The sequence below is a fragment of the Methylobacterium sp. JK268 genome, from assembly GCF_054052225.1.
In genome coordinates, this window is record NZ_JBSVZN010000004.1 from 225,646 (window position 1) to 281,666 (window position 56,021).

51 protein-coding genes (2 of these 51 only partly in view) are annotated in these 56,021 nt (G+C 72.5%); 28 read left to right on the forward strand and 23 right to left on the reverse strand.

What is annotated here, in order from left to right; translation table 11 throughout:
• A protein-coding gene (gene bchF / locus ACW9J6_RS06580) for a 2-vinyl bacteriochlorophyllide hydratase (protein WP_457115644.1) crosses the window boundary here: on the reverse strand, window positions 1–367 show its 5' portion. The gene continues 140 nt to the left of window position 1, outside the view; 367 of the gene's 507 nt are visible here — the first part of the coding sequence; the start codon lies at window positions 365–367; its stop codon lies off the left edge, out of view.
• A 283-nt stretch (window positions 368–650) separates the two neighbouring features.
• On the opposite strand from bchF, the gene ACW9J6_RS06585 reads away from it, so the two are divergent.
• The 8 genes from ACW9J6_RS06585 to ACW9J6_RS06620 all read left to right on the forward strand — a co-directional run bounded on the left by ACW9J6_RS06585 (window position 651) and on the right by ACW9J6_RS06620 (window position 9,195).
• On the forward strand, window positions 651–1,517 hold the full coding sequence (locus ACW9J6_RS06585; protein ID WP_457115645.1) for a cobalamin B12-binding domain-containing protein: 867 nt from the start codon (window positions 651–653) through the stop codon (window positions 1,515–1,517).
• Window positions 1,518–1,633: 116 nt separating this feature from the next.
• A complete protein-coding gene (gene ppsR / locus ACW9J6_RS06590; RefSeq protein WP_457115646.1) occupies window positions 1,634–3,010 on the forward strand; it encodes a transcriptional regulator PpsR in 1,377 nt (458 codons plus the stop codon).
• A gap of 99 nt (window positions 3,011–3,109) precedes the next feature.
• A complete protein-coding gene (chlG, locus tag ACW9J6_RS06595; protein WP_457115647.1) occupies window positions 3,110–4,000 on the forward strand; it encodes a chlorophyll synthase ChlG in 891 nt (296 codons plus the stop codon).
• Window positions 3,997–5,325: a BCD family MFS transporter gene (locus tag ACW9J6_RS06600; protein WP_457115648.1), complete on the forward strand. Its 1,329-nt coding sequence runs from the start codon at window positions 3,997–3,999 to the stop codon at window positions 5,323–5,325. The genes chlG and ACW9J6_RS06600 overlap by 4 nt, the downstream gene beginning before the upstream one ends.
• A 223-nt stretch (window positions 5,326–5,548) precedes the next feature.
• Window positions 5,549–6,727 (forward strand): geranylgeranyl diphosphate reductase, encoded by a 1,179-nt coding sequence (locus tag ACW9J6_RS06605; protein ID WP_457115649.1) that lies wholly within the window; start codon window positions 5,549–5,551, stop codon window positions 6,725–6,727.
• Entirely contained in the window at window positions 6,724–7,212 is a 489-nt protein-coding gene (locus ACW9J6_RS06610) for a TspO/MBR family protein (protein WP_457115650.1), read from the forward strand. Before ACW9J6_RS06605 ends, ACW9J6_RS06610 begins: the two co-directional genes overlap by 4 nt.
• 147 nt (window positions 7,213–7,359) lie before the next feature.
• Entirely contained in the window at window positions 7,360–7,632 is a 273-nt protein-coding gene (locus tag ACW9J6_RS06615) for a hypothetical protein (RefSeq protein WP_457115651.1), read from the forward strand.
• 21 nt (window positions 7,633–7,653) lie between these two features.
• Window positions 7,654–9,195 carry a c-type cytochrome gene (locus ACW9J6_RS06620; protein ID WP_457115652.1) on the forward strand — a complete coding sequence of 514 codons (1,542 nt, stop codon included), beginning with the start codon at window positions 7,654–7,656 and terminating at the stop codon, window positions 9,193–9,195.
• Window positions 9,196–9,559: 364 nt separating this feature from the next.
• Here ACW9J6_RS06620 and ACW9J6_RS06625 read toward each other — a convergent pair whose 3' ends face one another.
• From ACW9J6_RS06625 to ACW9J6_RS06685, 13 genes are all read right to left on the reverse strand, one after another.
• Window positions 9,560–9,736, reverse strand: a complete 177-nt coding sequence (locus ACW9J6_RS06625; RefSeq protein WP_457115653.1) for a hypothetical protein — start codon at window positions 9,734–9,736, stop codon at window positions 9,560–9,562.
• Between the two features lie 240 nt (window positions 9,737–9,976).
• Window positions 9,977–11,020 carry a photosynthetic reaction center cytochrome PufC gene (gene pufC, locus ACW9J6_RS06630; RefSeq protein WP_457115654.1) on the reverse strand — a complete coding sequence of 348 codons (1,044 nt, stop codon included), beginning with the start codon at window positions 11,018–11,020 and terminating at the stop codon, window positions 9,977–9,979.
• A complete protein-coding gene (pufM, locus tag ACW9J6_RS06635) occupies window positions 11,017–11,997 on the reverse strand; it encodes a photosynthetic reaction center subunit M (RefSeq protein WP_457115655.1) in 981 nt (326 codons plus the stop codon). The genes pufC and pufM overlap by 4 nt, the downstream gene beginning before the upstream one ends.
• Before the next feature lie 54 nt (window positions 11,998–12,051).
• On the reverse strand, window positions 12,052–12,876 hold the full coding sequence (gene pufL / locus ACW9J6_RS06640; protein WP_457115656.1) for a photosynthetic reaction center subunit L: 825 nt from the start codon (window positions 12,874–12,876) through the stop codon (window positions 12,052–12,054).
• A 109-nt stretch (window positions 12,877–12,985) separates the two neighbouring features.
• Window positions 12,986–13,165, reverse strand: coding sequence for a light-harvesting antenna LH1, alpha subunit (gene pufA / locus ACW9J6_RS06645; protein WP_457115657.1), 180 nt, complete (start codon window positions 13,163–13,165; stop codon window positions 12,986–12,988).
• A 16-nt stretch (window positions 13,166–13,181) separates the two neighbouring features.
• Window positions 13,182–13,412, reverse strand: coding sequence for a light-harvesting antenna LH1, beta subunit (gene pufB / locus ACW9J6_RS06650; RefSeq protein ID WP_457115658.1), 231 nt, complete (start codon window positions 13,410–13,412; stop codon window positions 13,182–13,184).
• Window positions 13,413–13,523: 111 nt separating this feature from the next.
• Window positions 13,524–13,739 (reverse strand): hypothetical protein, encoded by a 216-nt coding sequence (locus tag ACW9J6_RS06655; protein ID WP_457115659.1) that lies wholly within the window; start codon window positions 13,737–13,739, stop codon window positions 13,524–13,526.
• Window positions 13,740–13,864: 125 nt separating this feature from the next.
• Window positions 13,865–15,334, reverse strand: coding sequence for a chlorophyllide a reductase subunit Z (gene bchZ, locus ACW9J6_RS06660; RefSeq protein WP_457115660.1), 1,470 nt, complete (start codon window positions 15,332–15,334; stop codon window positions 13,865–13,867).
• Entirely contained in the window at window positions 15,334–16,857 is a 1,524-nt protein-coding gene (gene bchY, locus ACW9J6_RS06665) for a chlorophyllide a reductase subunit Y (RefSeq protein WP_457115661.1), read from the reverse strand. The genes bchZ and bchY overlap by 1 nt, the downstream gene beginning before the upstream one ends.
• A 2-nt stretch (window positions 16,858–16,859) precedes the next feature.
• Window positions 16,860–17,855, reverse strand: a complete 996-nt coding sequence (locus ACW9J6_RS06670) for a chlorophyllide a reductase iron protein subunit X (protein WP_457115662.1) — start codon at window positions 17,853–17,855, stop codon at window positions 16,860–16,862.
• A complete protein-coding gene (gene bchC, locus ACW9J6_RS06675) occupies window positions 17,852–18,784 on the reverse strand; it encodes a chlorophyll synthesis pathway protein BchC (RefSeq protein WP_457115663.1) in 933 nt (310 codons plus the stop codon). Before bchC ends, ACW9J6_RS06670 begins: the two co-directional genes overlap by 4 nt.
• Window positions 18,785–18,875: 91 nt before the next feature.
• Entirely contained in the window at window positions 18,876–20,054 is a 1,179-nt protein-coding gene (locus tag ACW9J6_RS06680) for a methyltransferase (protein WP_457115664.1), read from the reverse strand.
• Between the two features lie 329 nt (window positions 20,055–20,383).
• Window positions 20,384–21,253: a polyprenyl synthetase family protein gene (locus ACW9J6_RS06685; protein WP_457115665.1), complete on the reverse strand. Its 870-nt coding sequence runs from the start codon at window positions 21,251–21,253 to the stop codon at window positions 20,384–20,386.
• Window positions 21,254–21,338: 85 nt separating this feature from the next.
• Here ACW9J6_RS06685 and crtD point away from each other — a divergent pair, with 85 nt between their 5' ends.
• The 9 genes from crtD (at window position 21,339) to metB (ending at window position 30,900) form a co-directional block, all read left to right on the forward strand.
• Entirely contained in the window at window positions 21,339–22,820 is a 1,482-nt protein-coding gene (gene crtD / locus ACW9J6_RS06690) for a 1-hydroxycarotenoid 3,4-desaturase CrtD (RefSeq protein WP_457115768.1), read from the forward strand.
• Complete coding sequence (locus ACW9J6_RS06695; protein WP_457115666.1) at window positions 22,790–23,716, forward strand: carotenoid 1,2-hydratase; 927 nt, start codon at window positions 22,790–22,792, stop codon at window positions 23,714–23,716. The genes crtD and ACW9J6_RS06695 overlap by 31 nt, the downstream gene beginning before the upstream one ends.
• A gap of 28 nt (window positions 23,717–23,744) precedes the next feature.
• Complete coding sequence (locus ACW9J6_RS06700) at window positions 23,745–24,257, forward strand: phosphate-starvation-inducible PsiE family protein (protein WP_457115667.1); 513 nt, start codon at window positions 23,745–23,747, stop codon at window positions 24,255–24,257.
• 326 nt (window positions 24,258–24,583) lie between these two features.
• The gene (locus ACW9J6_RS06705; protein ID WP_457115668.1) at window positions 24,584–24,943 is read left to right on the forward strand and encodes a hypothetical protein; all 360 of its coding nucleotides are present in this window, start codon (window positions 24,584–24,586) and stop codon (window positions 24,941–24,943) included.
• 511 nt (window positions 24,944–25,454) lie between these two features.
• Window positions 25,455–26,486 (forward strand): ABC transporter substrate-binding protein, encoded by a 1,032-nt coding sequence (locus ACW9J6_RS06710; RefSeq protein WP_457115669.1) that lies wholly within the window; start codon window positions 25,455–25,457, stop codon window positions 26,484–26,486.
• A gap of 11 nt (window positions 26,487–26,497) precedes the next feature.
• On the forward strand, window positions 26,498–27,349 hold the full coding sequence (locus tag ACW9J6_RS06715) for an ABC transporter ATP-binding protein (RefSeq protein WP_457115670.1): 852 nt from the start codon (window positions 26,498–26,500) through the stop codon (window positions 27,347–27,349).
• Window positions 27,346–28,218, forward strand: a complete 873-nt coding sequence (locus ACW9J6_RS06720; RefSeq protein ID WP_457115671.1) for an ABC transporter permease — start codon at window positions 27,346–27,348, stop codon at window positions 28,216–28,218. The genes ACW9J6_RS06715 and ACW9J6_RS06720 overlap by 4 nt, the downstream gene beginning before the upstream one ends.
• A gap of 33 nt (window positions 28,219–28,251) precedes the next feature.
• A complete protein-coding gene (locus ACW9J6_RS06725; RefSeq protein WP_457115672.1) occupies window positions 28,252–29,580 on the forward strand; it encodes an LLM class flavin-dependent oxidoreductase in 1,329 nt (442 codons plus the stop codon).
• 162 nt (window positions 29,581–29,742) lie between these two features.
• Window positions 29,743–30,900, forward strand: a complete 1,158-nt coding sequence (gene metB, locus ACW9J6_RS06730) for a cystathionine gamma-synthase (protein ID WP_457115673.1) — start codon at window positions 29,743–29,745, stop codon at window positions 30,898–30,900.
• A 159-nt stretch (window positions 30,901–31,059) separates the two neighbouring features.
• On the opposite strand, the gene ACW9J6_RS06735 is transcribed toward metB, so the two are convergent.
• Genes ACW9J6_RS06735 through ACW9J6_RS06755 form a run of 5 tightly spaced genes read right to left on the reverse strand, consistent with a single transcriptional unit; the run spans window position 31,060 to window position 36,503 of the window.
• Entirely contained in the window at window positions 31,060–32,652 is a 1,593-nt protein-coding gene (locus ACW9J6_RS06735) for an ABC transporter substrate-binding protein (protein ID WP_457115674.1), read from the reverse strand.
• A gap of 8 nt (window positions 32,653–32,660) precedes the next feature.
• Window positions 32,661–33,593 carry an ABC transporter ATP-binding protein gene (locus tag ACW9J6_RS06740; protein WP_457115675.1) on the reverse strand — a complete coding sequence of 311 codons (933 nt, stop codon included), beginning with the start codon at window positions 33,591–33,593 and terminating at the stop codon, window positions 32,661–32,663.
• Window positions 33,590–34,585: an ABC transporter ATP-binding protein gene (locus tag ACW9J6_RS06745; protein ID WP_457115769.1), complete on the reverse strand. Its 996-nt coding sequence runs from the start codon at window positions 34,583–34,585 to the stop codon at window positions 33,590–33,592. Before ACW9J6_RS06745 ends, ACW9J6_RS06740 begins: the two co-directional genes overlap by 4 nt.
• Window positions 34,582–35,517 carry an ABC transporter permease gene (locus ACW9J6_RS06750; protein ID WP_457115676.1) on the reverse strand — a complete coding sequence of 312 codons (936 nt, stop codon included), beginning with the start codon at window positions 35,515–35,517 and terminating at the stop codon, window positions 34,582–34,584. The genes ACW9J6_RS06745 and ACW9J6_RS06750 overlap by 4 nt, the downstream gene beginning before the upstream one ends.
• Window positions 35,514–36,503 carry an ABC transporter permease gene (locus ACW9J6_RS06755; RefSeq protein ID WP_457115677.1) on the reverse strand — a complete coding sequence of 330 codons (990 nt, stop codon included), beginning with the start codon at window positions 36,501–36,503 and terminating at the stop codon, window positions 35,514–35,516. The genes ACW9J6_RS06750 and ACW9J6_RS06755 overlap by 4 nt, the downstream gene beginning before the upstream one ends.
• Window positions 36,504–36,645: 142 nt before the next feature.
• Here ACW9J6_RS06755 and ACW9J6_RS06760 point away from each other — a divergent pair, with 142 nt between their 5' ends.
• From ACW9J6_RS06760 to ACW9J6_RS06785, 6 genes are all read left to right on the forward strand, one after another.
• A complete protein-coding gene (locus ACW9J6_RS06760; RefSeq protein ID WP_457115678.1) occupies window positions 36,646–37,848 on the forward strand; it encodes an LLM class flavin-dependent oxidoreductase in 1,203 nt (400 codons plus the stop codon).
• A gap of 10 nt (window positions 37,849–37,858) precedes the next feature.
• On the forward strand, window positions 37,859–39,445 hold the full coding sequence (locus ACW9J6_RS06765) for an ABC transporter substrate-binding protein (RefSeq protein WP_457115679.1): 1,587 nt from the start codon (window positions 37,859–37,861) through the stop codon (window positions 39,443–39,445).
• Between the two features lie 50 nt (window positions 39,446–39,495).
• The gene (locus ACW9J6_RS06770) at window positions 39,496–40,677 is read left to right on the forward strand and encodes an acyl-CoA dehydrogenase family protein (protein ID WP_457115680.1); all 1,182 of its coding nucleotides are present in this window, start codon (window positions 39,496–39,498) and stop codon (window positions 40,675–40,677) included.
• A gap of 313 nt (window positions 40,678–40,990) precedes the next feature.
• Complete coding sequence (groES, locus tag ACW9J6_RS06775; protein WP_457115681.1) at window positions 40,991–41,281, forward strand: co-chaperone GroES; 291 nt, start codon at window positions 40,991–40,993, stop codon at window positions 41,279–41,281.
• Between the two features lie 29 nt (window positions 41,282–41,310).
• The gene (groL, locus tag ACW9J6_RS06780) at window positions 41,311–42,933 is read left to right on the forward strand and encodes a chaperonin GroEL (RefSeq protein ID WP_457115682.1); all 1,623 of its coding nucleotides are present in this window, start codon (window positions 41,311–41,313) and stop codon (window positions 42,931–42,933) included.
• Between the two features lie 188 nt (window positions 42,934–43,121).
• Entirely contained in the window at window positions 43,122–44,522 is a 1,401-nt protein-coding gene (locus tag ACW9J6_RS06785) for an FAD/NAD(P)-binding protein (RefSeq protein WP_457115683.1), read from the forward strand.
• Between the two features lie 617 nt (window positions 44,523–45,139).
• Here the strand turns inward: ACW9J6_RS06785 and ACW9J6_RS06790 are convergent.
• Both ACW9J6_RS06790 and soxC read right to left on the reverse strand, forming a co-directional pair.
• Window positions 45,140–45,700: a c-type cytochrome gene (locus ACW9J6_RS06790; protein ID WP_457115684.1), complete on the reverse strand. Its 561-nt coding sequence runs from the start codon at window positions 45,698–45,700 to the stop codon at window positions 45,140–45,142.
• Complete coding sequence (gene soxC, locus ACW9J6_RS06795; protein ID WP_457115685.1) at window positions 45,690–46,916, reverse strand: sulfite dehydrogenase; 1,227 nt, start codon at window positions 46,914–46,916, stop codon at window positions 45,690–45,692. The genes ACW9J6_RS06790 and soxC overlap by 11 nt, the downstream gene beginning before the upstream one ends.
• A gap of 387 nt (window positions 46,917–47,303) precedes the next feature.
• Here soxC and ACW9J6_RS06800 point away from each other — a divergent pair, with 387 nt between their 5' ends.
• The 3 genes from ACW9J6_RS06800 to ACW9J6_RS06810 are packed head-to-tail and all read left to right on the forward strand — an operon-like array spanning window position 47,304 to window position 50,332.
• Window positions 47,304–48,314, forward strand: a complete 1,011-nt coding sequence (locus tag ACW9J6_RS06800) for a sulfonate ABC transporter substrate-binding protein (RefSeq protein WP_457115686.1) — start codon at window positions 47,304–47,306, stop codon at window positions 48,312–48,314.
• Between the two features lie 10 nt (window positions 48,315–48,324).
• Window positions 48,325–49,275: an aliphatic sulfonate ABC transporter substrate-binding protein gene (locus ACW9J6_RS06805; protein WP_457115687.1), complete on the forward strand. Its 951-nt coding sequence runs from the start codon at window positions 48,325–48,327 to the stop codon at window positions 49,273–49,275.
• 22 nt (window positions 49,276–49,297) lie between these two features.
• Window positions 49,298–50,332 carry an LLM class flavin-dependent oxidoreductase gene (locus ACW9J6_RS06810; RefSeq protein WP_457115688.1) on the forward strand — a complete coding sequence of 345 codons (1,035 nt, stop codon included), beginning with the start codon at window positions 49,298–49,300 and terminating at the stop codon, window positions 50,330–50,332.
• Window positions 50,333–50,936: 604 nt separating this feature from the next.
• Here the strand turns inward: ACW9J6_RS06810 and ACW9J6_RS06815 are convergent.
• On the reverse strand, window positions 50,937–51,887 hold the full coding sequence (locus ACW9J6_RS06815; RefSeq protein ID WP_457115689.1) for an aliphatic sulfonate ABC transporter substrate-binding protein: 951 nt from the start codon (window positions 51,885–51,887) through the stop codon (window positions 50,937–50,939).
• Window positions 51,888–52,400: 513 nt separating this feature from the next.
• Here ACW9J6_RS06815 and ACW9J6_RS06820 point away from each other — a divergent pair.
• Entirely contained in the window at window positions 52,401–53,183 is a 783-nt protein-coding gene (locus tag ACW9J6_RS06820) for a MetQ/NlpA family ABC transporter substrate-binding protein (RefSeq protein ID WP_457115690.1), read from the forward strand.
• 19 nt (window positions 53,184–53,202) lie between these two features.
• Here ACW9J6_RS06820 and ACW9J6_RS06825 read toward each other — a convergent pair whose 3' ends face one another.
• Complete coding sequence (locus ACW9J6_RS06825) at window positions 53,203–54,426, reverse strand: acyl-CoA dehydrogenase family protein (RefSeq protein WP_457115691.1); 1,224 nt, start codon at window positions 54,424–54,426, stop codon at window positions 53,203–53,205.
• A gap of 323 nt (window positions 54,427–54,749) precedes the next feature.
• Here ACW9J6_RS06825 and ACW9J6_RS06830 point away from each other — a divergent pair, with 323 nt between their 5' ends.
• On the forward strand, window positions 54,750–56,021 hold the 5' portion of the coding sequence (locus tag ACW9J6_RS06830; RefSeq protein WP_457115692.1) for an O-acetylhomoserine aminocarboxypropyltransferase/cysteine synthase family protein. It continues 57 nt past the right edge of the window; the window shows 1,272 of its 1,329 coding nt (coding positions 1–1,272); the start codon lies at window positions 54,750–54,752; its stop codon lies off the right edge, out of view.

Genomic DNA, 56,021 nt, shown 5'->3' on the forward strand with positions numbered 1-56,021 from the left:
CGACCGTCAGCGCGCCCGTCGCCAGGGCGGCGAGGTAGGCCGTGTGCAGGGCCAGCACCAGCATGCTGACCGCGTCCTCCCAGTAGAAGGCCGGCGCGAACAGGTAGCGCCCGAACACGTCCTTCTCCCAGAGGGAGCCGGTGATCATGATCGCGTAGAGGGCGAGCGTCTTCGCCACCACCGAGGCGTTGGCGAGCCCCGCCCCCTCCCCGGTGGCGAGCGTGCGCAGCACCAGCGCGAGGCTCACCAGGAACACCGCGAACTGGATCGGCGCGAGCACCCCCTGGACCAGGGTCCAGGGCGAGGCGTCGCGGCGCCGCCGCTCGGCCTCGCTGTACAGAACCGGCCGGTCCGTGGACGTCGCCATCGCGCCTGCCCCGCTGTCGATTCCGCCCCACCGGCCTGGTCGGGCCGGGGTGCCGTCGTGAGGGAAGCCTAGGGCCGGGGGCGCGCGAGTGTCAACACAAGTTGACAGTCGGATCGGGTGACAATTCCGGGGACCTCCCGCGATTGTCACTTGCCGCAGCGCTGGAGACGGGTATCTTGGCCAGAATTCGCGCTCCTCGCCGTGTCGACGGCGAGGGCACAAGTAGAAAAAAAATCCACAACAACAAGCACATCCGAGTTTCCGGCACATCGGGGAGGGACCGATGGGAGATCATGCGCAAGCCGGCGTCTTGCCCGCCGGCGCCTTCGCGCCCCGGGACGGCTCCCGAGACGGATTCCACGGGATCCGCAAGCGGCCGCGGTGGCGCGACGACCTCGCGCAGGTGGTCGAGGCGGAGATCATCCCGCGGCTGATGCTGGCCCATCGCGGCCGGCAGCCGGTGGCCCGCGTCGCGGCGCGCCTCCCCGACGCCGACAACATCGCCCACCTCACCGCCCTGCTGCTCGCGCCGCAGGACCGGGACGCCATGGCGGCGATGCTCGCGCTGCTGGAGGACGGCCTGACCCTGGAGGGGCTGCTGGTCGGCCTGCTCGCCCCCACCGCCCGCCACATCGGCCGGTTGTGGGAGGAGGATGCCTGCGATTTCGTGCAGGTGACGGTGGCGATGGCGCGCCTGCGCCGGATCGTCCACGACCTGGAGACACTCTACCGCGACCCGCAGCCGGTCGATCCGGCCTCGCCGCGCATCCTGCTCCTGCCCGCCCCGGGCGAGACGCATACCTTCGGGCTGACCTTCGCGGCCCACTTCTTCGCCGAGGCCGGCTGGGAGGTGGTGACCAGCGTCGATGCCTGCCACGCCGCCGCCCTGGCGCGCCTGCGCACCGAGTGGTTCGACGTCGTCGGCCTGTCGCTCTCCTGCGACGTCCATTTCGAGCGGCTGGTCGAGGCCGTTCCGGCGATGCGGCGGATCTCGCGCAACCGCGATCTCGGGGTGCTGGTGGGCGGCCCCGCCTTTCTCGATCGGCCCGACCGAGTCCTGTGCGTCGGGGCCGACGCGTCGGCGGCGGATGTCCGGGATGCCCCGGGAATCGCACGACGCTTGCTTGATCTGCGGGTTAGAGCCTGCTGATAGTCCTGTTCGGTGCGGTCCGCGTGCAGTGGTGACCCTTGAACAGACCCGTGAGCCCTGCTGCGAAGGAAGCTTTCGCGGTGCTTCGAGACGCCGTCTCACGCCTCGATTCCCGGATGACGGGAACGCTCGTCGCCACGGCGAGCGACGTCTCGCTGGTGGTCGACGGCGGCGGCGTGATTCGCGACGCGACCTTCGGGGCCGAGGGGCTCTCGGAGGAGGCCGGTGAGGATTGGCTGGGCCGGCGCTGGATCGACACGGTGACGGTGGAGAGCCGTCCCAAGATCGCCAGCATCCTGAAGGACGCCGAGCCCGGCGCGGTCACGCGCTGGCGGCAGGTCAACCACCCCTCCGCCAGTGGCGGCGCCGACGTGCCGATCCGCTACTCCGCCCTGCGGGTTCCGGATGGCGGCGAGATCATCGTGGTCGGCCGCGACCTGCGCGCCCTCTCGGCCCTGCAGCAGCGGCTCGCCGAATCGCAGCAGGCGCTGGAGCGCGACTACGCCCGCCTGCGCAGCGCCGAGACCCGCTACCGGGTGCTGTTCCAGCTCGCGGGCGAGCCGGTCCTGATCGTCGACGCGGCCACCCGGCGCATCACCGAGATCAACCCGGCCGCCGCGCGGCTCCTCGGCCGCGCCGCCAAGCGCATCGTCGGGCGCGACCTCGTCGACCTGTTCGAGCCCGAGGGCGCGCGCGCCGTGCAGCCGCTGCTGGTGGGGCTGCGACTCACCGGCCACGCGGAGGACCTCGTGCTGCGACTCGCCCATCGGCGGGGCGAGGCGCGGCTCTCCGCGGCGCTCTTCCGCGAGGAGGCGGGCACCAACATCCTGGTGCGGCTCGCGCCGCTCGCGCCCCCGGCCGGACCGGCGGAGACGCGCTCCGGGGCGCTGGAGGTGATCGAGGCGATGCCCGAGGGCTTCGTCGTCACCGACCGCGACCGGCGCATCATCGGGGCCAACGCCGCCTTCCTCGATCTCGCGCAGCTCGCCACCCAGCACCAGGCCAAGGGCGAGCCCCTGGAGCGCTGGCTCGGCCGCGAGGGCGCCGAACTCTCCGCGCTGTTCGGCACGCTCGCCGAACACGGCTCGGTCCGGCACTTCGCCACGGTGGTGCGCGGCGAGTTCGGCAGCGTCGAGGAGGTCGAGGTCGCGGCGGTGTCGGTGCCGGGGGGCGACAAGCCCTGCTTCGGCTTCACCCTGCGCGGCCTGCCCCGCCGCGTCGCCGCCCCGCCCTCCGGCGGCCGGGAGCTGCCGCGCTCGGTCGAGCACATGACGGAACTCGTCGGCCGCGTCTCCATGAAGGCGCTGGTGCGCGAGACCACCGACCTGATCGAGCGCCTGTGCATCGAGGCGGCTCTGCGCATCACCAACGACAACCGCGCCTCGGCGGCCGAGATGCTCGGCCTCAGCCGGCAGGGCTTCTACGCCAAGTTGCGCCGCTACGGCCTCGGCGACCTCGACGGCCCGGAGGAGGCGGAGGACGGCGAGGGCTGACGGCCGGGCCGCGATCCTACGCATCGCCGCGATCCTACAGATCGCCACGAGTGTAAAGTTTACTTGACACTCGCGCGGGGTTCATCCCACCCTGGCGGCATGACGACCAAGCCCCTGGCGGTTCCCGCGCCGCGCGCGCTGGTGGAACTCCTCAAGCCGATCACCTGGTTCGCACCGATGTGGGCCTTCGCCTGCGGGGTGGTCTCCTCGGGCGGCGGCCTGGGAGAGCGCTGGCCGGTGGCGCTGGCCGGCATCCTGCTCGCCGGACCCCTCGTCTGCGCCACGAGCCAGGCGGTGAACGACTGGTTCGACCGGCACGTCGACGCGATCAACGAGCCGCAGCGGCCGATTCCCTCCGGGCGCATCCCGGGGCGATGGGGGCTGTACGTCGCGTCGGCCTGGACCCTGCTGTCCCTGGCGGTCGCCGCCCTGCTCGGGCCGCTGGTGCTCGGGGCCGCCCTGTTCGGGCTCACGCTCGCCTGGATCTACAGCGCCCCGCCCCTGCGCCTGAAGCGCAACGGCTGGTGGGGCAACACCGCCTGCGGCCTCTGCTACGAGGGATTGCCGTGGTTCACGGGCGCCGCCGTGATGGCGACCGCGCTGCCGGACCGGCGCGTGATCCTGCTCGCCGCCCTCTACAGCCTGGGCGCCCACGGCATCATGACCCTCAACGACTTCAAGTCGGTGGAGGGCGACCGGCGCACCGGCATCCGCTCGCTGCCGGTACAGCTCGGCTCCGACCGCGCCGCCCGCCTCGCCTGCCTCGTCATGGCGGCCCCTCAGGCCGTGGTCGTCGCCGCGCTCCTCGCCTGGGACCGCCCCTGGCACGCGGGCCTCGTGGCGGCGCTCCTTGCCGGCCAGGGCCTGCTGATGCGCCGCTTCCTCGCCGACCCGCGCGGGCGGGCGGCGTGGTACAACGGCACCGGCACGCTCCTCTACGTGCTCGGGATGCTGGCCGCGGCGATGGCCCTGCGCGGGGGCGCCGCGTGAGCCCGGCCGCCGCCTTCGGCTGGGGCACCATCCTGCGCCTCGGCCTCGTCCAGACCGCACTCGGCGCCGTCGTGGTGCTGATGACCTCGACCCTCAACCGCGTGATGGTGGTGGAGCTGGCGCTGCCCGCCGCGGTGCCCGGCGCGCTGGTGGCGCTGCACTATGCCGTGCAGGTGCTGCGCCCGCGCTGGGGCTACGGCTCGGACGTCGGCGGTCGGCGCACGCCCTGGATCATCGGCGGCATGGCGCTGTTGTCGCTGGGCGGCGTCGGGGCGGCCGCCGGCACGGCGCTCACCGCCTCCCATCCGGCCGCGGGCCTCGCGCTCTCGGTCCTCGCCTTCCTGGGCGTCGGCATCGGCGTCGGGGCGGCCGGCACCTCGCTCCTGGTGCTGCTCTCGACCGGCGTCGCGCCGCACCGGCGGGGCGCCGCCGCGACGATCGTCTGGATCATGATGATCGCGGGCTTCGTCGTCACCGCCCCGACCGCCGGGCACCTGCTCGACCCGTTCTCGCAGGAGCGCCTCGTTGCGGTGGCGGCAGGCGTGTCGGTGATCGCCTTCCTGGTCGCGCTGGCGGCGGTGTGGGGCGTCGAGCCCGTCCGCGCCGCCTCGTCCCCGGGCGCGGAGCCGCGGCGGCCCTTCCGGGCGGTCCTGGCCGAGGTCTGGGCGGAGCCGGAGGCGCGGCGCTTCACGGTCTTCATCTTCCTGGCGATGCTCGCCTACAGCGCGCAGGAACTCATCCTCGAACCCTTCGCGGGCCTCGTCTTCGCGATGACGCCCGGCGCCACCACGAAACTCGCGGGCCTGCAGAACGGCGGGGTGCTGGCCGGGATGGTGCTCGTCGCGCTCGTCACGGCTTCCGCCCGGGGGCGGCTCGCCTCGCTGCGGTTGTGGACCGTCGCGGGCTGCCTCGGCTCGGCGCTCGCGCTCCTGGCGATCGCCGCCTGCGGCTTCGGCGGCCCCGATGGGCCGCTGCGCGCCTGTGTGGCGGCGCTCGGCCTGGGCAACGGCGTCTTCGCGGTGGCGGCGATCGGCTCGATGATGGGGCTCGCCGGCAGCGGCGGGTCGGCGGGCGGCGAGCGCCGCCACGGCACCCGCATGGGCGTCTGGGGCGCCGCGCAGGGCGTGGCCTTCGGGCTCGGCGGTTTCCTCGGCGCGGTGGGCGTCGACGTCGCCCGGCTCGTGCTCGGCGCCGTGGTGCCGGCCTACGCGACGGTGTTCGCGGCCGAGGCGGTGCTCTTCTTGGCCGCCGCCGGGCTGGCGACGCGGATCGGCGGCGCGGAGCCGGCGCGGCGCGCGGAGCCGGGCCGGCTCGCCGTGGCGTAGGGTTGACCCGGTTCGAAGCATGGCGCGATTCCCCTCTCTCGAGTGGGAGAGGGGTCAGGGGTGAGGGTGGCTCGGGTCCAGCAAGAAGACTGAACCGTCCAGCTGATAGCGGTACGGCTCACTCTACTTGCTGAAGCGTCCGTCCCTCACCCCTGACCCCTCTCCCACTCGGGAGAGGGGATCCCGCGCCTGACCCAGTGCCGACGGTTGGGGAGGAACGGCCATGGACCATGAGATCGTCGACGTGGTGGTGGTGGGCGGCGGGCCGGCCGGGGCGACGGCGGCGACCGACCTCGCGCGGCTCGGCCGCCGGGTCGCGCTCCTCGACAAGGCCGGGCGCATCAAGCCCTGCGGCGGCGCCATCCCGCCGCGGCTGATCCGCGACTTCGCGATTCCCGACGACCTGCTCGTCGCGAAGGTCCGCTCCGCCCGCATGGTCTCGCCGAAGGACCGGGCGGTCGACATGCCGGTCGGCGACGGCTTCGTCGGCATGGTCGACCGCGGCCCCTTCGACGAGTGGCTGCGCAACCGCGCCGCTTTGGCCGGCGCCGAGCGGCGCACCGGCACCTACCTGCGCCTAAGCCGCGACGGCGACGGCCTCGCCACGGTCCATTACCGCCGCCGCACCGGCGAGGAGGCGCGCCTGAGAGCGCGGCTCGTCATCGGGGCGGACGGCGCCAACTCGGCGGTCGGCCGCCAGGAGATCCCCTGCCACGCCAAGATGCGTCAGGTCTTCGCCTATCACGAGATCGTCCGCACCCCGGCGGCGAGCGCCGTCGAGGGCACGCGCTGCGACGTCTACTACCAGGGCGTCCTCTCGCCCGACTTCTACGCCTGGATCTTCCCGCACGGCGACACGCTGAGCGTCGGCACCGGCAGCGCCCGCAAGGGCTTCGCCCTGCGCGAGGCGGTGGGGCGCCTGCGCGCGGCGACCGGGCTCGACCACGGCGAGACGGTCCGGCGCGAAGGCGCGCCCCTGCCGCTCAAGCCGCTGCGCCGCTTCGACAACGGCCGCGACGTGCTCCTAACCGGCGACGCCGCCGGCCTCGTGGCCCCGGCCTCGGGCGAGGGCATCTACTACGCGATGCTGGGCGGGCGCCTCGCCGCGGAGGCCGCGGAGGAGTTCCTGGAGACGGGCGATGCCCGCGCGCTGGCCCAGGCGCGCCGCCGCTTCCTGAAGGCGCACGGCCGGGTGTTCTGGATCCTGCGGATGATGCAGGCGGTCTGGTACCGCAACGACGCCCTGCGCGAGCGCTTCGTGAGCATCTGCCGCGACCCGGACGTCCAGTCGCTGACCTGGGATTCCTACATGAACAAGGAGCTGGTGCGCGCCAAGCCGGCCGCCCACGCGCGGATCTTCTTCAAGGACCTCGCGCACCTGTTCGGCTGGGTCTCGCCGTGACCGCGGCGCTCGACGCGGGAGTCGCGCCGGTCGTCGTGGCGGCGGTCGCGGCCATCCTGGTCGCCGCGGCGGGGGCGCGGCTCACCACGCTCGGCCCCTGGTACGCGCGCCTGCGCGTGCCCGCCTGGAAGCCGCCCGACTGGGCCTTCGGCCCGGTCTGGACCGTGATCCTGTCGCTCGCGGCGACTGCCGGGGTACTGGCATGGACCGCCGCACCCGCGGGCGCCGAGCGCGCGTGGCTCATCGCGGCCTTCGCGGCGAACGGCGCCCTCAACATCGCCTGGAGCGGGGTGTTCTTCCGCCTGCGCCGGCCGGACTGGGCGCTCGTCGAGGTGGCGGCCCTCTGGCTCTCGGTGGCCGTGCTGCTCCTCGCGGCCGGGCGCCACTCGGGCGTCGCGGCCCTGCTCCTCCTGCCCTACCTCGTCTGGGTCGGGATCGCCGCCCTCCTCAACTGGTCGATCGTGCGCCTGAACCGGCCGTTCTGACGGATTGTCGCGGATGCGACAAAACCGACCGCCGCGCGTTCCACGCGAACTCGCGGCGGTTCTTCTTCGTTGCAGGGAGGTTGCGTTGTCTCCCCTGCGTCAGGGCCGTCCAGCACCCGCCCACCGAGGTGGGGGAGGAGCGCGCGCGTGTCGGATTTCTTCGCGAGCGGTCGCTTCGTCGACCTCGCCCTCGTGCTCGTGGCCGCGGAGGCCGTCATCCTCGTCCTGTGGCGCCGCCGCGGGCGGGGGCCGGCGCCCGCGGGCCTGTTCGTCAACCTCGCATCGGGCGCCTGCCTGATGCTGGCGGTCCGCGCCGCCGTCGCGGGCGCATCCTGGACGTGGCTGGCGCTCGCCCTCGCGGCGGCGGGCGCCGCCCACCTCGCCGATCTCTGGCTGCGGCTCAGGCCGGACGCCCGATAGGACTCACTGCGGAGGAAGCCCATGCGTCGCATCACGGCCCTGGTTCTCGGCTCCAGCGCGCTCGCGGCCCTCGCCGCCGGCGCGGCGTCGGCGCAGGGCGCCCCGACCGACCTCGTGGAGCGGGGCAAATACCTCGCCACCGCCGGCGATTGCGTCGCCTGTCACACCGCGCCGGGCGGCAAGCCCTTCGCGGGCGGCTACTACGTCACCTTCCCGGGTGGGATCGGCAAGCTCGCGACGCCGAACATCACGCCCGACAAGGAGACCGGCATCGGCAGCTGGAGCGACGACGACTTCAGGCGCGCCATGCACGAGGGCATCACCAAGAACGGCAGCTACCTCTACCCGGCCTTCCCGTTCCCCTGGTACACGAAGGTCTCGGACGAGGACGTGCGGGCGATCAAGGCCTACCTGTTCTCGCTCGAGCCCGTGAACGCGCCCCGCAAGCCGGCCGACATCGCCTTCCCGTTCAGCATCCGCGACGGGTTGCTGGCCTGGCGCCTCGCCTTCTTCAGCGAGGGCCGCTTCGCGCCCGATCCGAAGGCGAGCGAGCCGATCAACCGCGGCGCCTACCTGGTCGAGGGCCTCGGCCATTGCGGCGCCTGCCACAACGGCAGCAAGCTCGTCGGCGCCTCGCAGTGGAGCGGCTACCTGGAAGGCGGCACGATCGACGGCTGGTACGCGCCGAACCTGTCGGGCGACGACAAGGAGGGGTTGGGCCGCTGGAGCGAGGACCAGCTCTTCACCTACCTGAAGACCGGGGCGGCGCCGGGGCGCGCGGGCGTCGTGGCCGGCCCGATGCGGCAGGTCATCGAGGAGAGCCTGAGCAAGCTGAGCGACGCGGACGTGCGCGCCATCGCGGTCTACCTCAAGTCCGTGCCGGCCAAGGCCACCTACACGCCGGACGTGAAGTCGGACTTCAAGCAGGCCGCGGCGCCGGGGGCGGACGTCTACCTGAACCGCTGCGTCGCCTGCCACCGGCCGGAGGGCCAGGGGGTGCCGGGCGCGATCCCGCCGCTCGCCGGCAACGGCGCCGTGCTGGCGAAGGGGCCCGAGACGGTGATCCGGGTGATCCTCGGCGGCCTCGACGCCAAGGGCGACTACGCGCCGATGCCGGCGGTGGGCGTCGGCATGACCGACGAGGAGGTGGCGGCGGTGACGAACTACGTCCGCCAGACCTTCGGCAACCAAGCCCCGCCGACCGCCGATTCGGGCAAGGTGGCCTCGCTGCGGGCCGAGACCCAGACCATGCTGGCCGGCAACGCGCCCTGCGAGACGGTGGCAAATCCGGACCTCGCCAAGGCGCTGGAGCAGGCGGACGCGGCGGGCCAGCTGAAGGGGCTCAAAGCCGAGCAGATGCTGCCGCGGGTCGCGACGCTGCTCCCGGCGGTGCGGCAGGCCGCGCCCCAGGCGGACCAGGCCGCGCTGGTGAACGGGCTGACGGCCACCTTCTGCCAATCGGCCGATCGCGCGACCGTGGGCCTCGACTGGCCGGTGGCGCTCGGCAACTTCGCCGGGCTGGTCTACGGGCAGATCAAGAACCCGAGCCGGGCGGAGAAGTAGGGGGGCATCAAGGGGAGTGGGAGAACTCCCCACTCCCAGGTGAGAGACGCAGCTTGCCCCGAAGAGGGTACGGCATCACACCCCGGTTCTGGCGATAATCCTATTTCCTCATGCTGAGGCGCGAAGGGAGCCTCGAAGCACCCCAGAACGTTCCATCCAAGGCGCCCGGGTCTTGGATGTGCGGTCAGGAGTGCTTCGAGGCTCCCTCCGGTCGCACCTCAACATGAGGGATGGTGCGTCTTCCATACCCGTCCGCCTGATGACTGAGCTACCGAGATGGGAGCGAACATCGTTGCGGAAGTTCGATCCTCTCCCCGAACGCGGGGAGAGGAACTCTGGCGCGCTCAGCAAAGCACCTCAACCGCTACCGCGGATCCACGCCCTGCTCCGGGCGCGGCGGGCCGCCGTGGTGGTCGGTGAAGCTCGACCGCTCGCCCGTCTCCTTGGCCCGCTGGACCCGCATCCGCTGCCAGATCAGGAACAGGATGACCAGCGCGAAGGTCGTGAAGGCGAGCATGTAGATCAGGCCGGAATCGCCCATGGGTGTTCCCTCCGGGAGCGCCCGCAGGCGCGTTGCGAGAGAGCAACGACCGGTTGATCCGGCCGCGGCCGCACTTGTGGACCCAACGTGCGGTCCCGACCCGACGGTGAATGCGGCAAATCGTCGTGAGATCAGCCGCGGATCACGCCAAATATCAAGAATGACAATCTTCCAAAAAAAGGCCCCGCTTCCGACGGGAAGCGGGGCCTTTTCACGGTGGAGCTTCAGACCCGCCGGTCCTCACGGCTTCGGCAGCGGGCCTCCGGCGAGTTCCGGGTAGTCCTTGAGCATGCTGACACCGTTGAGGGGCTTGGCGAGGCCCTGGTGGCAGGTGGTGCAGTTGACCTTGGGCGGATCGCCCTCCGGCCCGAGCCGCGCCTCCGGCAGAACCGGCGTCAGCGGGTCGATGTAGTTGCCGTTGACGTCCCGCACCATCCGGATCCCGTGCCAGGCGGTCACGCGCTTGGGCGTGCTCTGGTCCCAGGAGAAGAAGGCGCGGCTGTTGTGGCAGTAGGTGCAGTTGACCCCCAGACTCTCCGACATGTGGATCATCAGGGCGTAGGTGCGCTCGGTGGTCTGGATCGGTTTGCTCGGGCTCGTCGGCAGGGCGGTGCGGGCGGCGACCCGCACGGCGTAATTGTCGACGTCCTTGTCCCCGAGCAGGTCCCGGTAGGGATCGTAGTAGAGCGAGGTCAGGCCGGCCTGCCGGCTCGGGTGGTTCTTGCCGGCGTCGCGGGCGGCGAAACCCTGAGCGTGCGGCGGGCCCGGGTCGTTGTGCCAGACGTTGAGCGGGACCGGATTGCCGCGGTGGCAGGTGTAGCAGGTCACGCCGGTCTGGCCGACGTGGTTCTTCCAGTCCGCGTTCACGTGGCGGACCATCTTGAGCATCGAGCGCGCCACCGTCTTCGCGTAGACGCTGTCATCCGCCATGTTCTCGACGTTGTGGCAGTAGGCGCAGCCCTGCTCGGGGGCGACCCACTCGGTGATCGAGACCATCAGGCGGTTGAACTGCTCCGTCGAGAGGTCGGTGAGGACCTGCACGTTCTGGTAGGTCTTGGTGGCGGGGTCGCCGCCCGGCTCGGCGGGGTCCTGCGGCGCCGGGGCGACGTTCGCCTCGATGAGCGCCGCGGTCACCCGCGGGTTCGTCACGGCCACCATGCCGGTTCCGCGGAAGCCCACCTGCTCGGAATTGACCGGCGGGTGCGTCCAGCCCGCCGTTCCGAACATCGCCCCGGTCAGGAGGACCGCGGCCACGACGCCGAGGATCTGCAGGGCCAGTCTCATGGCGTGCCTCCCGGGGCTGCGAGGGGATCGATCACCGGCCCGTAGATCTGCGGGTAGCTCGGGGCGACGCCGTGCTTGACGGCCCAGAGGAACCAGTTGTCGACCACCGTGCCGGTGAGCAGGATGCCGATGCCGCCGGTGAGCGTGGTGAGCACCGCGAACCACCACGCCCAGCGGTGGACCGATTCCATCGTGGCGTTGAAGCCCATGGTCCAGCGCCAGAACAGGGCGGCGCGCTCGGTGGCCGTGCCGCGGTCCACGATCTGCTCGATCTCCCGCTCGCCGCCGTAGCGGCTCACCGCCAGGATGGTGCCGCCATGCATGGCGAAGAGCAGCGTCGACCCGTACAGGAAGACGATCGAGAGCATGTGGAACGGATTGTAGAACAGGTTGCCGTAGCGCAGCGAGAAGGCCGCGGTCCAGTCGAGATGCGGGAAGATGCCGAAGGGCACCGCCTCGCTCCAGCGCCCCATCAGGATCGGCCGGATGAAGCCGAGCACGAGGTAGAGCCAGATCGCCGACGCGAAGGCCCAGGGGACGTGGTAGCCGAGCCCGAGCGCCTGGGCGCGGCGGAACATCCGCACCCACCACAGCAGGATCGACGTGGTGAGGAAGAAGCCGGCGAGCAGCCACCAGCCGCCCTCCGCCAGCGGCGGCAGGATCTTCAGCCCGTATTCGGGGCGGGGCGGCTCCAGGGCCAGCCAGGGCAGTTGCCGAAGGAACTGGACCGGGTCCCAGTTCACCGAGGCCCACATGTTGAGGCCGATGATCTCGAAGGCGATCAGCCCGCTCACCAGCGACAGCGTGCCGAGCGTGCCGAGATAGATCGGCCCGACCTGCGCGTTGCCGATCAGGCCGGCGAGGAAGCTGAAGCTGCCCTTGCCGACCCGCTTCTCGATCTGCGGGATCGTGACCCCGGGCTCGGGGTGCAGGGGATGGACCTGCACCTGCGTGTAGATGTTCTGATAATACCCCATGGTGGCGTCAGCCTTCTGCGATGAGGCGCGGGGACGAAGGGTTGCGGGCCGGCCTCAGCGCCAGACCGGCAGGTTCAGCCACCAGCCCCACCACTCGGGCCAGCCGCGGGTCCAGAACGGGCCGCTGATCACGATGCAGACCGCGCTCCAGAACCCGGCCGAGAGGGCCAGGAACAGGCCGAGCCGGTGGATGCCGAGCGTGCCGATCGAGTAGCCGATCGTGTCGCGGAAGTAGGTGTCCTCGTGCTCGGGCGTCTTCACCACCTCGCCCTTGCCGGGATTGGTGGAGGACAGGATCAGGGAGCCGTGCAGCGCCAGCGCGAACGTCGTCGTGAAGAAGAACGTCACGCCGAGCATGTGCGCCGGATTGTAGTGGAAGTGCAGGTACTGGTAGCCGACGTTCGACACCCAGTCGAGATGGCTGAGGATCCCGTACGGGAAGCCGTGACCCCAGGCGCCCATCAGCAGCGGGCGGACCACCACCAGCGTCACGTAGGCGAGGATCGCCACCGAGAAGGCGAAGGGCACGTGATACCCGATGCCGAGCTTGCGGCAGATCTCGACCTCGCGCAGCGCCCAGGAGCCGAAGGCCCCGATGGCGCAGAAGGTGATGAGCTGCCACAGGCCGCCCTCCCGCAGGGGGGCGAGCGCCAGCCCGTATTTGAGGTCGGGGGGCGCGATGTTGATCTGCCAGATGTTCCAGGTCGGGCCGAGCGCGGCCCCCCAGACGATCAGGCCGGTGCCGAGCAGGCTGAAGAACAGGGTCGTAACCCCGAAGAAGCCCACGAAGAACGGTCCGACCCAGAAGTCGAACAGGTCGCCGCCGATCAGCGTGCCGCCGCGGACCCGATATTTCCGCTCGAAGTTCAGCATGGCCATGCTGCCTGCCCTCCCCTGCCGCGTGTCGATCGCCCGCGGGCGGCGCCCCGGTCGAGGCCGGTCGCCGTCCGCGGTGTGGAGCGCCCGCGGGCGCCCCGATTGTCGGCCGTCAGGTCGGCAGCACGAGGCTGTGCGCGATCTCGGCCCGCTTCGCCGCGGGTCCCTCCAGCCAGTTGAACCGGCTGGTGCTGAGCAGGATGAAGTGGATCAGCAGGGCGAGGACGAAGAGGAAGGTGAACAGCGCCACCAGCGTGCGGCGCGGATCGAAGAGAAGCCAAACCTTGTGCATGGCGTGTGTTCCTTCCTCAGGCGATGAACGGCAGGAGGCCGTGGGCGGCGTAGTGAACGCCGTCCGTCAGCGCGGAGTAGCCGTTCGGCCCCGGCAGCCAGGGCCGCCACAGCCAGACGAGGAAGTGCGCGACGACCGCGATCGCCGTGAAGATGATGAAGCTGGTGACGAAGATTCCGTGGAACTCCTTCGCCTCCGCCTCGGTGAGCCCCGAGAGCGTACTGGGTTTGTCGATGCCGTTGGCCATTGCCGAACCTCCGGATGCGGATCCGCGCGGGGGATCCCGCGCGGGGTGGTCGCCCGACCTCGCGGACGGGCTTTGGTTCCGCCGCCGTGGCGGCGGCGGATACGGCCCGCGTCAGCCCATGAAGGCGAAGGGGATGGCCGAGAGGGCCATCGCCCGCGCCTCGCCGAACACGGAGCGCCGGGGTCCGGGGGGCGGGAAGCCGCGGCCCGGAAGGATGCGTTGCAGGACGGCCGCGGCCAGGAAGACCGGGTAGGTCGCGCCGAGGATGACGCGGAACTGGACCTGCTCCGCATGGGACCGCGAGACCGTGGCGAACGGACGGGGCATGGCGTCGTCTCTCCTCCTCGCGCCGCGCGGCGCGTGTTTCCCGCGGGCCTCTCCCGGGCCCGGATCGGGGACCCGCGCGGCTGGCGCCGCGCCGGCCCTGGCGGCCCGAGAGCCGCTGGCGGCGCTCAGGCCGCCGCCGCGAGCGCGACGCGGGCGCGCTCGACGCAGAGTTCGGTGACGCGCTCGGACCCGACCCGGCGCGCCTCACGCTCGGCCGCGTCGCGCAGGCGCTTGGCGACCGAGATCCGCACCAGCACCGGGCTCGCCGCCACCGAGGCGTCGAGGCGCGCCCGCGCCTCCTCGTCCCAGGGCAGTTCCCGGTGCATCCGCGCCGGCGTCGCCTCGACGGCGTCGAGGTCGCGGGCGAGCGGCAGGATGTGGAAGAGCGCGTCGAACAGCGCGTTGCAGACCTCCTGCACGAGGTAGGTCGCGCCCGAGTAGCCCATGAAGGGCGAGCCGGTGTGCCGCCGCACCACCGCGCCGGGGAAGGAGGCCGGGATGTAGACCGCCCGCCCCCCGCACTCGGCGAGGTACATGCGCTCGTTGTAGGAGCCGAACAGGACGAGGGGCGGCGTCTCCCGGATCGCCCGCTGCACGGCGGCGTTGTCGGGCTTGCATCCCGCCGAGCGCGCGAAGCCGAACCGGCAGGGCAGGCCCATCTCCTCTTCCAGGAAGTGGCGCAGCCCGCGCGCGTAGGTCTCGGTCGCCACCACCCCGAAGCTCGCCGAGGAGAAGAAGTCCTGGGTCACCGAGCGCCACAGGTCCCAGAGGGGCTTCAACGTCGTGTGCTTCTCCCGCTCGATGAAGGGCTCAGGATCGAGGCCGAGGATCTCGCCGAGCGCGCGCAGGAACTTCGTGGTGCTGTGCACCCCGATCGGCGCCTGGAGGTAGGGCCGGTCCAGCGCCTCGCAGAGGAGCCGCCCGTATTCCCGGTAGAGGCAGATATTGGCCTGCGCCTCCCCGAGGCGCGGAATCTCGGTGAGATGGCAGCCGAGCGGGAAGACGAGATTCACCTCCGCCCCGATGCCCTCGACGAGGCGCCGGATCTCCGCGAGGTCGGAGGGCATGTTGAAGGTGCCGTAGGCCGGCCCGATGATGTTCACCCGCGGCTTGCCGGCCGGCTTGGACGCGGCGTCCGCGGCCGGCGCGGGCTTCCTCGCCTTGCCCGCCTTCTTCGCCCCGTAGGTGTTCCACAGCCAGGTCAGGGCGCGGTCGGCCGCCTGCCACTGGTCCTCGTCGATGGTGCGCGGCAGGAAGCGCTGGAGGTTGGTGCCCTCGGGCGTGACGCCGCCGCCGATCATCTCGGCGATCGAGCCGGTCACCACCACGCTCGGCTGGGCCGGGTCAAGGGTGGCGTGGGCGCGCTTCATCGCGCCCTCGGTGCCGTGGCGGCCGAGTTCCTCCTCGGCGAGGCCGGTGACGACGATCGGCAATTCGTGCGGGGGGAGCGCGTCGGTGTAGTGCAGCACCGAGGTCACCGGCAGGTTCTCGCAGCCGACGGGGCCGTCGATGACCACCTGCAGGCCCTTCACCGCGGTGAAGACGTAGACGGCGCCCCAGTAGCCGCCGGCGCGGTCGTGATCGAGGACGAGCATCACACGCCCTCCCCGATCGGGGTCTCGGCGACCGGGCGCTTGGGCGGTGCGCGGCGGCGCGGCACGTCCTCCCAGATTCCGGCCGCGTGGCCCTCGCCGACGCCCGCGAAGAAGTCCCGCATGGCGGAGAAGCGCTCCCGCTGCGCCATGGCGGCGTTGACCACCTGGGCCAGCGAGCCCGCCCCCGCCACGCCCATCAGCGGGCGGGCCGAGATCAGGTTCGTGAAGTAGAGGGCCGGGATCGCCCGCTCCTTCGCCTTCTGGACCACCGGCGTGGTGCCGATCGCCAGGTCGGGCCGCAGGTCCTCGACCGCCGCGAGGTCCTGCTCGAGCGAGGCGCGGAACTGCACGCGGCAGCCGCGCGCCTCCAGCCAGTCCCGGTCCGCGTCGGAGAAGCGGGTGCGCGGGCAGGCGGTGCCGACATAGGGCACCTCCGCGCCGCTCTCGATCAGGAGCCGGGCGACCAGGAGCTCCGAGCCCTCGTAGCCGGTGAGCGTCACCCGGCCGCGGATCGGGCTCGCGGCGAGCGCGCCGCGGATCGCCGGCAGGAAGCGGTTCTTGGCCGCGGCGACGAGGGAGCGGGCGACCCCGCAGGTCTCGCCCACGGCGTCGAGCCAGGCGGCGGTGCCGTCGTGCCCGACCGGGGCCGAGCCGAAGACCGGCCGGCCCGCCGCCTCGAATTCGCGGATCGACGCGGTGTAGAAGGGATGGATCGCCGCCACCGCCGCGCCGTCCAGGGCGGCGTAGAGCTCGCGCCACTCGCGGGTCGGCACCACGGGGCCGGCCGCGAGACCGAGCGGTTCGAGGAGCGCGCCGATCTGCACGGGGTCGGCCGGGAACATCTCGCCGAGCAGCGTCAGGGTCGGGCGCCCGTCGCGGCCCTGGCGCGGCGCCGCGACGGGTCCCCGCTCGGCCTCGCCCCGCGCGACCTTGAGCATCGCACCCGCGAGCACGTCCTTCGCCTCGGCGTGGGTCGGCACGCCGAAACCCGGCACGTCGATGCCGATGATCCGCACGCCGTCGATCTCGCGGGGCAGGAGCCGCAGCGGCACGCCCGAGGCGGTTGGCACGCAGAGGTTGATCACCACCACGGCGTCGTGGAGCGCCGGGTCGGCGGTGGCGTGCACCGCCTCGCGGATGTCCTCGAACAGCTTGCCGGTGACCAGCGTCTCGGAGTTGAACGGCACGTAGCCGACCGTGCGCCGCGCCCCATAGAAGTGCGACGTGAAGGTGAGCCCGTAGACGCAGCAGGCCGAGCCCGAGAGGATCGTCGCCGTGCGCCGCATCCGCAGGCCGACCCGGAGCGAGCCGAAAGCCGGGCACATGCTCTGGGGCTGGTCGTGGGGTCCGGCCGGGTAGTCGCGGCGCAGCTCCCGCAGCGTCTCGCCCATGCCGGCGGCCTCGGCGGCCGCGCTCATCGCCGCCTTGCCGGAATGGCAGCCATGGCCATCCTCGCGGGTGGCGGCGAGGTTCACGGCCTCGCCGCGGGCGCGCAGCGCCCCGATATCGAGGGAGACGCCCATGCTCACACCGTGTCGTAGACGACTTCGAGGGACGGCCTGACCGTGATCGGCCGGCCGCGCATGTCCTCGTCGCTCGCCGATTGCAGCACCACGCCGCGGCCGACCGCCTCGCCCTTGAACAGGCCGAGCAGCGCGTCCTGGCCGAGCGGCGTCGGGCGGTGCGGGAGCGCCCCCGCCACGTTCTCGGCGAGGCTCGCGAAGAGCGGCCCCCAGCGCCCATCCGGCCGGCCGATGATCTCGTAGCTCGCGCTCTTGCGCCGGATGTCCTCGTCGGCCGGGATCGAGGCCAGGACCGGGATGCCGGCCGCCTCCGCGAAGGCCTGCGCCTCGCCGGTGCCGTCGTCCTTGTTGATGACGAGGCCGCCGACCCCGACATTGCCGCCGAGCTTGCGGAAATACTCCACCGCCGAGCAGACGTTGTTGGCAACGTAGAGCGACTGCAGGTCGTTCGAGCCGACCACGATGACCTTCTGGCACATGTCGCGGGCGATCGGCAGGCCGAAGCCGCCGCAGACCACGTCGCCCAGGAAGTCGAGCAGGACGTAGTCGAAGCCCCATTCGTGGAAGCCGAGCTTCTCCAGAAGTTCGAAGCCGTGGATGATGCCGCGCCCGCCGCAGCCGCGGCCGACCTCCGGCCCGCCGAGTTCCATGGCGTAGACGCCGTCGCGCTTGAAGCAGACGTCGCCGATCGCCACCGCCTCGCCGGCGAGCTTCTTGCGGGTCGAGGTCTCGATGATGGTGGGGCAGGCCCGGCCGCCGAACAGCAGCGAGGTGGTGTCGCTCTTCGGGTCGCAGCCGATCAGCAACACCCGCTTGCCCTGCTGGGCCAGCATGTAGGACAGGTTGGCGAGCGTGAAGCTCTTGCCGATGCCGCCCTTGCCGTAGATCGCGATGATCTGCGTCTCGCGGGCCGGCGCCGCCTCGGGGGGCGGCTCGGACGGGCGGGGAGCGGCCGGCACGGCTGCCGACATCGTGGCGGCGGACAGGGCTGCGGTCATGAGCGGACGCTCCAGTCGAGGACCATCTTGAGGCAGTCGGGGTCGCCGAAGGCGGTGCGGTAGGCCGCCTCCGCGTCCCCGGCCGGCCGGCGGTGGGTGACGAGCCCGTCGAGGTTCAGGCGGCCCGCCTCGGCGAGGGCCGCGACCGCGTCGAGGTCGTCCGGCCGCCACTGCGCCGCGACCCGGATGCGCGCCTCGCGCAGGAAGGCGGGCGCGAAACTGAAGGAGAGCGGCGCGGCGTAGAAGCCGGCCAGCACCACCTCGCCGCCGGGGGCGAGGCGCGCGATCAGCGCGTCGAGGAGGCCCGAATCCCCGCTCACGTCGGTGATGCGGGCGTAGCGCGCCTCGTCCGCGGCGGGGTCGATCACCGCGTAGCCCCGCGCGCCGGCGCGGCGGGCCGGATCGCGCTCCCACACCACCGGTTCGCCGCCGGCGAGGAGCGCGAGGCGCGCGAGGAGCCGCCCGAGCACCCCGTGGCCGACGATGAGGTGGCGCCCGTCCGGCGCGCCCGCCAGCGCGTGGCGGGCGGTGGCGGCGAGCGCCAGGACCACGCCCCGCTCGTCGAGCCCGGCGGGGACCGGGCGCAGCCGCGCGCCCTCGACCACGAGGTGGGAGGCCGCGCCGCCGAACAACCCGCGCACCGGCCCGAAGCAGCGGGCGCCCGGCACGAAGACGCTCTCGCCGATCCGGCGGCCGGATGCGGGACCGGCCTCGACCACCCGGCCGACCGACTCGTAGCCAGGCACCAGCGGGTAGCCCATGCCGGGGAAGTCCGGCATGCGGCCGGACCAGAGCAGGCGCTCGGTGCCGGTGCTGATTCCGCTCCAGGCAACCTCGACCACCGCGTCCGCGGGCCCCGGCGCATCGAGCGTGAGGCGGCCGAGGCCGAGGCTTTCGGGTCTGTCGAGGATCACGGCCAGCGCGTGCATGGGTGAGGCCCTCCCCCGCCCGGAGCGGGCGGGTGCCGCCCGGAGCGGCACATGTCATCTTAGATGGGCACTCACCTGCGTCAAGTTTAGTTTACACTTTTGGTGCGAAGGGGCGCCGCGCGGCGAGCAGGCGGACCAGGAGCGGGCGCCGGGTCGGGCACTCGCGCACCCGCTCGAAACCGGCGGCCGCGAGCATCGCGGTGAGTTCGCCCGCCGTGCGGGGCCGCCCGCTGCCCATGGCGAGGAGGTAGAAGCCGAAATAGGCGTCCCCCACCGGCTCCGCGCCCGGCGTGCCGGCCATCGGCTCGGCGAGGAGGAGCGTGCCGCCCGGGGGCAGCGCGTCGTGGGCGGCCCTGAGCAGGGCGGCGGCGGGCGCGTCGTCGTGGTCGTGGACCACCCGCACCAGCGACACGACGTCGGCGCCGCGGGGCAGGCCGCCGTGGAAGCTGCCGCCCGCCGCCTCGACCCGCCCGGCGAGGCCCTCGGCCGCGAATCGCCGGGACGCGCGGGCCGCCACCGGCGGCAGGTCGAGGAGGGTGACGCGCAGGTCCGGGGCGCTCCGGGCCACCGCGACCGCGAACGCGCCCTCGCCGCCGCCCACATCGAGGAGGTGGGCGTGGCGGCGCAGCGGGTAGGCGTCGAGGATGTCCCGCGCGACGAGCGCCTGCGAGGCAGCCATCAGCCCGCCATAGGGCGCCACCGCCTCCTCCCCGAGACCCGACGCCTCCGGATTCGCCGCGTAGGCCCAGTAGCCGGAGAGCCGCGTCGTGCCGGCCTCGCCGCGCAGCAGGGCCACCGGATCGCGCAGGTCGTCGTACAGCATGGCGTGGTGGGCGACCATCTGGGCGACGGAGGGGTTGCCGAGGAGCGCCGCGCCGAGGTCCCCGAGGGCGAATCGCCCGTCGCGAAGCGCCGTCAGGAGCCCGAGCGAGGCGGCGGCGCGCAGGAGGCGCAGGGCGCGGTCGGGGGCGAGGTCGAGGCGCCGCGCCACCGCCTCAGGGGAGAGCGGGCCCGCGGCGAGGAGCCCGAACAGGTCGAGGCGCAGGCAGGCGGCGAGGATCTGCGCGTAGACGAAGCCCGCGCAGAGGTCGAACAGCGCCCGCGCGTTGCGCCGGGCGATCGGCCGGGTCGGCGGGAAGGCCGCGGCGAGGCGCTGGAAGCGGGGGCTCGCGATCATCCGGTGGCGCAGGCCCAGCCAGCGCTCCCGCCAGCCGGGGCGGGCCGGCGGGTCGAGGGCGGCGGCGGGAAGCGCGCGGGGGGCCGTGGTCATCGGGCGCGTTCCTCCTTCAGGCGCGCAGAACCGCGAGGGTTGCGAAGGAGGCGCGGGATCCCCTCTCCCGCGCGGGAGAGGGGTAGGGGTGAGGGTCCCGAACCGTTCAGCAAACTGGCTGAACGGTCGTGCTGGAAGCGGGACGGTTCAGATATCCTGCTGAGCCACCTGGACCCTCACCCCTGCCCCTCTCCCGCACGGGAGAGGGGTTCCCCGCGCCATACCGTTGGGCCTGGCGCCTGGATAAGTTCCGATTCTTTGGACGCTGTCCCGACGCTGCGATCAAACACCGACCCGCAAAGGGGGGAGGGTTCCGGCGGCGCGCCCCATCACCCCACCGCCGCCGCCAGCCGCGCCGGCAGGAACAGCCGCGTCTGCGCCTCGATCTCGGCGCGCAGCACCTCCACGCCGGGGCAGTCGGGAATCACCCGCACCGCCTCCTCGGCGAGGTCGGCGAGGCGGCGCAGGGCCCCGTCCATGCCGAGCAGAGCCGCGGCGTTCGGGCGGCCGAGGGTCGAGTCGCGCCCGACCGGCTTGCCCACCTCCTCCTGGCGGCAGGCCACGTCGCGCAGGTCGTCGGCCACCTGGTAGGCCTCGCCCAGATACTCGCCGAGCAGCCGCCAGGGCCGCGCCTCCGCGCCCGCCGCCGCCGCGCCCGTCACCGTCGCGGCCGCGAAGAGCGCGCCGGTCTTCGCCTGCTGGTAGGCTGAGAGCCCGACGCTCGGCTCCGATTCCCAGGCCTGCCCCGCCACGATGCCGGCGGGCGAGCCCACGGCGCGCGCCACCAGCCCGACCAGGGCCGCGAGCCGCGCCGGCACCCGCGCGGCGCCCCGCGCCAGCGTCTCGAAGGCCAGCACGATCAGGGCGTCGCCGGTGAGGAGCGCGAGCGGCTCGCCGAAGGCCACGTGCACCGAGGGCTTCTGGCGCCGCATCGGCGCGTCGTCGAAGCAGGGCAGGTCGTCGTGCACCAGCGAGGCGCAGTGCAGGAGCTCGATCGCCGCCGCCGCCGCGTCGGAGGCGGCCGGGTCGTCGTCCCCGCAGGCGCGGGCCACCGCGAGGCAGAGCCGCGGCCGGATGCGGTGCCCGCCCGGGAACACCGCGTAGCGGATCGCCTCCGCCAGCAGCGGCGGGGCGCCGGGCGCCTCCGCGTGCGACACGGCCACGTCAAGGGCCTGCTCGATGCGCCGACCGTCGTCCATGCCTTCTCTCCCTTGGATGTCATTTCGTTTGAACATCTCAGAGTGTCCAGTATGATTGACACTTCTGGATCGGGAGATCAACGGCGTGCCGGACGAGCGGGTCGTGGTGATCGGGGCGGGGATCGGCGGGCTCGTGGCCGCGCTGAGGCTCGCCGCCGCCGGGCTGCCGGTGACGCTGGTCGAGAAGGAGGCCGTTCCGGGGGGCAAGATGCGCCGGGTCGCGGCGGGTCCGCGCCGGGTCGAGGCCGGCCCCACCGTCTTCACCATGCGCTGGGTGTTCGAGGAGGTCTTCGCCGAGTGCGGCGCCGACCTCGCCGCGCGGGTGTCCCTCGCCCCCGCCGCGATCCTTGCGCGCCACGCCTGGGGGCCGGGAGAGCGCCTCGACCTCTTCGCCGACCCGGCCCGCTCCGAGGCGGCGATCGCGGAGTTCGCCGGCGCCCGCGAGGCCGAGGGCTTCCGGCGCTTCCGCGCCCGGGCCGCCGAGATCTACCGGACCCTGGAGGGCCCGTTCATCCGCGGCGAGCGGCCCTCGCCGGTCGGCCTCGCCCGGCGGGTCGGGCTGCGCGGCATGGGCGACCTCTGGCGCATCCAGCCCTTCGCGACCCTGTGGGCGGCGCTCGGCGACTACTTCCGCGATCCGCGCCTGCGCCAGCTCTTCGGGCGCTACGCCACCTATTGCGGCTCCTCGCCCTTCGCCGCGCCCGCGACGCTGATGCTCGTCGCCCACGTCGAGATGGAGGGCGTCTGGACCGTCGAGGGGGGCCTGTCGCGCCTCGCCGGGGCGGTGGCGGACCTCGCCGTCGAGAGGGGGGTGGAGCTGCGCACCGGGGCGGAGGCGGCCGGCATCGCGGTCGAGGGCGGCCGCGTCGCCGCCGTGACGCTTCGCGACGGCGAGCGCCTGCCCGCGACCCGGGTGGTGGCCAATGCCGACGCGGCGGCGCTCGCGGGCGGGCTGTTCGGCCCCGACGCCGCGGGGGCGGTCGACCCGGTGCCGACCCCGGAGCGCTCGCTCTCGGCGGTGACCTTCGCGGTGGCGGGCCGGCCCGAGGGCTTCCCGCTGGTGCGCCACAACGTGTTCTTCTCGCCCGACTACGCGGGCGAGTTCGCGGACCTGACGCGGCACGGCCGCTTGCCGCGGGACCCCACCGTCTACGTCTGCGCGCAGGACCGCGGCGACGACGGCACGCCGGGCGAGAGCCCGGAGGCCCTGCTCTGCCTCGTGAACGCGCCCGCGCGCGACGCCCCCCTGTCCTCGGAGGAGATCGCCCGATGCCACGCCACGGTGAGCCGGCGGCTGTCCGCCTGCGGCCTGACGATCACGGAGACGGCGCGCACGACCACGGCGCCGCCCGACTTCGCGACGCTCTTCCCGGCGACCGGGGGAGCACTCTACGGCCGGGCCTCGCACGGCTGGGCGGCGAGCTTCCGGCGGCCGGGGGCGCGCACGCGGCTGCCGGGCCTCTACCTGGCGGGGGGCAGCGCGCATCCGGGGCCGGGGGTGCCGATGGCGGCCCAGTCGGGGCGGCTCGCGGCGGGATGCGTGCTGCGGGACCTCGCTTCGACCTGAGCGTGCCGCCCGGCGGCTACGCGTGGTGGTACGTGGACGGCGTCAGCGACGACGGGCAGCACGGGATCACGGTCATCGCCTTCATCGGCAGCGTGTTCTCGCCCTATTACGCGTGGCGCGGCCACCGCGACCCGCTCGACCACTGCGCCGTCAACGTCGTGCTGTACGGCGCGCCCGCGCGCTGGGCGATGACCGAGCGCCGCCGCCGCAGCGTGACCCGCGACGCCACCTCCCTCGCCATCGGACCGAGTTCGCTCTCCTGGGACGGCACCGCCCTGACCATCCGGGTGGACGAGGTGACGAGCCCCCTGCCCTCGCGGCTGTCGGGCACGATCCGTGTGCGGCCGGAGGGGATCACGCCCGGTCCCTTCGGGCTCGATGCCGAGGGACGCCACCGCTGGTGGCCGCTCGCCCCCGCCTCGCGCATCGCGGTGGACCTCGACCGCCCCTCGCTCCGCTGGCAGGGCGACGCCTATTTCGACACGAATGACGGCGACTGCCCGCTGGAGGAGTCGTTCCGCAGCTGGACCTGGTCCCGCGCGACCCTGCGGCGCGGCGCGGCGATCCTCTACGACGTGCTGCGCCGCGACGGCAGCCGCCAGAACCTGTCCCTGCGCTTCGACCCCGACGGGACGCCGCGCCCGATCGCGCCGCCGGTCCCCGCTCCCCTGCCGCGCACGCTCTGGCGCCTGCCCCGCGAGACGCGCAGCGACGACGGAACGGCGTCCGTGCTGCGCCGCTTCGAGGACGCGCCCTTCTACGCGCGCTCGCTCCTCTCGGCACGGATCTGCGGCGAGGCGGTGCGGCCGGTGCACGAGGCGCTCTGCCTCGACCGCTTCAGCCACCCGCTGGTGCGGGCGATGCTGCCCTTCCGCATGCCCCGCGACCTGCGCTGACGCGCCGCCCCGGATCCAGGAGCCCGCCTTGGCCGACCACGAGCACGAGGAAGGGGGACGCCTGACGCGGCTCTCCGCCTTCGTCTTCCTGCACACGGAGCACGCGATCTACGCGGCGCTCGGCGTCCTCCTGGCGCTCACCGCCCTGATGGCGCTCGTCGATGCCGGCGGGATGACGGTGCGGGCCGTGACGGCTCTGGGCGGCGCGGCGCAGCTCCTGGACGTGGTCGACCGGCTGCTGTTCCTGCTGATGCTGGTCGAGATCCTGCACACGGTCCGGGTGTCGATGCGCTCCGGGCGGCTGACCTGCGAGCCCTTCCTGATCGTCGGGCTGATCGCCTCGATCCGGCGCGTCCTCGTCCTGACGCTCCAGACCTCGGAGGTGATGCATGCGGGCGAGTGGACCCCGCAGAAGGAGGCGCTGTTCCGCGCCTCGATGATCGAGCTCGGCGTCCTCGCCGTGCTGATCATGATCATGGTCGTGGCGATCTTCCTCCTCCACCGGGCCCGGGACGACGGCCAGCCGGCCGGGGAGGAGTAGGAGGCGGCCCGCGTGCAACCGGCGCGCGCCCGCGGCATTGGTGTCGATGGTCGTCAGGCAATGAAGGGAGGTTCGCGATGGGCTTGGTGTTCTTCCTCGTCTTCGTCTGTCCCTGGATCGCGGTGGCCGTGCTCGCCAGCCGCGGCGCGGTGAAGCCGAAGCCCTACTGAGCCGCAGGCTCTCGATCCGGCCGCGGGCGGTCGGGCCCTCCCGGGATGCGCCGACGCGCCCCCGGCGCGGCCGGACCGCCCCGGCGACCCCTCCACCGAGCACCGATCCCCGCGGCGGCGACGCGGTCGCTCCCGCACATCCGGGAGGTCCCAGCGATGGGTTTCATCCTCTTCCTCATCCTCGCCTGCGGGCTGCCGCTCGCGATGCTCTACCCCATCCGCCAGCGCGTCCCGGACGACGCCTGGGCGACGTTCGCGGGCAGTTCCCCGCACGCCGCACCCGCCGCGCGCGACGAGGCCCACCGGGTGGCGCCCGCCGCACCGGGCGCTGCTCCCGCCGCGGCGGGCGGAGGTTCGAGCGCGGCTCGGCCGCAGGAGGTGACCGCCCGCCAGGGCGCCGATCTCGAGCACGGCCTTTCCAGCAACGCCGTCCGGGTCGAGGGCACGGACCGGCGGCAGGACGGCACGATCCCGGTCACCGGCGAGACGCGGGACGGCGGCAGCCAGGCCGTGTGATCCGCCATCGCGCGCACACCGCATGACGCGGGCGGGAGTCTCGCGCCGCGTCGTGACCATCATGGCGGGTCGCCCCGGTCCCCGGGAGCGGCTCGCTGGTCTGCCCCGGCCTCGCGCGGGGGGCCAGTCCCCCGTCCTGCAGCGTCACACCAAGCTCTCCCCCTCTTTTCCGGATCTCCTTCCGCTGGCGCTGCAGTCGTCCGGAAAAGGGGAGTTGAACAGAAGCGGGCGCGTCTTGGCTGTATTCACCTCGCGCCTTCCCGCGGCCCGCCCGCGAGGAACAGGGACGCCATCGGCACCGCGCCGATTCCGAGTGCGCCTGGCAAGGCATTCCATCATTCTCGCAGTTGAAAAATTTTAATTCGGCGGAATACCCAATAAAGAGATGGCTATTTCCAGATTTAGCGCGATTCAGACAAAATTATTCTCGTTGACGACGTGGAGACGCGTCGCCACATGTCCCATCGCGGCCCCGGATCGCTGGAACCGGTCGCGACCCCGGGGATGCGCGATGACCAAGACACCCGACCGGATCAGCCGCAGGCAGGCCGCCTCCATCCTCGGCGGCCTGGGGCTGGCGGCCGCGCTGCCGTGGCCGGCCGCGGCGGCCGAGGGGCGGCTGCGCATCGCCAAGCAGTTCGGCGTCGCCTACCTGCTCCTCGACGTGGCCGTCGCCCTGAAGCTGATCGAGAAGCACGGCAGGGACGCGGGCGTCGACATCGCGGTCGAGACCGTGCAGCTCTCGGGCGGCGCAGCCGTCAACGACGCGCTCCTGTCCGGGAGCATCGACGTGGCGGGGGCAGGCGTCGGGCCGCTCTTCACCCTGTGGGACCGCACCCGCGGCCGGCAGGGTGTGAAGGGCATCGCCTCGCTCGGCAACTTCCCCTACTACCTTGTCACCAACCGGCCGGACGTGAGAACGATCGCCGATTTCACCGAGAAGGACCGGATCGCGCTGCCCGCGATCGGCGTCTCGGTGCAGTCCCGCATCCTGCAGATGGCCTCGGCGAAGCTGTGGGGCGACAAGGACTTCGCCCGGCTCGACCGGATCAGCGTCGCCCTGCCCCATCCGGAGGCGGCGGCGGCGATCATCAAGGGCGGCACCGAGATCACCGCCCATTTCGGCAACCCGCCCTTCCAGGATCAGGAACTGGCCGAGAACCCGAACGCACGCGTGGTGCTGAACTCCTACGAGGTGCAGGGCGGTCCCGCCTCCTCGACGGTGCTCTACGCCACCGAGCGTTTCGTCGCGGAGAGCCCGAAGACCAGCCGGGCCTTCGTGGACGCCCTCGCCGAGGCGGCGGCCTTCGTCACCGCCGAGCCGGAGCGGGCCGCCGACATCTACCTCCAGGCGGCCGGCAGCCGCATCGATCGCGCCCTCCTGCTCAAGGTGATCCGCAACCCCGAGGTCGCGTTCCAGGTCGCGCCGCAGAACACGCTGGGCCTCGGCCAGTTCATGCACCGGGTCGGCGCGATCCGGAACGCACCGAAGGCGCTCGACGACTACTTCTTCGCCAATGCCCGTACCGGGGCGGGCAGCTGAGCGGCCCGAGCATGACCCTGGTGGCCGACGTCCCCGCCGCGGCGCAGCCGCGCCGCCCCACCGATCCGGTGGAGGCTCCCCTCCCCGCCCCGCTCCTGCGCATCCAGGGGGTGTCGCTGGAGTACCGCACGCGCGAGCGCGTGGTGCGGGCGACGCACCGGATCGACCTCGACATCCACCGGGCCGACCGCTTCGTGCTGCTGGGCCCCTCCGGCTGCGGCAAGTCCACCCTGCTCAAGGCTGTGGCGGGCTTCATCGCGCCGGTCGAGGGCGAGATCGTCCTCGACGGCGCGCCCGTGCGCGGACCGGGGCCGGACCGGATGGTGGTGTTCCAGGAATTCGACCAGCTCCCGCCCTGGAAGACGGTGGTGCAGAACGTCGCCTTCCCGCTGCGCGCCTCCCGCACCCTGGGGCGGCGCGAGGCGGAGGCGCGGGCGCGCCACGTCATCGAGAAGGTCGGGCTGACGCGCTTCGCCGACAGCTACCCGCACCAGCTCTCCGGCGGCATGAAGCAGCGCGTCGCCATCGCCCGGGCGCTCGCCATGGAGCCGAAGGTGCTGCTGATGGACGAGCCCTTCGCGGCCCTCGACGCGCTGACGCGCCGCCGGATGCAGGAGGAGTTGCTGGCGCTCTGGGACGAGGTGCGCTTCACGCTGCTCTTCGTTACCCACTCCATCGAGGAGGCGCTGGTGGTGGGCAACCGGGTGGCCGTGCTCTCGCCCCATCCCGGCCGCGTGCGGGCCGAGGTGAACAGCCACGATTTCGACCTCGCGAGCACCGGCAGCGCCGCGTTCCAGGCCGCCGCCCAGCGCCTGCACCGGCGCCTGTTCGAGGCCGATCCCGCGAGCACCGCCCCGCAATGACCCGGCACGTCCTCCCTCCGGTCCGCCCGGAGATCGACCGGGTGCTGCCGCCCTTCGTCGAGGCGCCCGTCGCGCGTCCGCTGCCGGTCCGGACCCGCCTGTGGCAGCAGGCGTGGCTGCGCCAGGGCCTGATCCTCGCGGGTCTCGCGGCCCTCTGGGAAGCGCTCGCGCGCGTACAGGACAACGACCTCCTGCTGCCGGGCTGCCTCGCCACCCTCTCGGCCCTCGCCGAGGGGCTGGCGAGCGGCGAGATCCTGGATCGGGTGCGGATCTCGCTCGTGGTCCTGGCGCAGGGCTACGTCGCGGGCGTCGCGCTCGCCTTCGGGCTGACCACGCTCGCGGTCTCGACCCGGATCGGCCGCGACCTGCTCTCGACGCTGACCGCGATGTTCAACCCGCTGCCGGCCATCGCGCTGCTGCCGCTCGCCCTGCTGTGGTTCGGGCTGGGCAACGGCAGCCTCATCTTCGTGCTGATCCACGCGGTGCTGTGGCCGCTCGCCCTCGCGACCTTCTCGGGCTTCCAGAGCGTGCCCGAGACGCTGCGGCTGGCGGGGCGCAACTACGGGCTGACCGGACTCGCCTACGTCGCCCAGATCCTGATCCCGGCCGCGATGCCGGCGATCCTGTCGGGGCTCAAGATCGGCTGGGCCTTCGCGTGGCGCACCCTGATCGCGGCCGAACTCGTCTTCGGGGCGGCCTCGGGACGGGGCGGCCTCGGCTGGTACATCTACCAGAACCGCAACGAGCTCTACACGGACCGCGTCTTCGCCGGACTGCTCCTCGTCATCGCGATCGGCCTCGCGGTCGAGAACGGGATCTTCGCGACGATCGAGCGCTTGACGACCCGGCGCTGGGGCATGATCCGCTGAGGCGCCGGCGGCCGGCATCACACGGGAGGCCCGATGACACAGGACGGCATGCGCCTCGGCGCCTTCTTCTACGCCACCGGCCACCACGTCGCGGGCTGGCGGCACCCGTCGAGCGAGGCGGACGGCGGCCTCAATCTCGAGCGCTACGTCGGCTGGGCGAGGACCGCCGAGGCCGCCTCCTTCGACCTGATCTTCCTGGAGGACGGCACCGGCATCCGCGACGCCAGCCTGCGCTCCAGCGAGCGCACGGCCCGCTCGACGCATTTCGAGCCGGTGACGCTGCTCTCGGCGCTCGCCGCGGTGACCCGCCGGATCGGCCTCGTCGCCACCACCTCGACGAGCTTCAACGAGCCCTACAACGTCGCCCGCCGCTTCGCCTCCCTCGACCACCTCTCGGGCGGCCGGGCGGGATGGAACCTCGTCACCTCGGCCACGGACCTGGAGGCGGCGAATTTCGGCCATGACGGGATCGCGCGCCACGCCGACCGCTACGAGCGGGCCGAGGAATTCGTCGACGTGGTGCTGGGCCTCTGGAACACCTGGGACGACGACGCGGTCATCATCGACCGGGAGAGCGGCCAGTTCTCCAAGCCGGACGGGTTCCGTCCCCTCGATCACCGGGGCAAGCACTTCCAGGTGCGGGGCCCGCTCAACATCTCGCGCACGCCGCAGGGCCAGCCGGTGATCGTGCAGGCGGGCTCGTCGGGGCCGGGCAAGGACTTGGCCGCGCGGACGGCCGAGATCGTGTTCACCGCCAACCAGACGCTCGCCGAGGCGGTGGACTTCGCCGGCGACCTGAGGGAGCGCATGAGCCGGTTCGGCCGCGCCCCGGGCGACCTCAAGGTGATGCCGGGCCTCTTCCCGGTGGTCGGGCGCAGCGAGGCGGAGGCGCGGGCGAAGTTCGAGGACTTGCAGGCGCTGATCGATCCCGTCGTCGGCCTCGCGCTCCTGGAGCGCATGGTCGGCGGCTTCGACCTGTCGGGCTACGATCCGGACGGGCCCGTGCCGGAACTGCCCGCGACCGAGGGCGGCCAGTCCCGCCAGCAGCTCATGTTCGCCCTCGCCCGGCGTGAGGGGTTGACCCTGCGCCAATTGTACCTGCGCATCGCGGGGGCGCGGGGTCACGCGCAGATCGTCGGGACACCCGCCCAGATCGTCGACGAGATGGAGGCGCGGTTCCGCGCGGGCGGCGCGGATGGTTTCAACATCATGCCGCCGACCCTGCCGGGCGGGCTCGACGACTTCGTCGACCTCGTCCTGCCGGAACTGCGCCGCCGCGGCCTGTTCCGCACCGCCTACGAGGCCCGGACGCTGCGCGGCCATCTGGGCTCGCGTCCGCCGGAGGCGGTCCGGCGCCGCTGATCCGGCAGCGCTCGCTCGGGAGGACATCCATCCTTCCGTTGGGCCAGCCGCGATCGTTCTGTTGTACGCCCGCCTCGTTCTGTATATAGAACACGTGCTCCGGGGGCCCCGGGGCACGAACCGCGCTCGGGCGCGGAGGCTCCGGACAGGAAGAGTTCGATCGTGGACCATCGGAAGGCTGCGCGGACGATCGCCGCCGCGAACGGAATCGGCACGGACACCGCGTTCGGGGCCGTCACCCCGCCGCTCTACCTCTCGACCACCTTCGCGTTCGAGGGCTTCGAGGTTGCGCGGGCGCACGATTACTCGCGGCTCGGCAACCCGACCCGCGACCAGCTTGCCGACACCCTCGCCAAGCTTGAGGGCGGCGCGCGCGCCATCGTGGTGGCGAGCGGGATGGCGGCCCTGGACCTCGCGCTCTCGCCGCTCTCGCCCGGCGACCTCCTGGTCGCGCCGCACGATTGCTACGGGGGCACCCACCGGCTGCTGAGCCAGCGCGCCGCCAAGGGCCATTACCGCGTCACCTTCGTGGACCAGACCGACGAGGACGCCCTGGCCGCGGCCCTCGCCGAGCGGCCCCGCCTCGTGCTCGTCGAGACGCCGAGCAACCCGCTCATGCGGATCGTGGACATCCGCCGCACGGCCGCGCGCGCCAAGGACGCGGGGGCGCTCCTGATCGTCGACAACACGTTCCTGTCCCCGGCCCTGCAGCAGCCGATCGCGCTCGGGGCCGACCTCGTCGTCCACTCCACCACGAAGTTCCTCAACGGCCATTCGGACGTGATCGGGGGCGCGGTGGTGGCCGCGGAGGCCGCGCTCGGCGCGACGCTCGCCGATTGGGCGAACACCACCGGCGTCACCGGCTCGCCCTTCGACGCCTACCTGACGCTGCGCGGCATCCGCACGCTGTTCGCGCGCGTGGAGCGCCAGCAGGCGAACGCGGCGGCCGTCGCGTCCTTCCTGGCCGCGCATCCGGCGGTGGCGCGCGTGCATTATCCGGGCCTGCCGACCCATCCGGGGCACGCCCTCGCGAAGGCGCAGCAGAGCGGGTTCGGGGCGATGCTGAGCGTCGCGCTGGCGGGCGGGCGGGAGGCCGCGCGGGCCGTCGTCGGGCGGCTGCGGGTCTTCACCCTTGCCGAGTCGCTCGGCGGGGTCGAGAGCCTCGTCGCCCACCCGGTGAGCATGACCCATGCGGCCATGGACGGGGAGGCCCGGGATCGCGCCGGCGTTCACGACGGCCTGCTCAGGCTGTCGGTCGGGCTCGAAGCCGAGGAGGATCTGGTGGCCGACCTCGCCCAGGCCCTGGACGCCGCCCGCTGACCGCCCCCCGCTTGGGTGACGCGCGGGCGCTGGCCGGCGCATCCAGCCTCGCCCCTCGTCGGGTCCCGGCGGGCTGGCCGTCGCGGCGCCTGGGCGAACGAGATCGTCTGCCGGTCGCCACGCCTCGTGCGCGGCCTCGCCCCAGCGCGCTGTCGGCGGTCAGGCTTCGCTCGGGTCGATGTAGAGGTCGGCGAAGGTGCCGGTCAGCCCCTCCGCGCCCGGCGCGTAATCCTTGACCTTGCGATGGGCCACGATGACGCCGGACGGCGCGATCAGGTCGACGGAGGGCAGGTCGGCCCGGATGCGGCGCTGGAAGGCGACGAAGAGGGCGCGGCGCTTGTCCTCGTCGCGCTCGACCGCCGCCTCCTCGAGCAGGCGATCGGCCTCCGGGTCGGCATAGTGGGCCGCGTTCGAGAAGGGCAGCCCGCGCTTGAAGTTCTTCGACCAATAGGCGCGCTGCACGCCGAGCGTCGGGTCGAAGGTGTTCGACAGCGATTCGATCGTTAGGTCGAAGGCGCGGTCCTGGTAGACCCGGGTCAGGTAGGTGGCGAGGTCGTAGCGCTGGAAATCGACCGCGATGCCGATCCGGGAGAGCGATTGACGCACGAAGTCGCCGTAGCGCCCCTCCAGGAAGGGGTTGACGGTGAGACGGAGCGGGAACCGGACGCCGCCCGCGCCCCGCCGCTGGCCGGCCTCGTCGAGGAGCGCCTCCGCGCGGCGCGGATCGAAGGGCACCGGCCCGAGCGTCGCGTCGTGGAATTTCGGGTGGACCACGCTCACGGGCGTCGGCGAGACCGTGCCGTAGCCGAAATACACGGCGGCCAGCAGGGCCTTGAGGTCGATCGCGTGCGCCACCGCCTGACGCACGCGCAAATCCTGCAGCAGGGGGGTGTCGAGGTTGAAGAAGAGCTGGGTCTGCGGCCCCGAATAGGCGTAGGTCGTGGTGTCGACCACGAGCTTCGGCAGCGCCTTGAGCCGCGCGAGGTCGGCGAGCGGCACCGGGTTGAGGCCGAGATCGACCTCGCCCGCCTCGAAGGCGGCGGCCCGCGCCGCCGGATCGGTGATGATCCGCATCACGATCCGGTCGAGGTAGGGTTTGCCCTCGTCCCAGTAATGCGGGTTGCGCTCGAACAGGAGGTGGCTGCCGGGCACCCATTCCTTCAGCACGAAGGGGCCGGTGCCGAAGGTGCGGGAGGCGGGCGCGCTGTCGGCGGGACGCAGGGATTCGTAGACGTGGCGCGGCACGATCGGGGATTCGGCGCCCGCCAGCGCGGTGATCAGGAACGGCGCCGGCCGCGACAGCACGATCTCGGCGGTGTGAGGGTCGGGAGTCAGCACCTCGGTCACGTTGGCGAAGGTGATGCGCCCGCGCGGATGCGCTTCCCTGAGGCGCCAGACCGAGAAGGCGACGTCGTCGGCGGTGAAGGGCGCCCCGTCATGCCACGTCACGCCGCGGCGGAGCGCGAAGCGGTAGCGCAGGCCGTCCGGGCTGATCGACCACTCCGTGGCGAGCTGCGGCCGGGGCGACAGGTCGTAGGCGTAGGAGAGCAGGCCCTCGTTGATCTTGGTGCCGATGGTCTGGCCGGTGCCGGACGAGGTGTTGATGGCGATGATCGCCTGCGGCTCGGGGAAGAACACCCAGTTGAGCGTGCCCCCGCGCACCGGCCCCGCGGCGCGGGCGGCGCCCGGCAGGACCGCTCCGGCGGCGCCGGAAGCGAGGAGGCGGGTGAGGTCGCGGCGGGTCAGGGTCATAGGAGGGCTCAGGCGTGGTGGCAGGCGGCGGCGTGGTCGGGCGCCAGGAGGCGCAGGGGCGGGTCCTCGCGGCGGCAGAGATCCGTCGCGAGCGGGCAGCGCGGGTGGAAGCGGCAGCCGGGCGGCACGTCGGTCGGGCTCGGCAGGTCGCCCTGGAGCGGCGGCGCCTGCCGGCGGCGGGCGGGGTCGGGCACCGCGTCGAGCAGCGCGCGGGTGTAGGGGTGGCGCGGCGCGCCGAGCAGGCGCCGGGTCGGCGCGGTCTCGACGATGCGGCCGAGATACATCACCAGCACCCGGTCGGAGACGTGGTTCACCACCGACAGATCGTGCGAGATGAACAGGTAGGAGAGCCCGAACTCGCGCTTCATCGCGGAGAGCAGGTTCAGGATCTGCGCCTGGATCGAGAGATCGAGGGCCGAGACGGGCTCGTCGCAGACGACGAGGTCGGGTCGCAGCACCAGGGCGCGGGCGATGCCGATGCGCTGGCGCTGTCCGCCCGAGAACTCGTGCGGATAGCGCGACAGGGCCGCTTGCGGCAGGCCGACCCGGTCGAGCATCGCCCGGACCCGGGCGCGACGCTCCGCGCGCCCGATCCGCTCGTGCACCGCGAGAGGGCCTTCGAGGGCGGCCGCGATCGTGTGGCGCGGGTTCAGGGACGCGAAGGGGTCCTGAAAAACCATCTGGGCGCGGCGCCGGTAGGCGCGCAGGCCCCGTCCGCTCAGGTCCCGGACGGGCAGGCCGTCGAAGACGATGCGGCCGGCCGCCGGTTCGACGAGGCGCAGCAGGCTCCTGCCCACGCTCGACTTGCCGCAGCCGGATTCGCCGACGAGCCCCACCGTCTCGCCCCGCGCGATCGACAGATCGATGCCGTCGACGGCGCGCACGGCCCGTCCGGGCGGCCCGTAGGCGGTGGAGAGGCCGGTGGCGGAGAGGAGCGTCACGCGACCGCCTCGCGCGGCAGGAGCGCGGCGACGGAGGCGGGCGCCGCGACCGGGCAGGCCACGAGCCGCCCGTCGGGCCGCGCCAGCGCGGGCGGCGCGGCGGCCCGGCAGGAGGGCTGCGCGAGCGGGCAGCGCGGCACGAAGGGGCAGCCGGGCTCCCGGGCCGCCGAGGCGATCGAGCCCGGGATCTCCGGCAGCACCGCGCCCGAAGGGGACGCCCCGAGCCGCGGCGCACAGGCGAGGAGCCCCCGCGTGTAGGGGTGGAGCGGGTCGGCGAACAGCGCCTCCGGCCGGCCCTCCTCGACCTTGCGGCCCGCATACATCACCACGACGCGGTCGGCCCACTGCCCCACCACGCCGAGGTCGTGGGTGATGAGCAGCACGGCCATGCCGAGGTCGCGGCGCAGACCGTCGATGAGGTCCAGCACCTGCGCCTGGATGGTGACGTCGAGCGCCGTCGTGGGCTCGTCGGCGATGAGCAGGCGGGGAGCGCAGGCCACCGCCATGGCGATCATCACCCGCTGGCGCATGCCGCCCGAGAGCTGGTGCGGATAGGCGTCGACCCGCCGGTGCGGGTCCGGGATGCGGACCCGGTCGAGGAGCGCGACCGCCCGCTCCCGCGCCGCGCGCGCCGGGAGCCCCTCGTGACGGCGCACCACCTCGGCGATCTGCCGTCCGACCGGCAGGACCGGGTTGAGCGCCGTCATCGGCTCCTGGAACACCATGCCGATCTCGCGCCCGCGCAGCCGGCGCAGGCGCCGTTCGGGCAGGGCCGCGAGGTCCTGCCCGTCGAACCGGATCGTCCCCGACACGATCCGCCCGCCCGGCGGCAGCAGGCGCATCAGGGCGAGCGCGGTGAGCGACTTGCCCGAGCCGGACTCGCCGACGAGCGCCACGGTCTCGGCCTGCGCCACCGCGAGGCTCAATCCCCGCACCGGCTGGCTGCGCGCGAAGGCGATGCCGAGATCCCTGACATCGAGAAGCATGCTCAGCGCTCCTCTCCGGACAGGCGCGGATCGAGCGCGTCGGTGAGCCCGTCGCCCACGAGGTTCAGGGCGAGCACGCTCACCACGATCGCGAGGCCGGGCAGCGCGGTCAGGTACCAGGCCGTGCGCAGCACCTCGCGCCCGGAGCCGATCATGCTGCCCCAGGTGACGGTGTTGGGATCGCCGAGCCCCATGAAGGACAGGGCCGATTCCATCAGGATGCCGGAGGCCACCATCACGGAGGCCGTGACGATGATCGGCGGAAGCGCGTTCGGCAGGATCTCTCCGAGCACGATCCGCACCGGCCCGTAGCCGAGCCCGCGCGCGGCGGTGACGAAGTCCTTCTCGCGCAGCGACCGGAACTCCGCCCGGGTGAGCCGGGCGACCGTCGGCCAGGAGGTCGCCGCGATAGAGAGGGTGATCGTGGCGACCGAGGGCTGGGCGATCGCGACCAGCACGACGAGCAGGATGAAGGGCGGGATGGTCTGGAACAGCACGATCAGCCGGCCGAGCAGGGCGTCGGTGCGCCCGCCGCGATAGCCCGCCGCCGCGCCGACCAGGATCCCCGCCGCGAGGCCGATCGCGGCCGCCGTCACGCCGACCAGGAGCGAGACGCGCGCCCCGTGGGCGATCCCGGCCGCCACGTCGCGCCCGAGGGAATCGGTGCCGAGCGGATAGCCCGGATCCGCGCCCGGCCACAGGAAGGGCTGCGCCACCATGTCGAGCGGGTCGCCGGGGTAGAGGACGGGCGCGAGCGCCGCCAGAGCCGCAAGGGCGGCGAGGAGCGCGAGCCCCGCGAGCGCGGTCGGGTTGCGCAGGAAGGCGCGCCACGCCCGGTGCCGGTTCGGCGCCGGAAGGGGCGCGATGTCCGGCGCCGGGAGCGCTGCGGGCCGCGCGGGCGGGTCGAGGCGTCGCAGCGCCGCCGAGCCGAGAGTCATGCGCGCGCTCCGATACGCGGATCGAGCGCGGCCTGGAGCAGGTCCACGGCCATGTTCACCGCGATGACGAGGAGGGAGGAGAGGAGCAGGATGCCGAGCAGGACCGCGAAGTCCCGCGCCATCACGGCCTCGAAGGCGAGGCGCCCGAGCCCCGGCCAGGAATAGACCGTCTCGACCACCACGGCCCCGCCCAGCAGGCCGCCGACATGCAGCCCCGCCACCGTGGTGACCGGCAGGAGCGCGTTGCGCAGGACGTGCCGGAGCGTGATCTGGAGCGGCGACAGGCCCTTGGCGGCCGCCGTGCGGACGTAGTCCTGCGACCGCACCTCCAGCATCGCGGCCCGCACGAGGCGGGCGTAGATCGCCACGTAGAACAGTGCGAGGGAGAGGCCGGGCAGGATGAGGTAGCGGATCTGATCGGCCAGCGCCGGGAGCCCGGTCAGGTTCGCCCCGATGCTGCGCGAGCCGCCGCTCGGCAGCCAGCCGAGCTTCACGGAGAACAGCACGATCAGCATCAGGCCGATCCAGAAGCCCGGGATCGAGTAGAACAGCAGCGCCGCCACCGAGAGCGCCCGGTCGAGGAGACCACCCGGCGCGCGCGCCATCGCGACGCCGCAGGCGATCCCGAGCAGGAGGGCGAGCGCGAGGCTCAGGCCCATCAGCAGCAGGGTGCCGGGCAGCCGCTGCCCGATCAGCTCGGCCACCGGCATGTTGTAGCGGGGCGAGACGCCGAGGCTCAGATGCGCGAGGTTGTTCAGGTAGGCGAGGAACTGGTCGAGCACCGGCAGGTCGAGGCCGAAGCGTGAGCGGAGCGCGGCCAGCGTCTCCTCGGTGGCGGAGCCGGACTCGCCCGCGAGCACGTCCGCCGCGTCGCCCGGCGCGAGCCTCAGCAGGAAGAAATCCACCACCAGGACGGCCAGCACCGTCGGCACCGCGTCGGCGAGGATGCGTCCGAAGGCGAGGATGAGGCGGCCGGGAGAGGGCAAGGGCGGCTCCGGTGCGCGCAGGCCTCCGAAAGGGCCCGCTCGGCATCCGCGAAATTCATATTGTCGATCATTTTTGTCAACTATAGGATCGCGGGGAAACGACGGTCGGGATCCATCCCGCCACGCCCCCGAGCGGACCCGCATGACCCTCACCCACTCCCCCGGCGCCCTCGTCGGCTGGCCGGGCTTCGCGAGCCCGACGGATTTCCCGGACTCGCCCCTCTCCCGGGCCCTCGCCCAGCCGCTGCTGCTCGGCCTGTTCCTGCCGATCCAGGCGGGCGGCTGGACGGCCTCGACGCTGCCGCGCACGACCGACTGGCGCTTCGACTACAACCGCGACCTCGTGCTGACGGCCGAGCGGCTGGGCTTCGACCTCGTCTTCGCGCTCTCGCAGTGGCTGCCGAAGGGCGGCTACGGCGGCGTCCTCGACGGGCAGGCGCTCGATTCCTTCACCACCATGGCGGCGCTCACCGCGGTGACGCGGCGGATCCTGTTGATCTCGACGCTCCACGTCCTCTACGGGCCGTGGCACCCGCTCCACCTCGCGAAGTTCGGCGCCACCCTCGACCACATCTCGGGCGGGCGCTGGGGCCTCAACCTCGTCACCGGTCACCGGGCGGTGGAGCACGAGATGTTCGGCTGGAGCCGCATCGAGCACGACCGCCGCTACGCGCTCGCCGCCGAGTTCGTCGAGGTGCTGCAGCGGCTCTGGCAGGACGAGGAGAATGTCTCGTTCGCGGGCGAATCCCCCTGGCGCCTGCAGGGCGGCTTCGTCACGCCGAAGCCCGCCTACGGCCGGCCGATCCTCGTCAACGCCACCGGCTCGCCCGCCGGCATCGCCTTCGCGGGGCGCTACTCGGACATCGTCTTCGTCACGAGCCCGGCGGGCGCGGACATCGACAGCGCGCTCGACGCCCTGCCGGCCCACACGGCATCCGTGAAGGCGGCGGCGCGGGCGGTGGGGCGCGAGGTGCGCACGCTCCTGAATCCTCTGGTGATCTGCCGCGAGACGGAAGCGGAAGCCTGGGCGCAGGCCGACGCCATCGTGGCCCACGCCGATGCCCGCAGCCCGAAGGGCTTCCGCACCTTCGACTCGGATGCCCATGCCTGGAAGGGCCGCGAGGGCCGGCCCGACCCCTACGGGGTGATCGGCGGCAACATCCGGGTGATCGGGTCGCCCGAGCAGGTGGTGGAGCAGTTCGCGGCCCTGCACCGCGCCGGCATCGACGGCCTGCAGGTCAGCTTCTACGACTTCGCGCCGGACCTCGCCTTCTTCGGCGAGCGGGTGCTGCCGCTGATGCGCGAGGCGGGACTGCGCCGCGCGCCCGCACCCCTCCCCGCCTGAGCGACGCGCCGTGACCGCCCTCACCCGCCGCGCCCTCGCGGGCGGCCTTGCCGCCCTGCCCCTCGGCCTGTCCGCTGCCCGCGCCGCCGCGCCGCGTCGGGGCGGCACCCTCGTGATGGTGATCCAGCCCGAGCCGCCGATCCTGGTGAGCCTCACCCACACGGCCGGCCCGACCACCCGGGTGAGCCCGAAGGTGACCGAGGGCCTGCTCGCCTTCGACCTCGATTTCCGCCCCAGGCCCCAGCTCGCCACCGGATCGTCGGTCAGCGAGGACGGATTGCGCTACCGGTTCGCCCTGCGCCCGGGCGTCTCGTGGCACGACGGGGAGCCCTTCACCTCGGCCGACGTCGCGCACTCGATCCGGCTCCTCAAGGAGCACCACCCGCGCGGGCGCGGCACCTTCGCCAGCGTGACGGAGGTGCTGACGCCCGATCCGCTCACCGCGGAGATCGTGCTCGCCAAGCCCGCGCCCTACCTGCTCGCGGCGCTCACCGCCGCCGAGACGCCGATCGTACCCCGCCATCGCTACCGCGACGGCGACCCGCTCGGCAGCCCGAACGGCAAGGCCCCGGTCGGCACCGGCCCCTTCGTGTTCCGCGAATGGGTTCAGGGCAGCCACATCCTGTACGAGCGCAATCCGCGCTACTGGGATCCGGACAAGCCCTTCCTCGACCGGATCGTGGTGCGGTTCATCGCCGACGCGAACGCGCGCGCCGCGGCCCTCGAGACCGGCGAGGTCCATTTCGCCCCCGACACGCCGGTGCCGCTCGCCCAACTCGACCGGCTCAGGGCCCTGCCGCACCTGCTGATCGAGCCGAGGGGCTACGACTACCAGCCGATCGTCTACCGGCTGGAGTTCAACCTCGCGAACCCCTATTTCCGCCACCTCGCGGTGCGGCAGGCCGTGGCGCATGCCGTCGACCGCGAGGCGATCACCCGGCTCGTCTTCTACGGCTACGGCGCCAGCGCGCCCTCGGCGATCAGCCCGGCGCTCAAGGCCTTCCACGCGCCGGACGTCCCGCAGCATCCCTACGACCCGGGCCGGGCCGAGGCGCTCCTCGACCAGGCGGGCTTCCCGCGCGGGGCGGACGGCGTGCGCTTCCGGGTCGCGCACGACTACATGCCCTACAGCGAGGCCTACCAGCAGCTCGGGGTCTACACCCGCCAGGCGCTCGGCAAGGTCGGGATCGGCGTGACGCTGCGGGCGCAGGACGTCCCGACCTGGTTCAAGCGCACCTACACCGACCGCGCCTTCGACTTCATGAGCAACGGCATGAGCCACTCCTTCGACCCGACGGTCGGGGTGCAGCGGCTCTACTGGTCGAAGAACTTCAAGCCGGGCGTGCCCTTCTCGAACGGCTCGGGCTACGCCAACCCGGAGGTCGACCGCCTCCTCGAAGCGGCGGCGGTCGAGGCCGATCCGGCGCGGCGCCGGGCGCTGTTCCGCGACTTCCAGATGATCGTCGCGCGCGACCTGCCCGACATCAACCTCGTGACCGGCGCGAACCTCACGATCCTCAACCGCCGCGTCGCCAACCACCCCACCACCATCGACGGCCCGTCCGACGGCTTCGCGGACGTGTGGCTGGAGTCATGAGCAGCGTTGCAGGGGGCAGTTCTGCTCGAGCCCGCGAGGAGCGAAAGGGCATGACGTTCGATCCAGACCTCTCCGATCCCTTCCTCGCCAGGGCGGCGGACCTGCGGGACATCTTTGCGCGCGACGCGGTCGAGCGGGACCAGGCGGGCGGGCGGCCGGTGGAGCAGTTGCGCCTCCTCAAGGAGAGCGGGCTCCTCAAGCTCCTGATCCCGCGCGCGCAGGGAGGCCACGGCGAGCCCTGGTCGAGCGCCCTGCGCATCGTGCGGGAATTCGCCAAGGTGGACGGCTCGCTCGGCCACCTCTTCGGCTACCATTTCGGCTCGGTGAACGCCGCGCATCTCCTCGGCTCGCCGGAGCAGGCCGCCGACCTCTGGCGGCGCTCGGCGCAGGGCAACTGGTTCTGGGGCAACGCCCGCAACTCCTTCTCGAAGACGCTGTTCGGCCGGCGCGAGGGCGAGTGGATCACCGTGAACGGGTTCAAGCCCTTCACGTCGGGCTCTCACGTCGCCGACCGCCTCGTCATCGCGTGGCTCGACGCGGAGACCGGGGAGCCGACCTTCGCGGCGGTGCCGGCGGACCGACCCGGCATCATCGTCGAGGACGATTGGGACGCCATCGGCCAGCGCCAGACGGGGAGCGGGCGCGTCACCTTCGCGGACCTCAAGGTGCATGCGAGCGAGGTGTTCGACACCGCGCACGACAGGGGCCTGCCCTACCGCAGCCTCGGCGTGCTGCAGCAACAGGGCGTGCTGCTCAACGTCTTCGTCGGCAGCGCGCAGGGGGCGCTCCTCGCCGCACGCGACTACACGCGCACGTCCTCCCGGCCCTGGATCCACTCGGGCGTGGCCGAGCACGTCGATGACCCCTGGGTGAAGCGCACCTACGGCGACCTCTACATCCGCACGCAGGCCGCGACGCTGCTCGCCGACCGGGCGCTCGACGCCATCGACGCGGCCTTCGCCCGCGGGCGCGACCTCACGGAGGCCGAGCGCGGCGAGGCGGCGATCGCCATGGCGGCGGCGAACGCCCACGCGGGCGCGGTCGCCCTCGACGTGACGAGCACGATCTTCGAGGTCATGGGCGCGCGCTCGTCCGCCCGCGCCTACGGCTTCGATCGGTTCTGGCGCAACGTCCGCACCCACACCCTGCACAATCCGGCCGAGTACAAGATCCGCAACACCGGCACGTGGTTCCTCACCGGCGCCTACCCGGAGCCGGGCATCTTTCAGTGAGCGGCGCTTCGCGCGGCCGAAGCGGCGGCGGGTGGACGACATCTCTCGCACGGTCGCGCGACGCCCCGGCGACTGCGATGGGAGCCCGCCCCGGCCGCACGGCCTCGCGCGCCTCAGGGGCCGCGAGACCCTCCGCAGAGATCCTCCCCCCGGCGGTCGCCCCGGCGCGAACACTCCACTCCGTCGGGTCGTTCTTTAAAAAGAACAATCTCGTTGACATGAAGAACGCGGCCGGACACCCTGACGGTATCGGGACGGCGCCTCGGCCCTCCCGACCCCATCCCGACAGGACCAGCGACAGGACCAGCGACCCATGGCGTTTCGACCCCTGCACGACCGCGTGCTCCTCCGGCGCCTCGACGGCGAGGAGAAGACCAAGGGCGGCATCATCATTCCCGACACCGCCAAGGAGAAGCCGCAGGAGGGCGAGGTCGTCGCCGTCGGCCCCGGCGCACGGGACGACAGCGGCACGGTCGTGCCCCTCGACGTGAAGGCCGGCGACCGGGTGCTGTTCGGCAAGTGGTCGGGAACCGAGGTCAAGGTCGACGGCGAGGATCTGCTGATCCTCAAGGAGACCGACATCCTCGGCGTGATCGCCGCGTGAGCATGATCATCTGAGAGACGAGGACGGATATGGCTGCGAAGGACGTGAAATTCTCCGCCGACGCGCGCGAGCGGCTGCTGCGCGGCGTCGACATCCTGGCGGACGCCGTGAAGGTGACGCTCGGCCCCAAGGGCCGCAACGTCGTGATCGAGAAGAGCTTCGGGGCGCCGCGCATCACCAAGGACGGCGTCACCGTCGCCAAGGAGATCGAACTGGAGGACCGCTTCGAGAATCTGGGCGCCCAGCTCCTTCGAGAGGTCGCCTCGAAGACCAACGATCTCGCCGGTGACGGCACCACCACGGCCACCGTGCTGGCCCAGGCCATCGTCAAGGAGGGCGCCAAGGCGGTCGCGGCGAACTTCAACCCGCTCGACCTCAAGCGCGGCATCGACCTCGCCGTGGCGGCGGCGATCCAGGACGTGGCCGGCCGCTCGCGCAAGGTCACGGCCTCGGATGCGATCGCGCAGGTTGGCACCATCTCGGCGAACGGCGACGCGGAGATCGGGCGCCTGATCGCCGAAGCCGTCGAGAAGGTCGGCAAGGAGGGCGTGATCACGGTCGAGGAGGCCAAGACCGCCGAGACCGAGCTCGACGTGGTCGAGGGCCTGCAATTCGACCGCGGCTACCTCTCGCCCTACTTCGTGACCAACGCCGAGAAGCTGATCGCGGAACTCGACGAACCCTACATCCTGATCCACGAGAAGAAGATCTCGTCCCTGCAGCCGCTGCTGCCGGTGCTGGAGGCGGCGGTGCAGTCGGGCAAGCCGCTGCTGATCATCGCCGAGGACGTCGAGGGCGAGGCGCTGGCGACCCTGGTGGTCAACAAGCTGCGCGGCGGCCTCAAGATCGCGGCCGTGAAGGCGCCGGGCTTCGGCGACCGGCGCAAGGCGATCCTGGAGGATATCGCGATCCTCACGGCCGGCCAGGTCATCTCGGAGGATCTCGGCATCAAGCTCGAGAACGTCACCCTCGGCCAGCTCGGACGGGCCAAGCGCGTGCGGATCGAGAAGGAGACCACCACGGTCGTCGACGGGGCGGGCGAGAAGCCCGAGATCGCCGCGCGGGTGGCGCAGATCAAGGCGCAGATCGAGGAGACGACCTCGGATTACGACCGGGAGAAGCTGCAGGAACGTCTCGCCAAGCTCGCGGGCGGCGTGGCGGTGATCCGGGTCGGCGGCGCCACCGAGGTCGAGGTCAAGGAGAAGAAGGACCGCGTCGACGACGCGCTCAACGCCACCCGGGCGGCGATCGAGGAGGGCATCGTGCCGGGCGGCGGCACCGCGCTGCTGCGCGCCCGCGGGGCGGTCTCGGCCCTGCACAGCCCCAATCCGGACGTCGCGGCGGGGATCAAGATCGTGCTCAAGGCCCTCGAAGCGCCGATCCGCCAGATCGCCGCCAATGCCGGCGTCGAGGGCTCGATCGTGGTCGCCAAGGTCAACGAGAGCGATTCCGACACCTACGGCTTCGACGCGCAGCGCGAGACCTACGTCGATCTGATCGAGGCCGGCATCGTCGACCCGGCGAAGGTCGTGCGCACCGCCCTGCAGGACGCCGCCTCGGTGGCCGGCCTGCTGGTGACGACCGAGGCGCTGGTGACCGAGCGGCCGAAGGAGAAGCCGGCGCTGCCCGCTCCCGGCGGGGTCGATTTCTGACGTCTCCGGGGCGCCTCCGGCGGAGGCGCCCCTCCCCCGCGTCCGCACGGAGACCGTGATGCAGCTGCCCGACGACCCGATCGCTCCCGTCCATCCCTCCGAGCCGAGCGTCGGCTTCCTCGTCATCCTGGCCTGCGCGACCCTGATCCTCGCCACGCTGACCTTCCTCATGCGCTGAGGGCCGCGCGATGAACCCCGTCATCGCGGTCGTGGGCGCCGGCTTCAGCGGCAGCATGGCGGCGCTCCACCTGCTCGCCGCCCTGCCCCGGACCTGGTCCGTGCTCTTGTGCGAGCGCGGCGACGCCTTCGGGCGCGGCCTCGCCTACGGCACGCGGGCGGCGGACCACCTGCTGAACCTGCGCGTCGCCAACATGAGCGCCTTCCCGGACCGGCCGAACCACTTCTCGGGCTGGCTGGCGCAGCTCGCGGCCGACCCGGCCGAGGCCGAGGACGTGGCGGGGATCCGCCGCACGCCGGCCGGGACCTTCGCGCCGCGCGGCCTCTACGGGCGCTACCTGGCGGGACTCCTCACCGCGGCCCTCACCGCGCAGGGCAGGCCCCGCCTGCGCCTCGTCCACGACGCCGTCATCGACCTCGAACCCGGACCGGCCGGCTTCACGCTGCGCACCGAGGGCGGACAGGCCTTCCCGGTGGCCGGCGCGGTGCTCGCGATGGGGCACGTGGCCGGACCCGGCGCGCCGCCGAGCGTCCACCGCCTCGACCCCTGGAATCCCGATGCCTTCGGCCGGCTGCACCCGCACCGGCCGGTGCTGGTGGTGGGCACCGCGCTCACCATGGTCGACGCGGTGGCGTCCCTCCGCGGGCGCGGCTTCACGGGCAAGATCCTCGCCCTCTCGCGCCGCGGGCTGCTGCCGACCACCCACGGGCCGTCCGGGTCCTGGCCGGTGCCCGACCTCGCCCCCGACGACCTCGCGTCGCTCACCCGGCTGACGCGGCGCATCCGCCGGGAGATCGCCGCGGCCGAGGCGGCGGGCGGGCATTGGCGCGACGTGATCGACGCGCTGCGCCCGATCGTGGACTACATCTGGCGCGCCCTTCCCCACGCGGAACGCGCCCGCTTCCTGCGCCACCTCCGCCCGTTCTGGGACGTGCACCGCCACCGGGCCGCGCCGCCCGCGGCCGCCTCGCTCGCGGAGGAGATCGCGGCCGGGCGCCTGGAGGTGCGGGCCGGGCGGATCCTCGCCATCGCCGACGCGCCGGACGAGGCCGCGGTGACGATCCGGCCGCGCGGCGCCGCGGACGCTCACGTGCTGCCGGTTCAGGCGATCCTCGACGCGACCGGCATCGGGCCGATCGCCGAGAGCCGGGACCCGCTGCTGCGCCGCCTCGCCGCGCGCGGCCTCGCGCGGCCGGGGCCGTTCGGGCTCGGGCTCGACGTCGGACGGGATTACCGGCTGCGCGGCACGCGACACGACCGGTGGCTGTGGACGCTCGGGCCGCTCCTGCGCGGCACCCTCTGGGAATGCGTCGCCGTCCCCGACATCCGCAACCAGGCGGTGGAGGTGGCGGGTCTGGTCGCCGCCGAGGTCGAGGCGTCGCGCCCCGTCCGACGGGCGGGCGTTGCGTGACTTTGCGCTGCTGCGCAGCTGGCCGGCTATTCCCCCTCCCACGCGGGCCAGCGGATTTACAGGACGCGAAAAATAACGAAACGGCAGATACGTTCGCCGGCACATGACGGTTGCCGGGTCTGTCGCGGGGAACCCCTCTCCCGTGAACGCTGCTGGAAAACACAACACTCCTCATGCTGAGGTGCGACCAAAGGGAGCCTCGAAGCACCCCAGAACAGTGTATCCAATGCACTCTTCTCTTGGATTGACAGTTGGGGGTGCTTCGAGGCTCCCTTCGGTCGCACCTCAGCATGAGGAATTGGGTTTGTTGCCATCAGCCGGATTTGAAGCTGTGGCTCACCATCAGTTGAGTGGATGAAATCGACCGGGTCCGTCATCACGCAGTTGATACGGCTGAGCGATGACGGATCCGCTCGAAGTCTGACTGATACGGAACATTTTTTCCAATGCTGTGCGCACACGGTGGCCCACTCGGAAGAGGCAATTCCGCGCGAACCGGGCCATCGTCATTTTTTATCAAAGTCGCATTTTTCGGAGATCGACGAGAATCCTGAGGAGCCCTGGATTGTCCCCGGACAGCCGCGCCGCCGAGGGAGGAGGGTTCATCCCCACGCGCCTCACGGCGCCGGCGGCACGTCCGGCCTCGCATCCGGCACGAAGCCGTCGCGGTTCGGCATCGCCACGCGCGGCAGGCTCTCCGCGTCGAGGACGGCGTCCGCCGGCAGGATGCCGTTGAGGTGCAGCAGGTAGGCCGAGACGGCGTAGACCTCGGGGTTCGCGAGGGATTGCGGGGCGTCGAAGGGCATCGCCCGGCGCACGTAGTCGAACAAGGTCGTGGCGTAGGGCCAGTAGCTGCCGACGGTGCGCACCGGCTTGGCGCTGGCGAGCGTGCCCCGCCCGCCGACGAGCCGGTCGGCGGCCCCGCCCTCCCCCGCCGCGCCGTGGCAGCCCGCGCACCGGCTCGCGAACAGCGCCCGTCCCTCCGCCACGCTGCCGCGGCCGGGCGGCAGCCCCGCCCCGTCCGCCCGCACGTCGATGTCCCAGGCGGCGATGGCGGCCGGATCCGCCGGACGGCCGAGCCGGTGCGGCCCGGGCCCCTCGGCCGCGACGGCGAGGCAAGCGGCGAGGCAAGTGGCGAGGCACAGCAGCAGGGCGGCCGGAATCCCGTTACGCGACATGGCGCACGCTCCCGCCGGCCGCGACCTGCCAGCCATAGATGCCGTTGTAGTGGTAGACGGAGTTCACCCCGCGCGCGTCGACGAGAGCGGCACGCGGCGGCTGGCGGTAGCCGGTCTCGTCGGTGGCGCGGCTCTGCAGCAGCGCCGGCCCGCCGTCCCACTCCCAGGGCAGGCGGAAGCGCACGAGGCAGCGCGGGAGCACCGGCTCCTGCAGCGCCGCGGGCCGCCAGGTCGCGCCCCCGTCGGCCGAGACGTCGACCGCGGTGATCCGCCCCCGCCCCGACCACGCGAGGCCGGAGATCTCGTAGGAGCCGGGGTCGCGCAGTTGATGGCCGCCCGAGGGCGCGGTGATGACGGACTTCGCCTCCATCACGAAGCTGAACTGGCGCGCGCTGCCGTCCGGCATGAGATCGGTGTACTTGGAGGTCTCCTCCCGGGTCTGGAACGGCTGGTCGCCGACCTTCAACCGCCGCAGCCACTTGATGCTGAGATTGCCCTCCAGCCCGGGCAGGAACAGCCGCAGGGGATAGCCCTGCTCGGGCCTCAGCCGCTCGCCGTTCTGCGCGTAGGCGAGGATCGCGCCGTCGAGGGCGACCGGGAGCGGGATCGAGCGGCTCATGGCGGCCCCGTCCGCCCCCTCGGCCAGGATCCAGGCGGCGCCGGGCGCGAGGCCGACCTCGTCGAGGAGCGTGGAGAGGAGCACGCCCGTCCACTCGGCGCAGCTCAGCAGCCCGTGCGTGTCCTGCACGGTCCAGGCCGGATCGCCCTTCTGCCAGCCCGGCGTGTTGCCCGAGCATTCGAGAAAATGCAGGCGCGACACGGAGGGCAGGCGGACGAGGTCGTCCATGGTCAGGATCAGCGGGCGCTCGACCAGACCGTGCACCACGAGGCGGTGCCGCTCCGGGTCGATCGCCGGCACGCCCGCGTGGTGGCGCTCGTAGTGCAGCCCATTCGGCGTGACGATGCCGGACAGGTGCTGCAGCGGCGTGCCGCTCGACGCCGCGCCCGGGAAGGGCGGCGGCGTGCGCGGCCGGCGCACGAGGCGCTCGTAGGGCGAGGGCACGCCGTAGCCCGGACTCGCGACGGGGGCGCCCTGCGCGCGGGTCCAGGGCGGCACGTCGAGCGGCGCCTCGCCCGCGACCGCGCGGCCGCCGAGGCCGAGCGCACCCAGGAGAAGGCCGCGGCGGCCGAGCCGCAGGCGGGAGAGCGATGACATGGTGGGGTCCGTTCCGGGACAATCGGGAGCCGACGCGCGGGACCCGCACGATGTCACGCACGGCCACAGCACGGAAGAGGATGATTTCGCGTTTATGCGATCAAAACAAGAATGTTATTCGACAAATCGCGCCCAGATGGGACCACGTTCGCGATGAATCGCCTCCGCAATCCCGACATCGACCGGTGCATCGCGTGGCGACAGGGCAGCCTCAGAGACTTCTTCTCCGTTTCCCGTCATACACGAGACGGTCTTGTTATGGCTCAGGGCAAAATCGAAATACGATTTCATTGACCCCGCGCTGCCGCGCCGGCGACAGTGGCCCATCCGGAACGCGGATCTCCGCCCCCTCGCGACGCGGGCGGCCGCTCCGAGCGGAGTGCTCTCATGCCCGCGATCGCGGCCCGCCGGTCCCTCCGGCGCAAGACCCTGTTCGCCCCTCGCCTGGTCGAGAAGCGACTCCTCGCGACCTGGCTCCTGCTATCGGCCTTCGCCTTCCTGTTCGTCACGGTGCTCACGGCCCGGGCCGAGGAGCAGGTCATCCGGGTGGGCTACCAGAAATACGGCACGCTGGTGCTCCTGAAGGGCAAGGGCCTGCTCGAGCAGCGTCTCAAGCCGCTGGGCTACCGGGTGGTCTGGGCCGAATTCCCCTCGGGCCCTCCCCTGCTCGAGGCCTTGAACGCGGGCGCGATCGATCTCGGCTCGACCGGCGAGGCACCGCCGATCTTCGCGCAGGCGGCGAGCGACAGCCTCGTCTACGTGGCGAACGAGCCCCCCGCGCCCAAGGGCGAGGCGATCCTGGTCCCGAAGGACAGCCCGGTGCGGAGCGTAGCGGACCTGCGCGGCCGCACGATCGCCCTCAACAAGGGCTCGAACGTGCACTTCCTGGTGGTGCGGGCCCTGGAGCAGGCGGGCGTGCCCTACGACCAGGTGAAGCTCGCCTTCCTGGCCCCGGCCGACGCGGGCGCGGCCTTCGCGCGGGGCAGCGTCGATGCCTGGGCGATCTGGGACCCCTTCCTGGCGGCGGGTGAGCAGGCCCACGCGGCCCGCACCCTGACGACCGGCGAGGACCTGGTGCCGAACCGCCAGTTCTACCTGTCGCGACGCGCCTTCGTAGTGGAGCACGGCAAGGCCCTCGACGCGACGCTCGCGGCCATCGGCGAGATCGACGCCTGGGCCAAGGACAACACCGACGCGGTGGCGCGGGAACTCGCGCCACTGGTCGGGATCCCGGCGCCGATCCTCACCGTGGCGCTGCGGCGCCAGACCTACGGGGTGGCGCCCCTCGACGCGGCCGCGGTCGCCGACCAGCAGCGGGTCGCGGACGCCTTCCACCGGCTCGGCCTGCTGCCGAAGCCTCTCAGCATCGCCGAGGCGGTGCGGCGGCCCGGCAGCTGAGGCGCCGGCGATGCGGAACCCCGCGCGCCGCAGCATCCTCGGCGGCCTCGCCGGCGTCGTGGCCGCCCCGGCCCTGGTGCGGGCCGCCCCGGTGATCCGCTTCGCGTACCAGCGGTCCTCGACGCTGCTCACGATCCTCAAAACCGACGGCACGCTGGAGCGGCGCCTCGCCGGTCAGGGCTTCGGGGTCAGCTGGCACCTGTTCAACAGCGTCATCGAGCCGATGAACGCGGGCAGCACCGACTTCCACGCGGACGTCGCCGACGCGGTGCCGATCTTCACCCAGGCGGCCGGCGCGCCCCTCACCTTCTACGCCAAGGAGGACCCCTCCCCGGCCGCCGAAGCGATCATCGTGCACGCCGACTCACCGATCCGGACGGTGGCCGACCTCAAGGGCCGGACCGTCGGGTTCCAGCGCGGTTCGGGCTGCCACTTCATCCTGACCGCTGCCCTCAAGCGCGCGGGCCTCACGCCGGCCGACATCACGGCGGCGCCGCTGAACGCGCCCGACGGGGCGGCGGCTTTCGAGCGCCGCAGCTTGGACGCCTGGGTGATCTGGGATCCGTTCCTCGCCATCGCGCAGGCGAAGGGCGAGGTGCGGGTGATCGCGGACGCGACCGGCTTCTCCAGCTACAACCGCTACTATACGGTCCAAACTTCCTTCGCGCAGGCGCATCCGGAGGTCGTCGGGGTGGTCTACGAGGCGCTGGCCGAGGCCGGCCGGTGGGTGAAGGGCAACCCGCAGGAGGCGGCCGCGCGCCTCTCCCCGCTCTGGGGCGATGTGCCTCTGCCGATCGTCGAGACGGTGAACGCCCGCCGCAGCTACGCGGTGAAGCCCGTGCTGCGGGAGGGGCTGGGCGAGCAGCAGGTGATCGCCGACACCTTCTTCGAGGCCGGCCTGATCCCCCGCCGCATCGACGCGACCGCCGTGCCGCTCTGGCACCCCGGGACGCGCGGCTGAGCATGCCCGCGAGGACGGTCCGATGACGTCACCCCGTTTCGGCGTCTGGGCGCCGGTCCACGGCAGCCGGGCGGCGCACAACGACCCGGACGAGCCGGACGACGCCTCCTGGGAGCGCAACCGGGCTCTGGTGCTGGAGGCGGAGGCGCTGGGCTACGACTCGGTGCTGGTGGCCCAGCACCTCGTGAACCCCTACGACGAGACCCGCGACCAGCTGGAAACCTGGACCGCCACGGCGGCGCTCGCCGCCCTGACGCGGCGGATCGAGCTGATCGCGGCGATCAAGCCCGGCCTGTTCCACCCGGTGGTGCTCGCCAAGATGGCGCTGCAGATCGAGCACATCAGCGCCGGACGCTTCGCGCTCAACCTCGTCAACGCCTGGAACGCCACGGAATTCGAGGCGGCGGGCCTGCCGTTCCCGGCCCACGACGCGCGCTACGCCTACGGGGCCGAGTGGATCGGCCTCGTCTCGCGCCTGATGCGGGGCGAGCGGGTGAGCCACGAGGGCCGGCACTTCCGGGTGGACGGGGTGGCCCTGCGTCCCGCCGACCCGCACCGGGCGCGTCCGCGGATCTATCTCGGGGGCGAGTCCGAGCCCGCCCGCGCCCTCGTGGCCGCGGAGAGCGACGTGTGGTTCATCAACGGCCAGCCGCTCGACGCGGTGCGGGCCCTGATCGCGGATGCGGCGGCCCGCCCGCGCGCGCTGGCGCCGCTGCGCTTCGGCCTCTCGGCCTTCGTGATCGCCCGCGAGACCGACGCGGAGGCGGAGGCCGACCACGCGCGGCTCCTCGCGCTCGCGGCCGGCGACGCGGGCATGCGGGAGGCGAGCCGCACCCGCGTCGACCCGGAAGTGGTGATGATCCGCACCATGGCGCGGGTGCGGGCTGTGGGCACCAACGGCGGCACGGCGGCGGGGCTGGTCGGCAGCTACGCCACGGTGGCGGAGCGGCTCGCGGCCTTCCACGCCGCCGGCATCGACCTCTTCATGCTGCAGTTCCAGCCCTTCGAAGCGGAGATGCGCCGCTTCGCCGAGCGGGTGCGTCCCCTGCTCGCCTGACTCGAAATGGGCTCCAAACGATCGATGTCACGTTCAAGTTTCGATCTCGGGTCCCCCTCTCCCGCGTGAGCTACCGTGTGCACACAACTCCGAAAAATCCATCTTTGTCAGTATGATAGATGAAGCCGTCGCGAAGCTTCCGGGGAGCGCATCAGGGCCGATCCGCGGGTATGCCCTGACGGACTGATCGACATTGTGGGGCAAATTCTCGGCCGAACATACTGGATGCGCACCAGCCTTGATATAACAACAAGAACGAAAGATAAAGCATAAGACTCCTTTAGTGGCAATACAACCGCCTCCTCATGCTGAGGTGTGAGCGGAGCGAGCCTCGAAGCACCCCGTAGCATCTCGTCCAAGGCATCTTTTCTCTTGGATGACCCTTCTGGAGTGCTTCGAGGCCGCTGCGCGGCACCTCAGCATGAGGGTTGTCGCGCACTCCAGGCACGGTCATTCGATGAGCCTGCAATCGAGATGTGTGCACACGGTATCCCGTGCGGGAGAGGGAGACCCGCGCCAGGGCGACAATGCCAAGCCCACACCGCCATCCCGCAGCGATGGCGGCAGCAACCACCGAGGGATCAAGCGGATCGGGGATGACCCGTCAGCGGCTCGGCGGCTCCCAGATCGGGAGGGCGGCGGCGTCGACCGGGCGGGGCAGCAGCCCCTCGTCCCGGAAGGCGTCGGCGATCCGCTGCTGCTCGGCGAGCCCCTCCCGGGTGACCGTGCCGACGCGGTAGGAGCGGCGGTCGTTGGCCTGCCGGACCACGGCGGGATCGAGCCGCCACAGGGTCCCGAGGCGGGCGGCGGCCTCGTCCGGATGCGCCTTCACCCAGCGCCCGGCCTCGCGCAGGCGGTCGACCAGGACGGAGAGCACGTCGGGGTTCCCGGCCGCGTAGGCCTCCGCGGCGACGTAGTAGCGCTTGTAGAGCGACAGGCCCGTGCCGTCCCGCAGGATGCGGGCGCCCCCCTGCGCCTGCGCCGCGGACAGGAACGGGTCCCAAGCGACCCAGGCCTCGACGCCGCCGCTCGCCAGCGCGGCCCGCCCGTCGGCGGGGGTGAGGTAGGCGGGCGTGACGCTCTTGAGCGAGAGCCCCTCGGCGGAGAGCGCCGCGAGGAGCAGGTAGTGGCTGCCGGCCCCCTTCGTCACGGCGACGCGGCGCCCCTTGAGGTCGGCCACGCTGCGCGCGGGCGAGTCTCCCGCCACCAGGATCGCCTGCGCGGCGGGCGAGGCCGCCTCCTCGGCCACGTAGGCGATCCGGGCCTGCGCCGCCTGCGCGAAGATCGGGACGGTGTCGGCGACGTCGGCCGAGACGTCGATCTGGCCGACGTTGAGCGCCTCCATGATCGGGAGGCCGCTGGTGAATTCGTGCCAGGACACGCCGACCCCGAGCGGCTTCAGGGCCGCCTCCAGGGACCCGTCCTCGCGCAGCAGCGCGGCCAGCGTCGAGGAGCGCTGGTAGCCGAGGCGGAGGCTGCGCCCCTCGCCGGCCGCGGCGGCGAGCGGCGCGAGGAGGAGCAGGGCGGCGAGGAGGATGCGGACGGGGCGCGGCATGGGCGTGTCGATCTCCTCGGCCCCGCCCGCGCCGCGGGAGGCGACGCTCGGGACGGCGTCCCCCACCGGCAGACCGGCGCACGCGCCGCGGCAGGACGACCGGTGGGATAGTGGCGATGTCGCCCGCATGGGGTCAATGAACGGACATTGGCGAATAGCGGCGGCGTTCGAGAATTCCCGTCTGCCGAATGCCGCATCCGCAGGGGTTTTAATCCTCACGCGCGCGATCGCCTCCACAGTCGCGCGTCATCGTTCCCCTTACGGGCCGCGTCAGCCCGCCGGGACGCGCGGGCGCTCCGCCGTGGGAGATGCGCGCCGCGACCGGCCTGGCGAGAAAGGCCTTCGGTCGGCGCTCCGAAAAAGAGTAATCCATTCTGTTGATCGACGCGCCGTTCGCATGAGAATGAGCAATGCCCTCGTCGGCGAGCAAGATCATCTTGTGACGCAAGCAGACGCGCGCTCGACGCGGGCATATTTGTCTTTCTCTGACTTGTGGAGCGCCCGATGCGGCGGATGATGCTCGGTCTCCTGGTGGCCCTCGTGGGCCTCGGCGCGGCGCGCGCCGACGACAGGCCCCTGCGGATCGGCGTGACGGCCGGCCCGGTGGCGCAGGTGGTGCAGTTCGCAGCCGGCCTCGCCAAGGAGCGCGGCCAGCGCGTGGAGGTGGTCGAATTCACCGACTGGGTCACGCCGAACGAGGCGGTCAATGCCGGAGACCTCGACACCAACCTGTTCCAGCACGGGGCCTTCCTGGCGGTCCAGAACGCCCGGCGCGGCACGAATCTGGTGCAGGTCGATCCGGTCGGCCTGATCGCCCCGATCGGCCTGTTCTCGAAGAAGATCCGCTCCCTCGACGCGGTGCCGGCCGGCGCCTCCGTCGCGATCCCGAACGAGCCGCTCAACGGCGCGCGCGGCCTGCGGCTGCTGGAGAAGGCCGGGCTGATCACGCTCGCGCCCGGCAAGGGCCTGACCGTCACCCGCTTCGACGTCACGGCCAACCCGAAGAAGCTCGACATCGTCGAACTCGATCCGGCGCAGCTCTACCGCTCCCTCGACGACGTGACGCTGGCGATGGTGAACCTCACCTACCTCCTCGCCGCGGGCGGCGACCCGAACACCGCGCTCCTGATCGACCGCGCGGCGGACGACCAGTTCGTGCTGCGCTTCGTCGCCCGCGAGGACCGCAAGGACGATCCCCGCCTGCGCCGCTTCGTCGAGACCTTCAAGGACCCGCAGGTGAAGGCCTTCATCGAGCAGAAGCTTCCGGGCTTCGTGCCGGCCTGGCCGGGGGCGTGAGCCCCCGCCGCGCCGGGCCTCATCCCTGCCCGACGCGGTACTGCTTGGGCGGCACCGTGCCGTTGACGGCGAAGTCCCCGACGAGGCGGTCGCGGTAGATGCGCGGGTTATGCGAGGCGATGGTGCGGGCGTTGCGCCAGTACCGGTCGAGGCCGAGCGAGCGCGCCGTGGCCGAGGCCCCGAGCGCGTCGAAGAGCAGGGTCGTGGCGTCGAGGACGAGGCTCGTCACCGGCGTCACGGACTGGTTCACCTCGATGTCCGCGATCGTGCCCGCGGCCTCCGCGCCCTCGGCGTCGCCGGCCTGGTCGAGGTCGTAGACCCGCTGCAGCGCCTCGGCGTTGCGCAGGGCCACCGCGCCCGCCGCGTAGGCCGCGCCGCGCACGCGCCCCACCACCTGGAGGATCTGCGGGTCATCGCCGACGCGCGCGGCGTTGCCGTGGCTGTAGATCCGGCTGCGCTCGCCCACGAGGCGCGCCACGTCCTCGGCCGCCGCCCGCGCGATACCGGCGAGCGTCGCGAGGTGCACGAGCTGGAAGAACGCCATCGCGTAGCGGAAGCGCCCGGGATCCGGGTTCACGAGGTCGGGCGCGAGCGCCACGTCGGTGAAGCGCACGGTGCCGCTCGCGGTGAGGGCCTGCCCGAAGCCGTCCCAGTCATCGAGCACCTCGACGCCCTCCGCCCGCCGCGGGACCGCGGCCCCGACCGGCTCGCCCGCCTCGTCCTGGGCCGCGAGGTGGATCCAGTCGGCGAAGAGCGAGCCGGTCGTGTAGTACTTGGTGCCGTTGAGCCGCCAGCCGGCGCCGTCGCGGCGCAGCACCGTCTCGAACGACCCGACCTTGGCGGAGCCGGCCTCCGAGACCCCGCTCCCCACCGTCTCGCCGCGGGCGATCCGGGCGATCCAGGCCTCGCGCCACGCCGGGGAGCGGGCGTTCAAGGCATCCTCGGTGAAGCCGAAATGCGCCCGCAGGGCGTTGGTGACGTTCGAATCCGCCGCCGAGAGCTCGAGCAGCAGGTTGAACACCTCCGGCAGCGTGGCGTCGTGGCCGTTCTGCGCCCGGGACAGGCGCAGCATGGTGAAGCCGGCCTCGCGCAGCCACGCGATCTCCTCCTGCGGCAGACGCCGCTCCCGGTCGCGCGCGGCGGCCGTGTCCCGGATGCGCCGGAAGACCGGCCGGAACCGCTCCGCCAGGTCCTCGTAGCGGGTGCTCGGCCCCGCCCCCCAGCCTGCCTGAACCTGCGACATCGCTCCTGCTCCTCGTGGCGCGCGGCGGGCCGCGCTGGCGGTTAGTCGATCCATCTGATAGACATTATGGACCAACCGGCAAGCGTCGATCCGTCGCCGCGGGGTTGTTTTTCAGAGCGAACGCCTGCGCCGGCTCCGGCGACGCGAGAATCCTGAACTCGACCAGAAAGACAGAATTTCCGAATAGATCCGAGTTCGCGAGAACCCAGATCTCTCGAGGTTCGTTCTGTAAAAAGAACATTCTCATTGACTTCGGACCCTGCCCACGAGAGCGTTCCGGGGCTGTCTGTTGGCCCGCGCGCCGCCTCTCCGGGAGACCCGTCATGGCATCCGAGCCCCTCGACCCGTCCGGGCTGCGTCCCGAAACCCTGGCCTTGCACGCCGGCTGGCGGGCCGACCCGGCGACGGGCGCCGTCGCGGTGCCGATCTTCCAGACGACCTCCTACCAGTTCCACGACGCCGAGCACGCCGCCAACCTGTTCGCGCTGAAGCAGCTCGGGCACATCTACACGCGGGTGACCAATCCCACGACGGATGTGCTGGAACAGCGGGCGGCGGCGCTGGAGGGCGGCGCGGCGGCGGTGGCGGTGGCATCCGGCCAGGCCGCCTCGGCGCTGGCGATCCAGAACCTCGCCCGGGCCGGCGACAACGTGGTGAGCGCCACCGACCTCTACGGCGGCACCTGGAACCTGTTCGCCAACACGCTGAAGGAGCAGGGGATCGAGGTGCGCTTCGTCGACCCGGCCGATCCCGACGCGTTCCGCCGCGCCACCGACGACCGCACCCGCGCCTATTACGGCGAGACGCTGCCCAACCCGAAGCTCGCGGTCTTCCCGATCGCCGAGGTGGCGGCGATCGGCCGGCCGCTCGGCATCCCGCTCATCCTCGACAACACCGCCGCCCCGCTGATCGCCCGGCCCCTGACGCACGGGGCGGCCGTCGTCGTCTACTCGACCACGAAGTATCTCGGCGGCCACGGCACCTCGATCGGCGGGCTGATCGTCGACGGCGGCACCTTCGACTGGGCGGCGCATCCGGGCCGTCAGCCCGCCCTCACCGAGCCCGACGCGAGCTACCACGGCGCGGTTTGGGTCGAGGAGGCCAGGGCGCTCGGGCCGATCGCCTACGCGCTGCGCGTCCGGGTGCGGCTCCTGCGCGACCTCGGGCCGGCCCTCTCGCCCTTCAACGCGTTCCAGATCCTGCAGGGGCTGGAGACGCTGCCCCTGCGCATCGCCCGCCATTCCGAGAACGCCCTCGCGGTGGCGAATTACCTGTCGCAGCGGCCGGAGGTGGCGCGGGTGATCCACCCGGCCTTCCAGAGCGGCGCCCCGCGGGAGCGCGCCGACCGCTACCTCGGCGGGCGCTACGGCGGCCTCGTCGGGTTCGAACTGGCGGCCGGGCGCGAGGCGGGGCGGCGCTTCATCGACGGTCTGCGCCTGTTCTACCACGTCGCCAATATCGGCGACGCGCGCAGCCTCGCGATCCATCCGGCGACCACCACCCATTCGCAGCTCTCGCCCGAGGACCAGCGCGCCACGGGCGTGTCGGAGGGCTACGTGCGCCTGTCGGTCGGGCTGGAGCACATCGACGACATC

Excerpts from the sequence above, each read along its gene's own strand:
- ACW9J6_RS06585 (WP_457115645.1), top strand. The coding sequence starts at position 651 with ATGGGAGATCATGCGCAAGCCGGCGTCTTGCCCGCCGGCGCCTTCGCG.
- ppsR (WP_457115646.1), top strand. The coding sequence starts at position 1,634 with ATGACGGGAACGCTCGTCGCCACGGCGAGCGACGTCTCGCTGGTGGTC.
- chlG (WP_457115647.1), top strand. The coding sequence starts at position 3,110 with ATGACGACCAAGCCCCTGGCGGTTCCCGCGCCGCGCGCGCTGGTGGAA.
- ACW9J6_RS06605 (WP_457115649.1), top strand. The coding sequence starts at position 5,549 with ATGGACCATGAGATCGTCGACGTGGTGGTGGTGGGCGGCGGGCCGGCC.
- ACW9J6_RS06620 (WP_457115652.1), top strand. The coding sequence starts at position 7,654 with ATGCGTCGCATCACGGCCCTGGTTCTCGGCTCCAGCGCGCTCGCGGCC.
- ACW9J6_RS06625 (WP_457115653.1), bottom strand. The coding sequence starts at position 9,736 with ATGGGCGATTCCGGCCTGATCTACATGCTCGCCTTCACGACCTTCGCG.
- pufC (WP_457115654.1), bottom strand. The coding sequence starts at position 11,020 with ATGAGACTGGCCCTGCAGATCCTCGGCGTCGTGGCCGCGGTCCTCCTG.
- pufM (WP_457115655.1), bottom strand. The coding sequence starts at position 11,997 with ATGGGGTATTATCAGAACATCTACACGCAGGTGCAGGTCCATCCCCTG.
- pufL (WP_457115656.1), bottom strand. The coding sequence starts at position 12,876 with ATGGCCATGCTGAACTTCGAGCGGAAATATCGGGTCCGCGGCGGCACG.
- pufA (WP_457115657.1), bottom strand. The coding sequence starts at position 13,165 with ATGCACAAGGTTTGGCTTCTCTTCGATCCGCGCCGCACGCTGGTGGCG.
- pufB (WP_457115658.1), bottom strand. The coding sequence starts at position 13,412 with ATGGCCAACGGCATCGACAAACCCAGTACGCTCTCGGGGCTCACCGAG.
- ACW9J6_RS06655 (WP_457115659.1), bottom strand. The coding sequence starts at position 13,739 with ATGCCCCGTCCGTTCGCCACGGTCTCGCGGTCCCATGCGGAGCAGGTC.
- bchZ (WP_457115660.1), bottom strand. The coding sequence starts at position 15,334 with ATGCTCGTCCTCGATCACGACCGCGCCGGCGGCTACTGGGGCGCCGTC.
- bchY (WP_457115661.1), bottom strand. The coding sequence starts at position 16,857 with ATGGGCGTCTCCCTCGATATCGGGGCGCTGCGCGCCCGCGGCGAGGCC.
- ACW9J6_RS06670 (WP_457115662.1), bottom strand. The coding sequence starts at position 17,855 with ATGACCGCAGCCCTGTCCGCCGCCACGATGTCGGCAGCCGTGCCGGCC.
- bchC (WP_457115663.1), bottom strand. The coding sequence starts at position 18,784 with ATGCACGCGCTGGCCGTGATCCTCGACAGACCCGAAAGCCTCGGCCTC.
- ACW9J6_RS06680 (WP_457115664.1), bottom strand. The coding sequence starts at position 20,054 with ATGACCACGGCCCCCCGCGCGCTTCCCGCCGCCGCCCTCGACCCGCCG.
- ACW9J6_RS06685 (WP_457115665.1), bottom strand. The coding sequence starts at position 21,253 with ATGGACGACGGTCGGCGCATCGAGCAGGCCCTTGACGTGGCCGTGTCG.
- ACW9J6_RS06695 (WP_457115666.1), top strand. The coding sequence starts at position 22,790 with ATGCGTGCTGCGGGACCTCGCTTCGACCTGAGCGTGCCGCCCGGCGGC.
- ACW9J6_RS06705 (WP_457115668.1), top strand. The coding sequence starts at position 24,584 with ATGGGTTTCATCCTCTTCCTCATCCTCGCCTGCGGGCTGCCGCTCGCG.
- ACW9J6_RS06710 (WP_457115669.1), top strand. The coding sequence starts at position 25,455 with ATGACCAAGACACCCGACCGGATCAGCCGCAGGCAGGCCGCCTCCATC.
- ACW9J6_RS06715 (WP_457115670.1), top strand. The coding sequence starts at position 26,498 with ATGACCCTGGTGGCCGACGTCCCCGCCGCGGCGCAGCCGCGCCGCCCC.
- ACW9J6_RS06720 (WP_457115671.1), top strand. The coding sequence starts at position 27,346 with ATGACCCGGCACGTCCTCCCTCCGGTCCGCCCGGAGATCGACCGGGTG.
- ACW9J6_RS06725 (WP_457115672.1), top strand. The coding sequence starts at position 28,252 with ATGACACAGGACGGCATGCGCCTCGGCGCCTTCTTCTACGCCACCGGC.
- ACW9J6_RS06735 (WP_457115674.1), bottom strand. The coding sequence starts at position 32,652 with ATGACCCTGACCCGCCGCGACCTCACCCGCCTCCTCGCTTCCGGCGCC.
- ACW9J6_RS06750 (WP_457115676.1), bottom strand. The coding sequence starts at position 35,517 with ATGACTCTCGGCTCGGCGGCGCTGCGACGCCTCGACCCGCCCGCGCGG.
- ACW9J6_RS06760 (WP_457115678.1), top strand. The coding sequence starts at position 36,646 with ATGACCCTCACCCACTCCCCCGGCGCCCTCGTCGGCTGGCCGGGCTTC.
- ACW9J6_RS06770 (WP_457115680.1), top strand. The coding sequence starts at position 39,496 with ATGACGTTCGATCCAGACCTCTCCGATCCCTTCCTCGCCAGGGCGGCG.
- groES (WP_457115681.1), top strand. The coding sequence starts at position 40,991 with ATGGCGTTTCGACCCCTGCACGACCGCGTGCTCCTCCGGCGCCTCGAC.
- groL (WP_457115682.1), top strand. The coding sequence starts at position 41,311 with ATGGCTGCGAAGGACGTGAAATTCTCCGCCGACGCGCGCGAGCGGCTG.
- ACW9J6_RS06785 (WP_457115683.1), top strand. The coding sequence starts at position 43,122 with ATGAACCCCGTCATCGCGGTCGTGGGCGCCGGCTTCAGCGGCAGCATG.
- ACW9J6_RS06790 (WP_457115684.1), bottom strand. The coding sequence starts at position 45,700 with ATGTCGCGTAACGGGATTCCGGCCGCCCTGCTGCTGTGCCTCGCCACT.
- soxC (WP_457115685.1), bottom strand. The coding sequence starts at position 46,916 with ATGTCATCGCTCTCCCGCCTGCGGCTCGGCCGCCGCGGCCTTCTCCTG.
- ACW9J6_RS06800 (WP_457115686.1), top strand. The coding sequence starts at position 47,304 with ATGCCCGCGATCGCGGCCCGCCGGTCCCTCCGGCGCAAGACCCTGTTC.
- ACW9J6_RS06805 (WP_457115687.1), top strand. The coding sequence starts at position 48,325 with ATGCGGAACCCCGCGCGCCGCAGCATCCTCGGCGGCCTCGCCGGCGTC.
- ACW9J6_RS06810 (WP_457115688.1), top strand. The coding sequence starts at position 49,298 with ATGACGTCACCCCGTTTCGGCGTCTGGGCGCCGGTCCACGGCAGCCGG.
- ACW9J6_RS06815 (WP_457115689.1), bottom strand. The coding sequence starts at position 51,887 with ATGCCGCGCCCCGTCCGCATCCTCCTCGCCGCCCTGCTCCTCCTCGCG.
- ACW9J6_RS06820 (WP_457115690.1), top strand. The coding sequence starts at position 52,401 with ATGATGCTCGGTCTCCTGGTGGCCCTCGTGGGCCTCGGCGCGGCGCGC.
- ACW9J6_RS06825 (WP_457115691.1), bottom strand. The coding sequence starts at position 54,426 with ATGTCGCAGGTTCAGGCAGGCTGGGGGGCGGGGCCGAGCACCCGCTAC.